Source organism: Agaribacterium haliotis (assembly GCF_002312815.1).
GTDB lineage: Bacteria > Pseudomonadota > Gammaproteobacteria > Pseudomonadales > Cellvibrionaceae > Agaribacterium > Agaribacterium haliotis.
In genome coordinates this window covers 172,454-230,124 of the sequence record NZ_NKQJ01000008.1, presented here as the reverse complement: position 1 = coordinate 230,124, position 57,671 = coordinate 172,454, and the positions used below count along the sequence as shown (strand labels likewise).

53 protein-coding genes, 1 tRNA gene and 1 pseudogene (2 of these 55 running past the window's edge) are annotated in these 57,671 nt (G+C 50.8%); 16 read left to right on the top strand and 39 right to left on the bottom strand.

Annotation, left to right across the window (positions count from 1 at the left end):
* The 3 genes from CFK45_RS11330 to CFK45_RS11320 form a co-directional block, all read right to left on the bottom strand.
* On the bottom strand, window positions 1–4,341 hold part of the coding region annotated (locus tag CFK45_RS11330) for a beta strand repeat-containing protein (protein WP_143247563.1) (this coding region is incomplete at its 3' end). The annotated region extends 3,977 nt beyond the left edge of the window; 4,341 of 8,318 annotated nt are visible.
* Between the two features lie 72 nt (window positions 4,342–4,413).
* A complete protein-coding gene (locus tag CFK45_RS18590; RefSeq protein WP_192870759.1) occupies window positions 4,414–6,867 on the bottom strand; it encodes a hypothetical protein in 2,454 nt (817 codons plus the stop codon).
* 430 nt (window positions 6,868–7,297) lie between these two features.
* Entirely contained in the window at window positions 7,298–7,582 is a 285-nt protein-coding gene (locus tag CFK45_RS11320) for a hypothetical protein (RefSeq protein WP_143247562.1), read from the bottom strand.
* Between the two features lie 390 nt (window positions 7,583–7,972).
* Here CFK45_RS11320 and CFK45_RS11315 point away from each other — a divergent pair, with 390 nt between their 5' ends.
* Complete coding sequence (locus CFK45_RS11315) at window positions 7,973–8,278, top strand: hypothetical protein (protein WP_204378457.1); 306 nt, start codon at window positions 7,973–7,975, stop codon at window positions 8,276–8,278.
* A gap of 205 nt (window positions 8,279–8,483) precedes the next feature.
* Here CFK45_RS11315 and CFK45_RS11310 read toward each other — a convergent pair whose 3' ends face one another.
* The 22 genes and pseudogenes from CFK45_RS11310 to ccmA form a co-directional block, all read right to left on the bottom strand.
* A complete protein-coding gene (locus tag CFK45_RS11310; RefSeq protein ID WP_096086547.1) occupies window positions 8,484–8,786 on the bottom strand; it encodes a hypothetical protein in 303 nt (100 codons plus the stop codon).
* A 244-nt stretch (window positions 8,787–9,030) separates the two neighbouring features.
* Complete coding sequence (locus CFK45_RS11305; protein ID WP_143247561.1) at window positions 9,031–9,375, bottom strand: hypothetical protein; 345 nt, start codon at window positions 9,373–9,375, stop codon at window positions 9,031–9,033.
* A gap of 9 nt (window positions 9,376–9,384) precedes the next feature.
* Entirely contained in the window at window positions 9,385–9,657 is a 273-nt protein-coding gene (locus tag CFK45_RS11300) for a hypothetical protein (protein ID WP_143247560.1), read from the bottom strand.
* Window positions 9,658–9,732: 75 nt separating this feature from the next.
* Entirely contained in the window at window positions 9,733–10,089 is a 357-nt protein-coding gene (locus CFK45_RS11295) for a hypothetical protein (protein WP_096086544.1), read from the bottom strand.
* 2 nt (window positions 10,090–10,091) lie between these two features.
* Window positions 10,092–10,592, bottom strand: coding sequence for a TNT domain-containing protein (locus tag CFK45_RS18720; RefSeq protein WP_349677397.1), 501 nt, complete (start codon window positions 10,590–10,592; stop codon window positions 10,092–10,094).
* Window positions 10,593–10,601: 9 nt separating this feature from the next.
* Window positions 10,602–10,742: pseudogene (locus tag CFK45_RS18585) on the bottom strand (RHS repeat-associated core domain-containing protein); the annotation flags it as partial.
* 12 nt (window positions 10,743–10,754) lie between these two features.
* Entirely contained in the window at window positions 10,755–10,919 is a 165-nt protein-coding gene (locus CFK45_RS18580; RefSeq protein ID WP_192870758.1) for an RHS domain-containing protein, read from the bottom strand.
* A gap of 197 nt (window positions 10,920–11,116) precedes the next feature.
* Window positions 11,117–12,220, bottom strand: coding sequence for an ADP-ribosylglycohydrolase family protein (locus CFK45_RS11285; protein WP_096086543.1), 1,104 nt, complete (start codon window positions 12,218–12,220; stop codon window positions 11,117–11,119).
* 250 nt (window positions 12,221–12,470) lie between these two features.
* Window positions 12,471–12,752, bottom strand: coding sequence for an immunity protein Tsi6 family protein (locus CFK45_RS11280; RefSeq protein ID WP_096086542.1), 282 nt, complete (start codon window positions 12,750–12,752; stop codon window positions 12,471–12,473).
* On the bottom strand, window positions 12,743–13,114 hold the full coding sequence (locus CFK45_RS11275) for a hypothetical protein (RefSeq protein WP_096086541.1): 372 nt from the start codon (window positions 13,112–13,114) through the stop codon (window positions 12,743–12,745). The genes CFK45_RS11280 and CFK45_RS11275 overlap by 10 nt, the downstream gene beginning before the upstream one ends.
* Window positions 13,115–13,253: 139 nt before the next feature.
* Window positions 13,254–13,508 (bottom strand): hypothetical protein, encoded by a 255-nt coding sequence (locus CFK45_RS11270; RefSeq protein ID WP_096086540.1) that lies wholly within the window; start codon window positions 13,506–13,508, stop codon window positions 13,254–13,256.
* A gap of 278 nt (window positions 13,509–13,786) precedes the next feature.
* Window positions 13,787–14,191 carry a hypothetical protein gene (locus CFK45_RS18330; RefSeq protein ID WP_143247559.1) on the bottom strand — a complete coding sequence of 135 codons (405 nt, stop codon included), beginning with the start codon at window positions 14,189–14,191 and terminating at the stop codon, window positions 13,787–13,789.
* Window positions 14,192–14,277: 86 nt separating this feature from the next.
* Complete coding sequence (locus CFK45_RS11265; RefSeq protein ID WP_096086539.1) at window positions 14,278–14,688, bottom strand: hypothetical protein; 411 nt, start codon at window positions 14,686–14,688, stop codon at window positions 14,278–14,280.
* 23 nt (window positions 14,689–14,711) lie between these two features.
* Window positions 14,712–15,059 carry a hypothetical protein gene (locus tag CFK45_RS18325; protein ID WP_143247558.1) on the bottom strand — a complete coding sequence of 116 codons (348 nt, stop codon included), beginning with the start codon at window positions 15,057–15,059 and terminating at the stop codon, window positions 14,712–14,714.
* Window positions 15,060–15,083: 24 nt separating this feature from the next.
* The gene (locus tag CFK45_RS11260; protein ID WP_096086538.1) at window positions 15,084–19,145 is read right to left on the bottom strand and encodes an RHS repeat-associated core domain-containing protein; all 4,062 of its coding nucleotides are present in this window, start codon (window positions 19,143–19,145) and stop codon (window positions 15,084–15,086) included.
* A gap of 380 nt (window positions 19,146–19,525) precedes the next feature.
* Window positions 19,526–20,083, bottom strand: a complete 558-nt coding sequence (locus CFK45_RS11255; RefSeq protein ID WP_096086537.1) for a DsbE family thiol:disulfide interchange protein — start codon at window positions 20,081–20,083, stop codon at window positions 19,526–19,528.
* Window positions 20,083–22,068, bottom strand: a complete 1,986-nt coding sequence (locus CFK45_RS11250) for a heme lyase CcmF/NrfE family subunit (RefSeq protein WP_096086536.1) — start codon at window positions 22,066–22,068, stop codon at window positions 20,083–20,085. Before CFK45_RS11250 ends, CFK45_RS11255 begins: the two co-directional genes overlap by 1 nt.
* 9 nt (window positions 22,069–22,077) lie before the next feature.
* Entirely contained in the window at window positions 22,078–22,551 is a 474-nt protein-coding gene (ccmE, locus tag CFK45_RS11245; protein ID WP_096086558.1) for a cytochrome c maturation protein CcmE, read from the bottom strand.
* 8 nt (window positions 22,552–22,559) lie between these two features.
* Window positions 22,560–22,754, bottom strand: a complete 195-nt coding sequence (ccmD, locus tag CFK45_RS11240; protein ID WP_096086535.1) for a heme exporter protein CcmD — start codon at window positions 22,752–22,754, stop codon at window positions 22,560–22,562.
* A complete protein-coding gene (locus CFK45_RS11235; RefSeq protein WP_096086534.1) occupies window positions 22,754–23,497 on the bottom strand; it encodes a heme ABC transporter permease in 744 nt (247 codons plus the stop codon). Before CFK45_RS11235 ends, ccmD begins: the two co-directional genes overlap by 1 nt.
* Before the next feature lie 10 nt (window positions 23,498–23,507).
* Entirely contained in the window at window positions 23,508–24,197 is a 690-nt protein-coding gene (gene ccmB / locus CFK45_RS11230) for a heme exporter protein CcmB (RefSeq protein WP_096086533.1), read from the bottom strand.
* Complete coding sequence (gene ccmA, locus CFK45_RS11225; RefSeq protein ID WP_096086532.1) at window positions 24,190–24,846, bottom strand: cytochrome c biogenesis heme-transporting ATPase CcmA; 657 nt, start codon at window positions 24,844–24,846, stop codon at window positions 24,190–24,192. The genes ccmB and ccmA overlap by 8 nt, the downstream gene beginning before the upstream one ends.
* 89 nt (window positions 24,847–24,935) lie before the next feature.
* Between ccmA and CFK45_RS11220 the strand changes: the two genes are divergently transcribed.
* Both CFK45_RS11220 and CFK45_RS11215 read left to right on the top strand, forming a co-directional pair.
* Window positions 24,936–26,696 (top strand): flagellar hook-length control protein FliK, encoded by a 1,761-nt coding sequence (locus CFK45_RS11220; protein ID WP_096086531.1) that lies wholly within the window; start codon window positions 24,936–24,938, stop codon window positions 26,694–26,696.
* A gap of 7 nt (window positions 26,697–26,703) precedes the next feature.
* Complete coding sequence (locus CFK45_RS11215) at window positions 26,704–27,003, top strand: EscU/YscU/HrcU family type III secretion system export apparatus switch protein (RefSeq protein WP_096086530.1); 300 nt, start codon at window positions 26,704–26,706, stop codon at window positions 27,001–27,003.
* Between the two features lie 4 nt (window positions 27,004–27,007).
* On the opposite strand, the gene CFK45_RS11210 is transcribed toward CFK45_RS11215, so the two are convergent.
* Genes CFK45_RS11210 through CFK45_RS11200 form a run of 3 tightly spaced genes read right to left on the bottom strand, consistent with a single transcriptional unit; the run spans window position 27,008 to window position 30,095 of the window.
* Window positions 27,008–28,783, bottom strand: coding sequence for a FimV/HubP family polar landmark protein (locus CFK45_RS11210; protein ID WP_096086529.1), 1,776 nt, complete (start codon window positions 28,781–28,783; stop codon window positions 27,008–27,010).
* Between the two features lie 59 nt (window positions 28,784–28,842).
* Window positions 28,843–29,496, bottom strand: a complete 654-nt coding sequence (msrA, locus tag CFK45_RS11205) for a peptide-methionine (S)-S-oxide reductase MsrA (protein ID WP_096086528.1) — start codon at window positions 29,494–29,496, stop codon at window positions 28,843–28,845.
* Window positions 29,493–30,095, bottom strand: a complete 603-nt coding sequence (locus CFK45_RS11200) for a class I SAM-dependent methyltransferase (protein ID WP_096086527.1) — start codon at window positions 30,093–30,095, stop codon at window positions 29,493–29,495. Before CFK45_RS11200 ends, msrA begins: the two co-directional genes overlap by 4 nt.
* A gap of 133 nt (window positions 30,096–30,228) precedes the next feature.
* Here CFK45_RS11200 and CFK45_RS11195 point away from each other — a divergent pair, with 133 nt between their 5' ends.
* The 3 genes from CFK45_RS11195 to CFK45_RS11185 are packed head-to-tail and all read left to right on the top strand — an operon-like array spanning window position 30,229 to window position 35,362.
* Window positions 30,229–31,713: a Ppx/GppA phosphatase family protein gene (locus tag CFK45_RS11195; protein ID WP_096086526.1), complete on the top strand. Its 1,485-nt coding sequence runs from the start codon at window positions 30,229–30,231 to the stop codon at window positions 31,711–31,713.
* Between the two features lie 4 nt (window positions 31,714–31,717).
* Entirely contained in the window at window positions 31,718–32,443 is a 726-nt protein-coding gene (locus CFK45_RS11190) for a J domain-containing protein (protein ID WP_096086525.1), read from the top strand.
* Window positions 32,444–32,461: 18 nt separating this feature from the next.
* A complete protein-coding gene (locus CFK45_RS11185; protein ID WP_096086524.1) occupies window positions 32,462–35,362 on the top strand; it encodes an insulinase family protein in 2,901 nt (966 codons plus the stop codon).
* A 139-nt stretch (window positions 35,363–35,501) separates the two neighbouring features.
* Here the strand turns inward: CFK45_RS11185 and CFK45_RS11180 are convergent, their stop codons facing one another.
* Both CFK45_RS11180 and CFK45_RS11175 read right to left on the bottom strand, forming a co-directional pair.
* Complete coding sequence (locus CFK45_RS11180) at window positions 35,502–36,191, bottom strand: sensor histidine kinase (RefSeq protein WP_096086523.1); 690 nt, start codon at window positions 36,189–36,191, stop codon at window positions 35,502–35,504.
* A 24-nt stretch (window positions 36,192–36,215) separates the two neighbouring features.
* Window positions 36,216–37,844 (bottom strand): tetratricopeptide repeat-containing response regulator, encoded by a 1,629-nt coding sequence (locus CFK45_RS11175; RefSeq protein ID WP_096086522.1) that lies wholly within the window; start codon window positions 37,842–37,844, stop codon window positions 36,216–36,218.
* Window positions 37,845–37,967: 123 nt separating this feature from the next.
* Between CFK45_RS11175 and cmoA the strand changes: the two genes are divergently transcribed.
* The 5 genes from cmoA to CFK45_RS11150 all read left to right on the top strand — a co-directional run bounded on the left by cmoA (window position 37,968) and on the right by CFK45_RS11150 (window position 42,258).
* Window positions 37,968–38,723, top strand: coding sequence for a carboxy-S-adenosyl-L-methionine synthase CmoA (gene cmoA, locus CFK45_RS11170; protein WP_096086521.1), 756 nt, complete (start codon window positions 37,968–37,970; stop codon window positions 38,721–38,723).
* Between the two features lie 67 nt (window positions 38,724–38,790).
* Window positions 38,791–39,783: a tRNA 5-methoxyuridine(34)/uridine 5-oxyacetic acid(34) synthase CmoB gene (cmoB, locus tag CFK45_RS11165; protein WP_096086520.1), complete on the top strand. Its 993-nt coding sequence runs from the start codon at window positions 38,791–38,793 to the stop codon at window positions 39,781–39,783.
* Window positions 39,784–39,799: 16 nt separating this feature from the next.
* Window positions 39,800–40,294: a GNAT family N-acetyltransferase gene (locus tag CFK45_RS11160; protein WP_096086519.1), complete on the top strand. Its 495-nt coding sequence runs from the start codon at window positions 39,800–39,802 to the stop codon at window positions 40,292–40,294.
* Between the two features lie 14 nt (window positions 40,295–40,308).
* Window positions 40,309–41,307, top strand: a complete 999-nt coding sequence (locus CFK45_RS11155) for a phosphotransferase (protein WP_096086518.1) — start codon at window positions 40,309–40,311, stop codon at window positions 41,305–41,307.
* Between the two features lie 6 nt (window positions 41,308–41,313).
* Entirely contained in the window at window positions 41,314–42,258 is a 945-nt protein-coding gene (locus tag CFK45_RS11150) for a 3'(2'),5'-bisphosphate nucleotidase CysQ family protein (protein WP_096086517.1), read from the top strand.
* A 26-nt stretch (window positions 42,259–42,284) separates the two neighbouring features.
* Here CFK45_RS11150 and CFK45_RS11145 read toward each other — a convergent pair whose 3' ends face one another.
* Together CFK45_RS11145 and CFK45_RS11140 are read right to left on the bottom strand one after the other, a co-directional pair.
* Complete coding sequence (locus CFK45_RS11145) at window positions 42,285–42,923, bottom strand: HAD-IA family hydrolase (RefSeq protein ID WP_096086516.1); 639 nt, start codon at window positions 42,921–42,923, stop codon at window positions 42,285–42,287.
* A 66-nt stretch (window positions 42,924–42,989) separates the two neighbouring features.
* A complete protein-coding gene (locus CFK45_RS11140; RefSeq protein WP_096086515.1) occupies window positions 42,990–43,934 on the bottom strand; it encodes an RluA family pseudouridine synthase in 945 nt (314 codons plus the stop codon).
* A gap of 666 nt (window positions 43,935–44,600) precedes the next feature.
* Here CFK45_RS11140 and rne point away from each other — a divergent pair.
* From rne to CFK45_RS11120, 4 genes are all read left to right on the top strand, one after another.
* Window positions 44,601–47,399: a ribonuclease E gene (gene rne / locus CFK45_RS11135; RefSeq protein WP_096086514.1), complete on the top strand. Its 2,799-nt coding sequence runs from the start codon at window positions 44,601–44,603 to the stop codon at window positions 47,397–47,399.
* 87 nt (window positions 47,400–47,486) lie between these two features.
* Window positions 47,487–47,574, top strand: a tRNA-Ser gene (locus tag CFK45_RS11130).
* A 282-nt stretch (window positions 47,575–47,856) separates the two neighbouring features.
* Window positions 47,857–48,225, top strand: coding sequence for an MbcA/ParS/Xre antitoxin family protein (locus CFK45_RS11125; protein WP_096086513.1), 369 nt, complete (start codon window positions 47,857–47,859; stop codon window positions 48,223–48,225).
* Entirely contained in the window at window positions 48,222–48,992 is a 771-nt protein-coding gene (locus CFK45_RS11120) for an RES family NAD+ phosphorylase (RefSeq protein WP_096086512.1), read from the top strand. The genes CFK45_RS11125 and CFK45_RS11120 overlap by 4 nt, the downstream gene beginning before the upstream one ends.
* A 65-nt stretch (window positions 48,993–49,057) precedes the next feature.
* Here CFK45_RS11120 and gorA read toward each other — a convergent pair whose 3' ends face one another.
* The 5 genes from gorA to CFK45_RS11095 form a co-directional block, all read right to left on the bottom strand.
* Window positions 49,058–50,410, bottom strand: a complete 1,353-nt coding sequence (gene gorA / locus CFK45_RS11115) for a glutathione-disulfide reductase (protein ID WP_096086511.1) — start codon at window positions 50,408–50,410, stop codon at window positions 49,058–49,060.
* Between the two features lie 225 nt (window positions 50,411–50,635).
* Entirely contained in the window at window positions 50,636–51,592 is a 957-nt protein-coding gene (locus tag CFK45_RS11110; RefSeq protein WP_143247557.1) for an LPP20 family lipoprotein, read from the bottom strand.
* A 31-nt stretch (window positions 51,593–51,623) separates the two neighbouring features.
* On the bottom strand, window positions 51,624–52,922 hold the full coding sequence (locus CFK45_RS11105; protein ID WP_096086509.1) for a COG3014 family protein: 1,299 nt from the start codon (window positions 52,920–52,922) through the stop codon (window positions 51,624–51,626).
* Between the two features lie 75 nt (window positions 52,923–52,997).
* The gene (locus CFK45_RS11100) at window positions 52,998–53,594 is read right to left on the bottom strand and encodes a penicillin-binding protein activator LpoB (protein ID WP_096086508.1); all 597 of its coding nucleotides are present in this window, start codon (window positions 53,592–53,594) and stop codon (window positions 52,998–53,000) included.
* Window positions 53,594–54,142, bottom strand: a complete 549-nt coding sequence (locus CFK45_RS11095; protein ID WP_096086507.1) for an LPP20 family lipoprotein — start codon at window positions 54,140–54,142, stop codon at window positions 53,594–53,596. Before CFK45_RS11095 ends, CFK45_RS11100 begins: the two co-directional genes overlap by 1 nt.
* A gap of 482 nt (window positions 54,143–54,624) precedes the next feature.
* On the opposite strand from CFK45_RS11095, the gene CFK45_RS11090 reads away from it, so the two are divergent.
* Window positions 54,625–56,004, top strand: coding sequence for a hypothetical protein (locus CFK45_RS11090; RefSeq protein ID WP_096086506.1), 1,380 nt, complete (start codon window positions 54,625–54,627; stop codon window positions 56,002–56,004).
* A gap of 62 nt (window positions 56,005–56,066) precedes the next feature.
* Here the strand turns inward: CFK45_RS11090 and cysG are convergent, their stop codons facing one another.
* Together cysG and serS are read right to left on the bottom strand one after the other, a co-directional pair.
* On the bottom strand, window positions 56,067–57,461 hold the full coding sequence (gene cysG, locus CFK45_RS11085) for a siroheme synthase CysG (protein ID WP_096086505.1): 1,395 nt from the start codon (window positions 57,459–57,461) through the stop codon (window positions 56,067–56,069).
* Window positions 57,462–57,595: 134 nt separating this feature from the next.
* A protein-coding gene (gene serS, locus CFK45_RS11080) for a serine--tRNA ligase (protein ID WP_096086504.1) crosses the window boundary here: on the bottom strand, window positions 57,596–57,671 show its 3' portion. It continues 1,205 nt past the right edge of the window; 76 of the gene's 1,281 nt are visible here — the last part of the coding sequence; the start codon falls outside the window, past its right edge; its stop codon occupies window positions 57,596–57,598.

Sequence of the window (57,671 nt, the reverse complement as noted above, 5' to 3'; positions counted from 1 at the left end):
CAGTGTATTGCTGCCTTCGCCACCAGAAACCGAAGTAATACCGCTGCCATCAGCAATAGTAAATAAATCATTGCCTGCCGAGCCGACAAGCGCAATAACACCACTGAAGTTTGTTGTACCGGCAACACTGCCGTTGCCACTGGAAGCCACATTCCAATTGATAGTGTCATTTGTATTGCTGGCATAAGATAAGGTTGTTGCCCCATTGCCAGTAATCGACTCAAAACCGCTGTAGCTTTCCGGAACCGTGATCGCATCCGAAAAACCAGAAAAGATAAGCTCATCGACAGGCTCAACAGCACCTGAGCTGCCCGCATTAATTATTTCGGGTACCGTCGTTGAATTATAGGTAAACGTATCCTTATTGGTATTACTGCCATAAAGCGCTTCAATGCCATCAAAGGTCAGGCCTAAACCGCTGCCAGTAACACTTGCAAGCAACCATGCTAAGTCTTGGGCATAAGATGAAAGATCAAGTATATCGGCACCATCAACCGCGTGAGTGCCACCTCTGATATCGACAATGCCTGCATCAACATCGACATCAAAATGATCATTACCGTCTGCACCCACTAAATTCTCAAAACCGCTAAAGTCGATAACGTTAGGAGCAGAGCCCACTTCGCTGGTCGCATAAACACGCTGATCATCTACTGCGGCAATGGACCACGTTAAATTTTCAGAGCCAGTAAAACTTAAGGTATCGCTATCTGCACCAGCGGCCAACACAAGCAGTTCAGATGTCTCGCCAGTTAATAAAGCAGAATCAATGCTAACGCTATTGGCACCGCTATTTAGATTCAGCGTAGGCGCAGTTACAGGCGCAAAATCACTGGCCACTGTTACACTATCTACACCGGTGCTGCCATTTAGGGTTTCCAAACCACTGAAACTAACTTTGGCCGTATCGGCTGCATCCGCAGTGGAATAAACGCTATTGGTGGCGCCGAGCGCCCACCAGGTATTGGTTGCCGATGCGTCATCTTGATAGGCGTTTAATACATCTGCCGTACCAGTGCTATCGGCAATAGTTAAATACAGGCCAGCAGCCTTCAGGTTGTAGGTATCGTTATCGGCGCCGCCGTCAACGCTAGTACTTAAATTACTATAAAAATTAAACTCGTCGTCGCCGGTGCTATCACTTATCGCAAAAGGTAAATCTTTGTGCAGGTTATATATGTCGTTACCACTTTGGCCCTGCAGCTTGATGCTTGTATCGGCTTCACCCGACCACGTTGCAGTGCTATTAATGGTAAAACTATCAACTTGCGCATTTGCACCTTGCACCAATACACTGCCGTGACCACTGTCGATGGCACCACTGTATATAAGATTTTGAACCATCAAACTAATGCTATCAAACGCAGATGATTCATCGGCGCCGGAGGCTAACGAGCCTTCCAACAGCACGTCGGTCGCGGTGATAGTGATACGGCCTTCTCCGCTGATCGCACTGACCGAAGTATTGACATCACTTTTGCCTGTATCAATTAAACCACCGCTATTAATATCGACCGAAGCGGCGTTAATAAGCACACTTTCACCACCGGTGTAAATATGATCATTAATTTGCACTTCGTTGCCGGCAGTAAAGTTTAAGCGGACTCTATCGTGTTGATTATTATCAGCGGCAACCGGGATTGTATCGTAGATCATTGCATCGACAATAATGTCATTGCCGGCACTTAACGTAATAACAAACTCATCTTCTGGCGTAGCTAAATTGCCGGTTCGGTCAAATTCGATATCTGCAGCAAGGGTAATATCGCCGCCCGCAGAAAAAGACACATCGCCAGCTAATAACTCGTTTGCGCTCGTGCCGAAGGAACGGTCACCACTGGTATTAAAACTACCTGCAACAATATCCCCCAAAACAGAGCCAATTATAAGCTCGCCACCTGTTCGGGCACTCCCACTTGATACGGTGCTTAAGGATGAGGAATGTTCACGAAAATAAACATCGCGGCCGCCATAGCTGCCGTCACCTTCATCAAAATGCCAGCGAACATTTGCAGGTGAAATGGCTGCGGTTGCGCTATTTGCATCGTGATCACCACCAATAACAATGGCGCCGCTGTCCGTACTTAAGTCACCGTAAAGCAGCACATCACCATCGGCGTAGATGGAAATATCGGCTTGGCCCACCGAAATCTGTGCTGAGCTATCCGTTGTTGAGCTGGCACTACTATTTGGGCTATAGCTTTGAAAACCCAGGGTAAGATTCGCTGGAATATAATCTGTATTTGAATAAACCCCACCAATAACAACATCGCCCCCAGCTGTTGTTATTGATCCTTGTATATCAATATCACCTTGGCTGTATAAAAACGTATTTCCAGCATCTGTAGCAATAGCGGCACCAAGGCCAATATTGATATCGCCATTATTTACAAAAGTGACATTGCCGCCACCGGAATTAACCGCTGAATTTAAACCAAAATCAATTAAACCATCGGCACCAACAGAAAAACCACCACCATTAGTATTAATGCTGACATTGGGGCTAATAAACACATCGCCAATAGCGCCTGCGGCCGTGCCCGCCGTTAAGCTAAGGTTTAATTCAGACGAGTTGAACAGCCCCTTATTAACAATATCAGCATTAATAAAAATATCGCCATGGCTTTCAAGGCTAAGCGAAGAATGTGTTGCCCCGTGCGTACCTTGAAAATCCAGCTCTGAGGCCAGAGTAATTGAACCGAGACTAAAGGTTTTTACCGTAACATCGGCACCATTATTTAAACTGGCAAGCAGGGATTCGATACTTAAATACGAGGCGCTGTTACCTGCATCGCCGGTCCAGGTATCATTTGCTGAATCTTCTGTAATATTGGCATCAGTGCTGCCACTGCCACCAATCACAATATCCGAAGCCTGATAGGCGACACTGCCGGCGCTATTTGCCGCGTTATCGCTGCTTACGGTAACGGTGAGCCTTGCAACATCTAACTCGCCGGCCGTCACTTCCACCGTGCCGCCGTTAGCGTTAGATGTTTCGCCATCGTCCGGGTCTACGCCGCGGGCATTAATATAGGCATTGCCGGCGCCGGCGCTTGAGACAAGCACACTGTCTTTGGCGATAAGCACCACATCACCGGCTGTCGCACTTGCCCAGGCATCGGCCTGTATTTTTGCATCTTCTTGAACAGTAACGGTATCGGCCGTTGTAATAGAAGCATTTGAGGCGCCCGCTGCACCACCAACAAGCACCTGGCCACCGCCTGTGCCGCCGCTGGCATCCACAAATATGGCCGCGCCACCTAAAACATCAATATCACTGCCGAGCAATTTAATATCGCCACCACTTCCCTGGCCCGAGCTTGCGTGAACATCACCTACGCTTAAAGCCTTTACCGCGTGTAATTCTATGGAGCCTGCGGCGTGGCTTGCCGCACCAACACTTGCGCTGATTTTACTGCCGCTGCCATCACTATGAGTAATATCATCACCGAGCACGACAATCTGGCCGGCATTTTGTGTATCACTGTCAACCGACAGTTCACCGCCATTTATTACATCACTACCGGCACTTAGGGTAAAACTGCCATCACTATCAAAAACAACCGACTTTGTTCGGCCTAAATCGCCGGCATTTACGGCGCCGGCAAATATTTCACGGCTGGCATTGGCCGTTAATAAAATTTGCCCGCCTTCAGCGCTGATACTGCCGCTATTATTAATACCGACCTGGCTGGCCTCTTGTTCGCTTTGTAAAAATGATTCATCGACACGAATAGATAATAACGAGTCAAAACTCACCACCGCTTCTTTGCCCGATGCCAACGAAACTCGACCGTATTGCGCGTTAATCACTCCTTCATTAACAATGCGCTTACCCGCCAACACCACAGAGCCCGAGGCCGCCGCAGTAATGCTGCCGGCATTAGTTACATAGGCTTCTGTGCCATCTTCATAAGTAAGTGTAAAGGCACCATCCATAAAATCGTCGGGGTCGATATCTAAACCACTTGCCAACAAACCACCAACATTGATTACAGAGCCGCTGTTAAAAACCACGCCTGCCGGGTTCACAATGGCAATATTGCCATTTGCGCTAATCGAGCCGGCGATACTGGTGAGGTTATTGCTGAGAACCCGGTTTAATGCAAAGCTATCTGAACCGGGCTGCACAAAAGTCACACTCTCGCCCGCGGCAATATCAAAACTATCCCAATCAATCGCAACACGGTTAGTGCTTTGATTTACCGTTGTGCTTGTACCGCTTTGATTAACATTGGCACTGCCATTTCTTACAACGGGGTTGCTTGGCGCCGACAGTGAACTTAGTGGCGTTAAACCAGCGATAGCTAAAAAAAGTGCACTAAAACGTAGAGTGTTCATAAAAACAAATAGGTAAGTAAAAATAGGCCGGCAAAAAAGCTGGCGCCAAGATTTTCAATTAGTTAATGTTGTTCAGGGCTCAATATATTGCCTTAATACCATACGATGCTTAGTTACGGTATCGCATAACCAGACCGTTCTACTCGGATCCTTTATATCTTCATTCTCATTCATTACTACAATCAACTCATCCTTATAAGAATCGATAGATCGTGAAAACATAGAGGTGAGACTTGGGTCTGGCAAACCGTTCCCTGCGATATAGGATTCCAATTCATCGGTTGCTAAATTAAAACGATAAATAAAGAACTCCACGGAGTTCTCATCGGTTACATCGACACCGGGAATATATATGTACCCATCATCCCAAAGATTAACGGGCGGGTATAAATACAGCTGCGGATGATCCGCAACACTAACCACAGTGCTAGAAGCATCGTTTAAATTAAACCATGTCATTTCATTAATAAGTTCTTCGGGGGAAAACATGAGAAAACGGTTGCTCGGCGCATCGTAATAAAAAGTATCGTCATCTGAAGGTTCAAACAACTCCTCATCAACGTGGTTTGATGAGGTATTTACTCGCATCAACGACCGCTCTCTTTTGACATATAACTGATCGCCAGCGACAAGTTGCATCTTGCTAAACGTACCAGTACGCTCAAGAAACACTTCCGTTTCAAAGTTCTCTAGGTTTGTTTTTATTATCTGCCCCTCTTGGCTGATATAGGCATAATCCCCCGCTGCATCAACAACCATATCGTTGCCTTTACTAACCGTGTTCACTGACTCGATAACGGTGGCCAACTCAAGTGTATTCAGATCTACAGAAAGCAGCGCCACCTCATCGGCCTTAGCCGTAAAAAGCACACGCCCTCTTTTTTCATCTACATAAAGCGAGCTTGATGCACGAGGGATTACGGTATTGTCACCAATTGGAAAACTCTCTTCTTCTGCTCGGTGAGTCACCGATAAACTGACCGGCTCAGATTGAATATTGCCGGCTTTGTCTTCGGCGTAAACTAAAATGGTATTTTCAGCCTCTTCGGCTATCGTGACGTCGAGTATCCATTGATCTTCAAGGCTGTCTTCGGCTGTCGCAAGTACTTCAAATTCCTCTGCACCGCCATTAACTGTTGCATAAATACGCTGAATGCCAGCCAAATCATCAGAGGCACTGCCGCGAATTTTTACATAGTCAACATTGGTCATGGTGCGATGCGTTGGAAATACCACTTGCGCCACGGGTGCCTCAGCATCTTTACTGGTTACACTGAATGTAGCCGCAACACCACCGATGCTAAGCTCAGCCTCAACCACGCCCTCATGTTCTGCCGAGCTGGTTACACGAACTTCAACACGATCACCGACACTAAGTGTACCCGCGGCCGAGCTATAACTTACCCCACCATCTAAGCTGTATTCAGCGCTTGCATCGCCACTAATGGTAATGCTTGTATCGGAATTAATGCCCTCAATGCTGATTTCTTGTGACTGCGTAACAGAGCCTGGAACGGCATCGTCAATCGCCGCAATGCTAAAGGCATCCGGCGTTGTATCTTCCACTTCGCTGGTTACAGAAAAGCTCGCCTCTACGCCGCCAACCGTTACCGTTGCTATTTCTTCACCGGCAAACTGATCAGAGCTCATTAAACGCAGAACCAGTTCCTCACCATTATTAATACTGCCTTCGGCACTGGTAAACGCACCGCCACCAATGCTGTATTCAGCCTCAGTACCGGTAATGCTAATAGTTGCTGTGCTGTTAATGCCGGCAATGGTTACCGGCGTGGATTCAATCAGCTCGCCAAACGCGGCTTCTGTTACCGCAGCAAAAACAAAGGCATCGGGTGTTGTATCTTCTTCAACGGTGGTAACTGTAAATTCTGCTTTTAATGCACCCAAGCTAACTTTAACGACCGTGTTGGTAGCAAAACTTGCGGCCGATCTTGTGCGAAGCTGTAGCGTGTCATTATTTTCGATTGTGGTCGGCGCACTGCTATAAGCACCGCCGTTAATGCTGTATTCACCGTTTTCAATCGTTAAATCAATGGCCGTATCGATGCCTGTAATGGTGGCAAGCGGCGATGGCACTTCAATATCGCGCTCAACATCCACCTTTGCTTCAAAACTCACCGCATCGGGCGTGATATCTAATGGACTAGGTGAAGGGCTTGGCGACGGGCTTGGACTAGGTGAAGGACTAGGGCTAACAGACGGGCTCGGCGATGGACTGACCACCACATCCGGGCTTGATGAAGCAGACGGACTTGGCGATGGGCTGACCACCACATCCGGGCTTTGAGTTACATTTGGGCTTGGGCTAACACCGGGCTCGGGTGAACTTACCGGCGTTGAAGACACCACAGGCGCGGGTGTTTGACTTGGATCTGGATCCGGGTCGGATGAAGAGCCGCCTCCACCACCGCAGGCTGCAAGGCTAAGAGACGATGAAATAAGCGCGGCAAGAGCGACACGCGAAACGGCAGCATTAAATGCAGTTCTAACAACTGTAGGCAAAGGCATTGAGCTCTCCATACATGCAATGGTTGCATTGATAAGTGGCGAGCATTGAAAGGCAGCCTAGCTACAACTCGCTAAGGCTTCACCGGAGTCAGTTCCGGCTGCTGCGCCACAGTCCAAATAAAATGACGCGCCATTATAGCAAAACGACGCCATTGAACAGTGGCGAAATGCACCAAATTTGTAACATTCTGCCTTTTTGGCACTTAAGTGCGAACTAAGGCACGATAAAACTCGGGCAACATTTATTTATTATCAGGCCCAAACAGCGCTAGACAATACATGCACATACAATTTGGAGCGGCCTACTGTTAACCCAAGCTGTGAGCTCAAGCTGCTAGCTCAAGCACTGAAGAGCAAATTTTAAAAAACAAAAAGAAAAAATAGGCGCCCCGGGGCGATGTCTATACCCCGGGGCGCAAAACTTACTAGCTTAAATAGAGCCAGTTTTCGGGGTGCTTAATTCGAGCGTTAAACGCTTACCGGTGCGCAATTTGTATTCAGGCAAGCTCTTGGCGTAGCGCATAGTTTGCAGATCACCATTCTTGCGGTTCACAAAGGTAACGGTGTTGTTTTGTTTATCAACTGAACGAATGGTCGCAGGAACGTTACTTACTACCACAACTTCAGATTCAATCGGGGCAGACACTTCCATGGCCGCATTAGCAGATACAGCTGAAACAGCAAATAAAGCGACAATCGCGTAAGATACTTTCATTTTAAACTCCAAAACTTTAAATTTAGAAACTCTTAAAAACTGACTAAAACTAAAAAACAACAAAACCTGATCAAACTATGGCGACTACTGCGCTGACTTGCTGTGCATAATATAGCCATTTGATACGCTTGGTAACACTTTCTCTAGATTGATTTGCTACCAATATGCCCGTTATGCATACTTTTCTTTATATCGGGAGGAAATAACCAGCTAGATGCAACTACGCATTAGAGGAATGTTGATTTTTATGCCTTTAGGGAATTTAAACCGCTTTGTGATATCTAAGAGCTAGACCACTCACGCGCCCTCAGCCAAAGCCAAGCCCCCCAAAAAAATAACCGAAAGCTTTTTGGCGCTATACGAAGGCCCAGATAGTTGTGGAGATAAGCAATGAGAGAATTAAAAGCCGACCGCAGAAGCGCCATGCAAGAGCTTATCCGGCAAGCTCGGCATCAACTGCCATTTTCAGCAAGCCAGGCCTCGCTTTGCGCAGGCCCATGCAAAGGCTGCCCCAAAAAACTGTTGGAATTTGCAGATATGGAATTGGAAAACTGGCAAGTAGCGCTCGACGCCGGAGAGCTACCGAGCCTGGGCCTAATAAGTAAGCGCGCCCGACAAATGCAAAAGATACAACACGCACTGGCACAAAACGGCTTTGATAAGCCCGCCAAAACACACAAAGTGCAAGCTGCGTAACTCCAGCAGCGATAGCCATGGCCACTCCAAGCCACGACTAAGCGCCCTATTTTTGCAGCTTTTGACAGAGCATTTTGCCAGCTCTAATAAGCCCGCCTAGTCAGTACTTAAGCGCGGAGTACTAGCAGGCAGTTCAAGCCACTCACCAAGTAGCGGCCGATCACGCAGATGCTCACTACGAGAGCAAGCGGCGGGAAATCGAGAATTAATCTAAGAACGCATCCCGAATAAAGCGCTTGCCTAATTCATCAAAATTTTCAGCAGAGCATTCTAAAAACGCCAGCGCCAACGGCAAGCCTTCTGCACGAATCTTTGTTAACTGCACTAACTCGTATTCGTTCATTATCATATCCATCGCCTGGCGAACATGAGCAGGCTCAGACTGCGCCGGCGCCTGCTCTGGCGGATCGTAGTTGTGAATACACCACAGTTGTAACCGCTCAAAACTGATCTCGCCAGATTGAGCCTGCTGAAGTACACCCTGGAGCTGAGCTTTAGTGATCTGCATTTTACTATCGGCATGTAAGGTAATATTGCGCGTATTGTGGTGCTTTTGTTTTTGCTGTCAATGATGGGATGGGCGGGGTTAATAAGTGTGTTTGCTAAATACCGGATTAAGCTGAACTTAAATGACCGTAGGAGCTGGCGAACTTAAGCCACAGGGCCGGAAGTGAGCCACCAATTGAGCCGGAAAAGTGCTGTCACCGCACTGGTGAAAAAAGCCAGCACAACGGGCGTGGCAGTTTGTCCAGTTAGCGAGTTGCTGAAGCGTCTATATAGCGCAAGTTGATATAATCAACAGTAAATTTAACATCTCTCCCATTGATTATTCCGATAACAACTAAGTCTCCCTGTGATATTCCCACCCGATCAAATAGTTGCCCCTTTCCAAGGTCAGGAGGAAACGGCAGCTGCCAAAGCTTCGCTCCATCAACTCCGTATATGATCGCATTTTCAGCTCCGGCATGACTCGTAGGCTCAAGTAGGATTACTCCAGCCTCATCGGGAAGAACCTCATAACCAAGAAGCCGATTAGCATAGCTTTTGACAATTTTTTCCTCCGCTACTCCAACTGATCTCTCGACCACCATTGCCAATGTTCACGTTCATTTTTTAATCTCTCTCAGACTAGCAAGCTCAAGTTTGCTTCTATCCTCATAATTTAAAACTTCCATTTGTGGTGCACCACCTTTGAGATATGTCCCATCAGTATCCGTTTGCGGATTCACAATGCTCTTTTGCAGTCTAACTCCAGCTGGGAGTTTAAATACTGCTACATGGGTAACCTGAGGCTTCATATTATGCGTCACAGCCAGGTCGTGTCGGAGATAGCGCTCATCAGCAATAGTATTAGCTGTCGTAAAAAATCCACCCAGCAAGATATCACTATGTATTTCTTTTGATGGTTGAAATTTACATATTTCATAAATTTATTCGCCTAGCAATATAGAACCTTAGCTTTTATACACCGAAGACTTGTAATAAATCTCATACCTCTGTGGCTGGATCTCTTTCATCCCAACGATCAGATACAAATTACTCCCACAATGATTGCAGTCATGAGGCACTGCATAAGCAGGCATGCCTTTTTTTATTTCACAACCAAAATCAGACAACGAAATTATTTTATTTTCTGTAAGGTATTTTATTAATGTGCTGTCAACTTCATTCATTGAGATGCAATCTTTTATAAAATACGAAATATCATAAGAACAGCTAGGACACTTTGTCGCATATTCCGTTTCGGTTATTCCAGTGTCTAAACCATCCCAAATAAGCGTGTTTTTTTTGCCTTTAAATCTATATTCCATAATTAAAGCTCACTCGCTTTCTTACTAAGTTTCACGGATTTAATGGATTTTTCACTCTTCAGAGTATTTATGTTCTTGGGCAATTCATATTGCGTACCCATGCCCGGCTCATCAAACCATGGAATAGCCGGGCCAGCATCCACCTCAATAGGCGATAACAACTCATAAGAATTGTAAGGTTTATGTTTGGTATCAGCGGGTAATGCGCGACTTGAAAAAGAATTACCCTCTGGCGACACAAAGCCACCGAAGTCCTGAAGACTACCCTTGCTATCCTCAAATTCCCCAAAACGATCTATCCTCTGACCAGGCTGAAGGGTTTCTTTTTTGATATACACAAAACCACGATTAGGTGGCCAAGAGCTCGGCCCTAGTAGCTTTTCAAGCGCTGGCCAATCTTGATCTTTCCACATCTGATAGCCTTGGGAGGCTTGAGATGAGTCTTTGAATACGCCTTTTGAATTTTTCTGAAAAGCATTCCACGAGTTTTCTTTACAACTCAACCCCAGCGGATCTACCCAGCTGATCGGATTCGGCGCATACTGATAATTATTCACCCCACCCAACAAGCCAATTGGATCTTGGGTAGTGAACTGGCCTAGGCTGGGGTCGTAGTAACGATGCCTGTTGTAATGCAGGCCGCTTTCTTTATCAAAATACTGGCCTTAAAATCGTAAGTTGTTTTCAACTTCATCAACATCTTTTACCGCAAGGTTGCCGTAGCTTTTGTAGCGGGCTTTCCAAACGATGCTGCCTCGCTCATCACTAAGCTCTCGCGGCGTGCCGAGTTGGTCTAAGTGGTAGTGGTAGGCCTGACCATCTTTTATCATCGCCAATGGGCGATGGTTTTGTGGTTTGAAATGTCGGCATCCAAATTACATCATTTGTTTCCCTAGCCACTCAGTACGCAAGCAACACTCGCCTCTACTCCTTTGATTCTTCTCGCCATATTGGTGCAACGCGTGGAGCCAGTTTCCTTTTTTAATTTTTATCGAAAGCAGTACTCTCTTAGATCAGCTTCACCGCATTAAAAGCAGCAGTTTTCTACCGGAGTAGTATTGAACAAACTCATCCGCAAAAAATAAAAATAGTGAGAATTCTTGAGTGGTGCGATGTATTTAAAGGGAATTTTGTCCTCACCATAAAATGCTCCGGCTAACTGCCCATATATTGCGCCGACCGTATCAGAATCACCACCCAAATTCACTACTTTAACTAAACCTTCTTCAAAATTAGAAGTTGAATAAAAGGCCCAAAGAGCTGCCTCTAGACTATCAATAACATAGCCCGAGGATCTAATCTCAGATCTATCTTTTTGTTTATAAGATCCCTTAGCTACTTTTGCAACTTGAGGACAAAGCGGAAAGTAATCCCAATATTTTTTTTCTGGGCAGTACTCCGGAGAAAGTAAATCCTCTTTAGAAACGTTATCTAGCGCCCCAAGAATCAAAGCCGCATAATATCGACATGCATCAACGGCCTGTTCATTTGTATGCGTCGTCGTTGAGCTGACACCTGATTTTTCAATAGCATCGACAGGGTCTGAAGCGAAGAAAAGCGGAACCGGAGCAAGCCTCATCAATGAACCATTACCTGCTGAATGCTCGTCTCTGCTCCCGGCAACTGGATTGCCATTAGACAGGTATCGCTGTAGTGCGCCGAGGACTGTATTACCTATATCAAAACACCTTCCATTTGAACTAAGAAAACCGTCTTTCCACCACGCAACATAAAAATCCATCTGATCTTTAAGCGAAAATGAACAGTTGGAATACAAGCTATGAGCGAGGCATAACGCCATACTTGTGTCATCGGTCCACTCACCAGGGTTCAAGTTGAAAGGACCCCCACCGATAATCTCTCGGTGACTTTCATTCTCTATTCGATCAGAAAACTCCAACGTTGTCCCAAGAGCGTCACCAATTGCCAAACCCAAAAGGCAACCTCGATATTTAAGAGCTAGGTCAGATGAATTCTTACCAATAGAATCCAAAAAGCTCTTAATCTCAATGCTATGGTCTATGCCTGCTGCTAATTTTTCCCGAAAAGAATGATAGTTAGCTAACCATTGGGTTTTGCTATAAAAACCTTGATGAAGACGGGTTGAAATAGGAGGTACAACAATTTTCATTTGATCAAGACCGATAAGCGCGTTAGCGGCAAATTTATAAAAACTTAGTGTCCGGTTTTGGTTGACCAGTACACTTTTTTATGGAGCACTTAATCCCGCTGGCGGGATCAAATCAGTGCCAGCCCCGCTCTGGCAAGGCCACCGCTAGGCAGGTGGCGCTGACGCGATAGGCAATTATGCAAAGGTAGGCAACATGCGAACGTCCGTGTAGGCTAGCTTGATTGGATACACCGAAAGATGAAAACCTTAACTAGCTCCCCATATCGAGCTTGAAAGCTATGTTTTGGCACTTCTTCAGAATACTAGCAAGCTCTGGATCACTTTCTTCAAACTCTCTAACAGCAAAATGCCCAACAATGATTTTACCCAGGTTGCTATTATCAGGATTAGATCCGTCAACTACAGATAGCAAGTAACTCAGCTGCCGAAGAATGCTTTGGTATATATCAAAGTCAGGCATCTTCTCTACCCTTGCCTCTGTAAGCAATAACCCCTTTTTAATAGTCTCAATAGACTGATGCGTTAACGCCATTTAGCTTTCGGCTCACTAATTTTCATATTTTCCAAGTCAATATCATGCTGCCAGAACCTCTCACACTTGAGCTCAGGGGTGTGAGCCATGATAATCCTGACTCCTAGATCACGCGCTCTCGATTTTTCAAGCAGATAGAAATTCTGCTTATCAGCTTCATTACAAGGAAATTGAGATATCAGCGAGGCATCTTCAGGCTTCAATATGCGGAGCATTCCGTCTATCGCTGCTACAACAATGACATTGCGGGTCTCAGAGTATTCAGCGCAAGCTCGCCCAGAAACCTTAAATTTGACTTTTTCTCCCGCAATATCCCAACGCAATGAGGTAGATGCTTTTCCAACTGATGTGTTTATTTTCATATTTACTTTTGAGACTGTTTTGTCATTCCTTTTCTCAAGACTAACCCAGAGTTCAAGTTAAGCTCACCTAAGTTTTTATCAATAGATAATAGAGCGCTAATCATCGGAGATATTAGGTCGAGCGATAAGCAGCCTTTGGTCATCCCCAGAAATGCATTAAGTCATTGATCATTTGTTTTTCTGCTTCGCTAAACGGAAAACAGTCCGAATGATTCTTTCTGTACTTCATAAGCTCTTCGTGGATATACCTAAATCCAAGCCTACCTGCCTTCCTACATTCAATAAGGTGATCAAGTAAATCGGCAAGCGCCTGAGTATCGGAGATATTATTTTTAAAGAACACCTCCAAGTCATCCAATGCTTCATCACAAGGGTAACCTGACCTACGTTCCATGGGTAATATCTATCCAATGATTACTGCTTGAACATCTTGAACTGGGTATGATCGGTTATAGATAACCTACCGCCCGATGTATCCACTGTAATATTTTGACACTGGCACTCATCGAAATACTGAGGTTGTGACTCAACTACCGCGTTACATATCAAACACTCATAGAATACGTTTTTACCTGCTAAGTAGCCTTTCGGGTGGTTCACCTTGAACTCAACATATTTTTTAGCTAAAGGCATACTAAACACGTCCCGCCACGAAAGTGGAATACAGTGTTATTAAGCAACACGTTGCCAAGTCCCTCTTTGAGCTCTTTCAGGTAATACAATTTGCCAAACTGCGCTGCAGACTGAACACTTGTAGTACGCTGTTCCTCCTAAAACCTCGGGGAGAGCACTTGCGAATGAAGGCTCTCGAATGCTGTCAATTTTATTAAGAGAGCGATGCTTCTTAATTTCATCATCACAGCGCTCAAAATCACTATAAGTAGAGAACTCACCTTCGGAGAAGATATTTTCACAACATCCACATGAAGGTAACGCCTCTTTACAAGCGAGAAGTGGTTTATTTTGTTTAAGCTTAAGATAAGCGCTACGTGTTAGATTATCTCTGGCAATAGATGAATTACTCTTTAGCCGGGTATTCAAATCATCGGTGGACAGATCGCCATTACGATAACTCACGAGTATTCTTTGCAAACTAGTATCGTTACTGACTATTCGTTTTTCCTTCATAGGGAGAGTCAATTCGTCAGCCTGCTTGCAACATGTCACTTCAGAAGGTCGAACTGCTTTTCCAGCGACGCCTTCAATACTGGGTCAATACCTATATCTACATCACTCAAACCATCTGTTTTTCTGAAGTAATATTCAAGAAGAGTTAACTTTTCATCATCGTTAACGCTCTGGATAACATCTGGAATGACCCTAAAAAGCTGAATATTGTATGAAGAGGCTAGCCAAAATAGCCCCTTCAGCTCATTATTATTCAGCCTCTCCGCGCAACTACCAAACGCTGCTAGAACATCCGTATCACTATTTTTTTCAATAAAACGATCTTTGAAATCATTATATGCCGCATATTCATCCGACCTATTATTCTGAGCATACTGATATTGCTGCTTTATAAGATCATTTAGGTTTTCTGATATTGCCTCTACTGCTTGTTGGCTAATGGTCATCGTAGTGAGCTCAAAATCACTTTCTATCGTGTTTCATGTGTTTCGAGGATGTTTCCATTTCCATCAACGACACACCTATAGTTTGTTCTAGGGCATACACTTATCAAATTGATACGGTTTTTTGAATAAAATACATCACCAAAGCAAATGGCCCCTTTACTTGCCAACGGATTATTGATTCTAGCAAGCTCATTACCCAGCTCATCAACAACAACTGCATTGCTTGGGCTATGCTCATTATCTGGCTCAACAACGATTAGCCGATCTTTTTCTGGCGTTACGACGTGAAATATTGGATAAGGGTAAGTGAGGTGGTAGCAATTTCCATTCGATTCCCATACCAGCTTCTTGCCACCCTCTTCAGCTCTCACATTTTGTATCATAAACTTAGACTCTTAATTAATTGGCCTTTCATCACCGACAAACTCAACATATGGGTCATTTCTATCGTACCCCATTACATCTATCTGGCTTCCCCCACCTGGGTATAAAATCCCATCCTGGGTCTGTGGGCCAACCGTACTTATTTGTGCTCTAACAGGTCTCTTTACACGAACAGTCCTCACACCCGATATATCTTCTTTAAAATCAGGAATTACAGCTAACTCATTCCGAACATAATCAACATCTGGTATGTGATCTGAAGTACCGAACTTTCCTGGCGCATTTTGCCCAGGGGACACTGCTTGGTTAAATTCAAAGCCAGCAGGGAGTATTACACTAGTTATCGGAGCACCAGGCATTTCAGGGGTTAAGTTTTCTGGCGCTTGTAGTAACCGAGAAGGATCAGTTATTGGCTCTTCCTTACAGCTCAACCCCAGAGGATCTACCCATTGAATCGGATTGGGCGCATACTGATAGTTATTCACCCCACCCAATAACCCAATCGGGTCTTGCGTCGTAAACTGCCCTAAGCTGGGGTCGTAGTAACGATGCCTGTTGTAATGCAGGCCGCTTTCTTTATCAAAATACTGGCCTTGAAATCGTAAGTTGTTTTCAACTTCATCAACTTCTTTTACCGCAAGGTTGCCGTAGCTTTTGTAGCGGGCTTTCCAAACGATGCTGCCTCGCTCATCACTAAGCTCTCGCGGCGTGCCGAGTTGGTCTAAGTGGTAGTGGTAGGCCTGGCCATCTTTTATCATCGCCAATGGGCGATGGTTTTGTGGTTCGTAGATGTAGCTAAGCTCAATTTCACCGCGCTGCTCTTTGAGCATTTGATCGCCGGCCCAGAGAAAACGGCTGCAGCCAAAGGCGTCGGTTTTAGCGATGCGCCGGCCCAGCGGATCGTAGCGATACTGAGTATGCTGGCCCTGCTTTTCAACCGCTACAAGCCGGTTGTCGTTGTCGTATTGATAGCGTGTTTCGAGCTTGCCTTCTTTGCCACGATTTTCTTTGATTAAGTTACCGCGTTTGTCGTAGCTAAATTTTCTATCGCCAAGCAAGGTCAGGCGGTTGCCGTCGGCCCGGCCTTTACCCTGCCCTTCTTGACTGACAAGGTTGCTTGCCGGGTCGAAATAAAATAGCTCGGGCTCACTGCCATCGACGCGCTGCAAACGATTAACCAAGTCGTAAACGTAGCGAAGCTGTTCGTCGCCGCTGCTAAAATCGCTAAGGCGGCCAAATTTATCGTAGCCGTAGCTGCGCTGTACCGGGCCGTTTTGTTTGTTTTCTTTGTTGTAACTTTGCTGGGCGGCAAGGCGGCCCATCGGGTCGTAACTGCTCTGGGTTAATAAAGCGCCCTGGTGGCGCTCGGTTTCCCGGCCAAATTCATCGCGTTCAATATGGGTGAGCAGATGGCCGTTATACGCAGCCTGTTGAAACTGGCGCTGCGCATCGTAGTTGTACTGAATTAATTCATTGCCCGGCAACTTGATGCTGCTTAACAGGCCCGGCCACTGGTATTTAAATTCAATATCAACTTTAGATGCCGCGACAATTTTATTGTTGTTAATATCTGCGTGCTGCTCTTTAATCAGACGGCCGAGCTTGTTGTATTCAAAACTTAAAAACTGGTGTTCGTTGTAGCATTCAAGAATACGGCCTTTGGCATCGTAAGCGTAGCGGGTGCGCTGTTTTTGCTCATCGCCGTGTCCGCCCTCGCTTAGGATACGGCGGCTCTCTTTGGTTTGCATGCGCCCAAGCGCGTCGCGCACAAAGCGGGTTTCAATTTCACCGGCATCAAGGTGCTTGATCAACTGGCCGGCGGCGTTGTAGCTGTATTCTTGCACTCGGCCATCAAAGCCAATTTCTTTAACTAGTTTTTCGTTACCGTCGTAGAAAAATTCGTGGCGCTCGGCTTTTTCGTTTATTAACGCGGTTAAATTGCGCTCTGTATCGTATTCGTATTTTAATTTCTGGCCTTCGGCATCAACGCGTTCAATTACCTGGCTCAAACCGTCGTAAGACCACTGGGTACAGCGCCCCTGGGCGTCGACAAAACGCTCGAGCTGATCGTTGTCGTTATAATAATAGTGCAGTGTCTCGCCGCTTGGCAGCCTTACTTCGGCGACCTGATCACTCTCGGTGTAGCGGTAACTCGTTACCGACTGGCGCTGCTCGTCTTCGGCGTGGCTGGCAACAACTTGCTCAACCCGGCCCCAGTCATCGTAAATAAATAGGCGCTTGTGGCCGCGACTATCAATCACATGTACAAGCTCACCCTGTTCACCCCAGCGGTATTTTTGGCTGAGGCCGTCGGCATCGTCCTGCTGAATCAACAGGCCATTTTGATTGTAGTGGTAGCGCGTTTGCTGGCCGAGCGGGTCGACCAACTTTGTAAGCAGGCCGCGGCTGTCGTAGCTTCGTTTCCACTGCGCTTTGTCAACGTCACTGAACAGACTCGGCCGGCCGCGAAAATAACTTAAGGTTGCGCGGTTGCCGAGCGCATCGCGCATGCCAACAGGGTTGTTGTCATCGTCGTAAAAAAAGTGGGTTTTATTGCCGAGTGGGTCAAGCGTTTTACTTAAGCGGCCGTTTTGATAGTGCTTTTGATGCTCGTGGCCCTCGTAGTCAATTTCTTTAACAATTTGGCCGTAGTCGTTGTAGTGCAGAGTATTGCTGTATCCGCGACTGTCGACAACCTTGGATATTTTATTGTCGACATCCCACTCGAATTTTGCTTCGTAAATACCGCGGTCACCCCAGGCGCGTTTGCAGCGTGCACCCGGGCCATCGTGCTCCCATTCAAAATAAAAACAAAAACCGGTGGCGAGTGTGCGCCGGCTTAGCTGGTTGTTTTGGTAGCTATATTCTTCGCCCGCGCCAAGCGCGTTGCGGTGGGCAATCAGGTTGCCGTCGTCACAGTAATCGTACTCGGCAAGCGTGCGTGTTTTATTGTTTTTACTGTTGAGCAGTTCAATGCGGCTTAATTGGTCTTTATCGTTGCGGTTTAATAACAGCGCCCTTCCCCAATTAGCGTCAATGCGCGTTAAAAAACCGCGCGCATTGTGGGCAAAGTTCAAACAAAAACCTTTTTCACTGATGCCCTCGCGCGCGGGAACATAAGCCTGGTGGCGCAGCTGCTTCAGGCGAAACAGGCTCTGGCGCTGGTTGTCGCGTACAAAGACCCTGTCCCACTGCCCCTGCTCCTTCAGCACAAAGGCATGCTCACTGAGCAGCTCTAAACTTAGGTGCTCGGGCAAATAGCGGCTCTGCTGGCCGAGCCTGGGGATTTTAAAGCGCAGCTGCCGGCCTTCGCTGGTGCGATAGCGAACGTGGTACTGCTCAAGTTCGAGGCTTTCGCTGCCGCTGTGTGACCAGCTGCGGCCAAAACCGATGTTTTCTTGCTGCGCACTGCGATAGCTGCGGCGCAAAACAAAAGGCATGGGCCCGGGCAACACGGCATCGTCAAACGCGAGCATTTCTTCGCCGGTGGTCATATTCACCGGGTCGCTGCGGCATTCGCTTTTGCTCTCGGGCTGATCGTTGCCGAGCGCCGGATCGTCCGATTCTTTAGCCTCGAGCTTTTTATCACTGCTCTGGGCAGCCAAACTGCGCTGAGTTTTTGTTACGGCTTCTAACTCTGGCTCTTTGTTATTAGCGGTGCTTTTATTGCTGCTATTACTAGCGCCACCACTGCCACCCGTACCACTACCGGAGCGCGCATTGGCGGCTGCGCCAAAGCTTCGCTGCTGATGGTTGCCGGGGCGACTCAGGGCAATGCATTCTGTCGGCGCTTTAATTAAAAACAGGCGCTGCTCTTCAACCAGCGTGCTAAGCGCCGATTGAATATCGGCTTTGCTGTGCAGAACATGGTTGCTGGATGCGGGTTTGACGTATTTCCAAAGCGCCTGCCAGGACGACGGCGCTTTAACCGTTAACTGCGACGTGGCGAGCACCTTAAGCGCCTCACCGGCGCTTTCGGCGTTGGCTGGGCGTGCAAGCTTTGGCCGCTGTGCGCTTTTATCGAAGATCAATTGATAGGTTGCCTTTCCTGCAACCGCTATAAGCAAATCCATGTAAAATCCATGCTACGAGGGCTCAGATTCCTACTAGCCCCTTAGGCTACAGAGCCGAACTATATTGGGCCCGACAGCATCATAGGCCAAGCGCCATCTTACGCTTTACCTTCACTTGCCCTAAAAGCCCAAACTTAAAGCCCCGGCAATAATAGCCAGGGGCATTCAGGCGACAAAGCATACTACCTTGTTGTACGAAAGTTCGCGACATATGCTGCAAATACATCAAGCACTGCTTAGTATTTAGCGGCTGGCGTTTACTACAGCGCAAAACACGAAGGTCAGCAAGCATCACAAGCTCACACTGTAGCCTTTACATAGCGATGCGCCAGCGCGAGCAGTGCAGAAAAATCAAAAGTGATAAGTCAACGAATAAGCGTTTAAGGCTCGGCGCTGGCCTGCCCTACCTGAGCATCGCTTTGCCCAGCAAAACTTGAAGCAAAATGCGCCTGCCATACGGCCTCATCGAGCACACCGGTGTGGCGATAACGTATTTGCCCGTTCGCATCGAGCAAAAAGGTCTCTGGCGCGCCGGTTACCCCAAGATCAAAGCCTAAGCGCCCTTTTTTATCGACAATGATCAATTCATAGGGGTTTTTATATTTCTCGAGCCAGTTAAGCGCGGCCTGATCTTCGTCTTGATAATTAATACCTATAACGGGAATACCGCGCTTGCTGAGCTTGAGCAAAAATGGGTGCTCGTGCACGCAGGTCGGGCACCACGAAGCCCACACATTGAGCACCGCCGCCCGGCCAAGCAGCTGTTTTTCGGTGACGGTGCGCGTATCCGCACCGAGCTCGGGCAGTTCAAAGGCCGGCATTTTTTTGCCAAGCGCCATAGACGGCAGCTCGGTTGGGTCTTTGCCTATACCCGAAAACAAAAAGATACCAAGCACCACAAATAAAGCGACCGGCACAAACAAGAACAGACGTTTCATTACGAGGCATTCCCTGTTACTGGCGCTACGCGCACGGCTTTGTCACCAACCACTTTTACCCGGCGATAGCGCTTGTCGGCAATTGCAATCACACCGCCAATAGACATTAATAAAGCGCCCAGCCAAATCCAGCGCACCAGCGGTTTCATATAAATACGCACGGCGTAGTCGCTGTTGTTAATTTTATCGCCAAGTGAGACATAGAGATCGCGAAATAAACCGGCATCAATGGCCGCTTCGGTCATCATATTGCCGCCGGAAAAATAACGGCGCTTTTCAGGTTGCATGGTCGCAATCTGCTCGCCGTTGCGGCTAACCACAAACTGGCCCCTATCGGCCCAATAGTTTGGCCCGCGCACACGGGTGACTTCCAGCAGCTCAAACTGGTAGCCGCCAACTTCAACCGCGGTGCCGGCGCGCACACGCAAATCGCGTTGCTCGGCATAGATTGAATCGATGCCGGCGCCGAGCAGGCACACACCAAAACCTGCGTGAGCTATCATCATGCCCCAATAGCTGGCGGTAAATCTCTGAAAACGAAAGCCCGCGCGCCCGCTTTGTGCGCAGCGGCGAATATAGTCGATGATTGAGGCAAAAATGACCCAGCTGCCGACAAAAATCGTAAGCGCAGCGCCAATGCTAAACGTATCGCCGTAAATCGACGGCAACAATATTGCCAAAAACAAGCTAAGGCTGGCCGCACCAGCCTGCCAGAATACGCTGCGCTCGATGCGGCCGCGCTTCCAATTTAACATCACGCCGACGCCGAGCAGGCAGCCAACCAGCGCCATCATCGGCGGGAAAAACAAATTAAAGTACGGCTCGCCGACACTGTATTTACCCAAGTCCAGTGCATCAGCTATCAGCGGGAACAAGGTTCCGAGCAGTACAAACGCACAGGCCAGCACAAAAATCAGGCTGTTAAACAGCATAAAACTTTCGCGCGATACCACTTCAAAACCCGCTTCGCTCTTAAGCTCGGGGGCGCGAAGTGCATAGAGCGTAAGCGAGCCACCAACCGCAACGGCCAAAAAGCCGAGAATAAACATACCGCGCGACGGGTCCGACGCAAACGCGTGCACACTGGTCAATACACCCGAGCGCACCAAGAAGGTACCGAGCAGGCTTAGAGAAAATGCCAGTATCGCCAATAGCAGAGTCCAGTTCACAAACACGCCGCGCTTTTCGGTCATCGCCAGACAGTGAATAAGCGCGGTGCCGGCCAACCACGGCATAAACGACGCGTTTTCAACCGGATCCCAGAACCACCAGCCGCCCCAGCCCAGTTCGTAATACGCCCACCAGCTGCCGAGCATAATGCCGACACCGAGAAAGGCCCAGGCGACATTGGTCCACGGCCGCGCCCAGCGCGCCCAGGCTGAATCAATGCGGCCGCCAATCAATGCGGCGATGGCAAATGCAAACACCACCGAAAAACCAACATAACCCATGTAAAGCATCGGCGGGTGGATGACAAAACCCGGGTCCTGGAGCAGCGGGTTAAGATCGCTGCCATCCATCGGAATATTCGGCAACACTCGCTCAAAGGGGTTTGAGGTGAACAGCATAAACGAGAGAAAGCCAACACTGATCATGCCCAGCACACTTAAAATGCGGGCGACCAGATCAAGCGGCATCGCGCGTGAAAAGCAGCTCACGGCAAAGGTCCAGCTCGCCAGCGTAAACACCCACAGCAGTAGCGAGCCTTCGTGACCGCCCCAAACGGCGCAGATTTTGTAGATGGTCGGCAACAGCGAGTTACTGTTTTGAGCGACGTAGGCAACACTGAAATCGTCGGTATAAAACGCCCAGGTCAATACGGCGTAGGCAATGCCGACAAACACAAACACCGCCGTCGCCAGGCTGCGTGCGCTCGCCATCCAAATTACTTTGCCGGTTAAGCTGCCAACCAGGGGAATCACCGCCAGGCAGATCGATAAAAACAGCGCAAAATTAAGTGCAAGTTGTCCGTATTCTGGAAACATAAACAGCCCTTAGTAGTTGATGCCTTGGCAGGATTTCTGATGCTCGACACCCTGAGCATCGGCGTCGGTCTGTAAATTCTCGGAGACTTCGGCCGGCGTGTAGTTTTCATCGTGCTTAGCCAGCACGCGTGTTGCCTGAAAAACGCCCTGCTTATCCATTTTGCCATCGACCACAGCGGCCTCGCCCTCGGCAAACAGATCCGGCAGGATGCCTTCGTAGATCACCGGCACCTCGGCGGCGCCGTCGGTGATCTCAAAGCGCACACCGAGGCCTTCATCTTCGCGCTTAACCGAGCCCGGCACTACGCAGCCGCCGGCTTTAATCGTGCGGCCTATCGGCGCTTCACCATTGACAATCTTCGACGGCGGATAAAACAAGTTGATGCTCTCGCGCATTGCATAAAGCATTAAACCAATGACCAAGCTGCTGCCGATAACAATAAACAGCACAATCATTAAACGGCGTTTTCTCAAAGGGTGCATAGCCATAGTTATTGCTGATCCTCGCTTTCACGCAGACGTAAGATTTGAATTTTTTTGCGCAGGCTTTTTTTCGCCAGCCGCACCTGTACAACCAGGGCTGCAAGCCCGGCAAACGTTAAGGCGTAGGCCGCCCAAACATAGGGGCCGTGACCTTTCATGCTCATAAAATCAGCCAGTGAGGCAAACTGAAATTCCAAACCCATTAGTTGTCTCCTGCGACCAATTTTTGTACCCAGCGGGCCTTGCGCTCGCGCAGCAGAATCTCGAGGCGCGTGCGGTCGATCAGCAGCCAGGCATATACCACATAAAACGCGGCAATCATCGTCAGTAGCGGCCAGGCCATGCTCGGATCTATGCTCGACTTGCCAGTTAACTTCAGAGTTGCCGGCTGATGCAAGCTGTACCACCAGTCGACACTTTTGTAGATGATCGGGATATTGACTGTGCCAACCAAGGCCAGAATGGCCGAGGTTTTGTCGGCGGCATCCTGGTTACGATAACTCTGCTGCAAGGCGATGACACCAAGGTACAAAAAGAACAGAATCAACATCGAAGTGATACGCGCGTCCCATTCCCACCAAGTGCCCCAGGTCGGTTTGCCCCAAATCGCACCACTGCACAGCGACACAAAGGTCAGCACGGCGCCTATCGGCGCGGCGGCCTTCATCACCATAAACGACAGTTTCATGCGCCAGATCAGGCCGATAGCGCCGGCAATGGCCATGGTGTAATAACCGGCAAGCGCCAGGAACGACGCCGGCACATGAATATAAATAATGCGATAGCTATTGCCCTGCTTGTAGTCCGTCGGCGCAAAGGCCAGGCCCCAGCTTGCACCTATCACCAGCAACACGATCGCAGCCGCGCCTATCCACGGTTGCCAATTCGAGGTTTTTTCATAAAACCACTTTGGCGAGCCCAGCCTGTGAAACCATTGCCAGCCCATGTTTACCTCTTTAATTTTCCAAGCTAATTTTTAAAGCCCCGACCACCGCAAGCGGTGCGAGCATCATTGCACACAAACACATCGCCGCAACAACGGCGAGCGGGCCCGTCCACGGATCGCCGAGCGCTGCCGAGCGCACCGCGCTGGTACCAAAGATCAACACCGGCACATACAGCGGAATAATAATCAGCGATAACAGCAAGCCGCCCCGGCGCAAAGACACCGTCAGCGCCGCGCCAACGGCTCCGATAAAACTCAAGGCACCCGTGCCGAGCAGCAAACTCGCCATCAGCGCAATATAAGCTTCGCCCGGCAGCGCCATCATTAAGCCGAGCACGGGGCTTAACAGGGTTAACAGCAAGCCGGTAAAACACCAGTGAGCCAGCACTTTGGCGATGACGACAAGGTACATGCTCTGGCCACTTAACAGCATCTGTTCAAGGCAGCCATCTTCATAGTCGCTCTGGAAGACTTTATCTAACGATAAAAGTAGTGCTAACAGCGCAACAATCCAGATCATGCCCGGCGCTATCGGCGCCAAAGCCTTGGCATCCGGGCTTACGCCGAGCGGCACAAACATAATGATGCTTAAGAAAAAAATCAGCGGGTTAAAGAGTTCTGAGCGATTGCGCACGGCCGTTAGGCACTCGCGCCTGAACGCTTCGTAAAAACCCGAGCTCGGCAAACGAATATCAGACATCGACGGCGCGACCTTTATATTGCTCAAGATCCAACACTTGAAAGCTCGGTGCCGACCAGCGCTGGTGTGTGGTCAGCAAAACAATGCCGCCGCTCGCGGCGTGCTTGTCGATGCGCTGCTCGAGCTCGCTGACCCCGTGTTTATCGATTGCGGTAAAGGGCTCATCGAGTATCCACAGCGGCGCTTCACTGATAAACAAACGCGCCAGCGCTATGCGGCGCTGCTGCCCTGCGGACATCGAGTGCGCCGGCGTATCGGCGTAAGCTCTGAGCCCGACTCGCTCTAATGCCTCAAGCAATTCATCGCGACTGACTTCAGGGGTTTTGTCCGCCGACTTGCGCCCGTGCAAGGCAAAAAACCAGCGCAGGTTTTCGAGCGCAGTCATAGTCATCTTTACGCCGACCTGGTGGCCAAGAAACAGCAACTTAGACTGAAATGACAGGCCGCGATTGGCCTTATCATCCCAGAGCACCCGGCCAGAGCTCGGTTGCAAGAGACCGGCAATCATGCGTAACAGGGTTGTTTTCCCGCAGCCATTGTGACCGGCAATTTGCACAATGCTGCCGCTTTGCCACGACGCCGACAGGCCGCCAAATAACGGCAGGTCTTCACGCTCGAAGTACAACTTTTCTAAGGCCAGGCAGTGCATTGTTACTTATCTAAGACAAAAAACGGCCGATAGTGTACATGGAAGCCACACTTAATCGAAGCATCTAAGGCCAGTGACTATGCTTAATAATGATTCCGTTTCTTAATACTGTGATGCACATACACATCCCCTCAATCACCGCCAGCAGCGCCCGCCTACACAGCGATGCGCCGGCGCGCGCAGCAAACGAACAAGTTGTGCGTGTTGTCGAGCAAGTGCGACTGAGCCCGCGGCAGCTCACACAACTGATTCAGGCCCAAACTGACAGCCAAAAGTTCGAAGCCGAGCTGCAGCGGCTGCAGGCCAACAGTAATGCGCCCGATCGAGCTGGCGCCCAGGCTCAAAACCAAAGCGCAGCGAAACTGTTATTAAAACTGCAACTACCCAACTATTCGCCAGCCGCTAGCGCAAAAACGAATACAAAGCTGCTTTGGGCGCTGATTATCGACGACGGCCGCCAGCACCTCGGCCAGAAACTCATATTTGATCTAAAAAATCAGAGCTTAAGACAGCTTCAGCTAAGTGGCCCCCAATCTCAGCAAAACCAACAACAATTGCCCGCCTCGCAGTTTAATCGCGACGGCACCATTCGCGCGTTGTCTGCCAGCGCCAAGCAACTGCTGCAACAGGCTGTGCAACTCGCGCCCGCCGGGCGTATCGCTCTGGCCAAACAGCTTATCGAGACGCAGCTGCGCCAAAGCCTGCCGCAGGCAAACCGCGCCGAGGACAGCGCTCAGCTATTAAGCCGTGCACTGCAGCGGGCTATCAACGATAGCTTGACGGCACTAAATCAATCGAAGCAACAGCAAGCGCTGCAACAACAACTGTTAACAAGCAGCAAAGCGCTGCGCCAGTGGCTAGATCGGCGCCCGCAGCTGCAGCATGCAGCTGCTCAAACAGCTCTTCAAACGCCCTTGCAAAGACAGTCGCTAAGCACCGCCAGCAATACCGGCAATGGCGCCACAAGCTCACCGATGCCGCCCCATACGCCGACACAAACGTCTTTGAGCCCACCTTCGGGCAGCGCTTATGCAACGGTGGCAACAAATACGGTAGCGGCAATCAAAATGGCACTGGCATCAAACCTCGGCATTCACACATTTGCGCCGGGCACTTCAGCCGGCTTGCAGCAAGCCGGTGCTGCACCGGCACTAGGCGCGGAAAAGGCCAGTCTCGCGGCAGAGCAAAACAACAGCGAACTTCGCTGGCTATTGCAAAGCCTGGGCCTGAGTTTTCAGCTCTTTGTGCAGCAATTCGGCGCAGCGGATGGCGGCTCAGCTCTGGAGCGAGCCCTAAGTCAAATCGTTGCTGCACTGTTTGCTTCGAACGACAAAAAAGAAACAAGAGAAAAAGATGACAAAAACAATAACATCAAAAGGTTAAGCGATATTTTGCAAGTAATATCTAGAAGTAGCGCGCGATTGGACAGCCAACAGCTACAGCTGCTACAGCAGCAACTCGACGGCAACGTGCAGCAACAACAAACAGAGCTTTGGTTGCGCCTGGGCCAGCACAGCCTGCCTATTGGCATCACCGTGGAACAAGACGAACAACAGCCACTTGGAAGCAATAAAAAACGTCGCAACTGGAAACTGATTATGGAGTGGAGCATGCCTGGGCATGGCTGCTTTAGTGCAAAAATTGTTTGCCTCGATGAGCGCATCAGCTCTGAGCTTTGGGCTGAACAGGCCTACTGGAGACAGCAGATTCGCAGCGAGCTGCCAAAGCTCAAACAAAAACTCGAAGAGGACGGTATCAACATAAATAACTTGCGCTGTGTTGAACAAAGCCCCGGCTACGCAAAAGCAAAAGCCAGCCCCGCTCGCGGCTTAATCGACGAGCGCAGTTGAGCTTCGTATGCAATTTACAGATATCGATAAAAAAGAGCTCAACCAGGTTGTTGCCCTGCAGTACAACGGCGACGGCGCCCCCAGGTTGACAGCCAAAGGCAGCGCCGAGTTAGCCGACGCCATCCTCAAACTGGCCATAGAAAACGACCGGCCAATATGTGAAAACCCCGCCTTGGCCGATTTATTAAGCCAGCTCGAGCTCGGAGAAGAGGTTCCAGAGGCACTCTACAATGCCGTTGCCCATGTGCTGGCCTTTGCCTACGAGCTGGTGTTCGCCTGTGAAGATGAGCTTGACGCTCGCCAATGACTCATTAGCTGCGGCGAGTCTGCTCCATCGCTTCTAACTCACTCAGGGCTTTATCTACACGCGGGTCGTGCTCGGTTTCGGCGGAATCCAGAATCGAGCGCGCTTCGTTAAATTTACCGGCGCGCGAATAGATCTGAGCCATAGACAAAAGCTCGCTGACATCCTCTTCAGGCTTTTGCTCGTCGGCCTCAACGGAGTCAAGCTCAGAAAGCTCTGAGCCGATGGTATTCGCCCCCTGCAATTCGCGGCGCTGGTCGCGCGCCTCAACAATGCAGTGGATATTGTCCGCAGCGGCGGTATTTTGATGCAGCGCCTGCTCGGCTTCTTGCTCAAGCCCCAGCTCTAGCCCCGCCGCCCCGGTTTCATCGATGGCCTGATAAGGCCCGTGCTGACTGCGCCTGACAATCAAAGTCATTGCCAAACCCAAAATCAAACTAACAAACGCTGACAGAGCGCCGACCAGCCACAGGAAATTCTGCTCGTACCAAGGCGTCAGCGCCTCGGGGCCAGCATCAACCTTAGTGCTCTTTTCAAGCTGGGCAAGCTCGGCATCAACACTTGAAGCCGCCCCCTCAATCTTATTGTCAGTGCCGCTTAAGGCGCCGCCAGCCAAGCCTGTGCGCTCTCGCTCAAGCTGGGCAATTTGTTCACGCTGGGCTTCAACTATCTCACTTAACGTGTTGATATATCCAGAGTTTTCAATCTTTTCTATGCGCCGCTTGAGCTCGGCATTTTCTTTAACCAATAGGTCAATCATCTCTTGATTACTGTCGATCTCTTCGCGGATGGTAGCGCGGCTATAATCCGCACCGCCCGATTTCAGCGCCGACTCACTCAGGCGCAAGCGCGCATCATTTAGCTCGCGCGCCTCGTCGAACGCCAAAGGCTGTTGACTCGAACTTGCCGGCAAAATATCGGCGCTTTTATCCCGCACAGCTGTGCCAGCGGCAACGGCCTCTGCCGAGCCTTGCCACTGCTCACCCTGAGGTATGCTCAGCGTTGAGCCCGCTAATAACCGGTTCATATCGCCATTTTGAAAGGCTCCGGGGTTTTGCCTGTGCAATTGCGCGATAGCCTGGCGATGACTTACGCCATCCGGCCGGGACACCCGGCTGGCAATGCCACTTAGGGTATCGCCCGATTGAACCCGATAGCTAGATTGTGCAATTGGCGAGTTATCGTTTTCGCGCAGCGCGCTTGAAGACACTGCAGGCGCCGAAGCGCGCGCTGAACTACCTGCGGCATCGCTCGAACGGGCACCGCCACCGCTTCGCCCATCGCTGCCTGAGCCGGAGCGACTAAATTCACCGCCCGGCCCCGCCTGCCCGAGCCCGGCGGCACTTTGCTCAGCCGCATTTACGCCAGCCGGCGCATCAAAAAGCAAATCGTATTCGCGGTAAACCGTGCCCCCGGGCCAGCGCAGCTCCAGCAAAAGATTGATATAAGGTTCAGAGACCCTAATATCGCTTTCGAGCACAATAAAAGCATTACTGGCATCGAGCTCCTCGACCCGGGCGCGCACCCGGTAGGCGCTAAAAAACAACTCAATGCCCATGGCGCGGGCCTCGTCCGGGTCTAACAAACGCACCAGCAAGTTGTCCGGGTCAATGTCGCGCACGCCGTTGACAGCGATGCGCGCCTCAAGTGGCTCGCCAACAACCGGGTTGTGTTGAATCTCGCCGAGACCAACCGAGTAACTATAACCTGCGTGACTGAGTAGAGTAATTGCAGCGGCGAGGCGCAGGCTGCGAAATTGGCGAGCGTGTGGGCGACGAGTCAAAACTTGATCCCTCTATTGGCCCGCAACGCGACAGGCGCAACACAGGCTTGAAGCTTTAACTAAGGTGTCGCAACAACCCCCGTACCCTTAAGCCCGCAATAGCCGTTAGGATTGTGGGCAAGGTACTGCTGATGCGTTTCCTCAGCGTAATAAAAATGCTCCAGAGCTTTGATTTCTGTTGTTATCGGAGCAAAGCCTTGAGCACCGAGCGCATCGGCGTAACTATCGCGGCTGCTCAGCGCGAGTTCTCGCTGGGCATCATTTTGCCAATAGATTGCCGAGCGATATTGAGTTCCGACATCGTTGCCCTGTCTCATGCCCTGAGTAGGATCGTGCGATCGCCAGAACAGAGACAGCAACTCACTAAAGCTGCACTCTTCAGGATTATAGACAAGCAGCACCACTTCGGCGTGACCGGTCGCCCCTGAGCACACTTCCGTATAACTAGGGTTTGGCGTTATTCCGCCAGCGTAGCCAACGCAACTGAGCCAAAGCTTGGCCTCGCGCCAGAACAAACGTTCCGCGCCCCAAAAACAGCCCATGCCAAATGCGACTTGTTCATAACCCTCGGGCCACGGTGGCAAAAGGCTGCGTTTAAAAATTGCGTGCTGACACGGCGGCAGCAACGCATCGTCGCGCCCTGGCAGAGCCTGTTCGACGCCGGGCAAAGTCAGTGTTGAAGCTTTTTGTTTAAGTGCATCATCTCTATTCATAGTGCAAGCATAACTCCAGAGGCGTTCCAGGGGTGATTGACATACCAGTCAAAGTATTCAGCGCCAAGCTTAGCCTCGGCGCGCTCGGCCATTTCCCGAAACGGTGGACGCCCCGGATCAGCCATTAATACAGAAGTCGGCCCGTTGCGCTGGGCGCGGCGAATCAAGTTATACAACAGCTGACTCATTTGATCCCAAAAACAGATATCGGCCCCTAACACCAAGTCAAAATCTTCGAAGTCGACAGCGCGAAGTTTTTCATAGCGTGTATTCCAGGTGCTGATTTCTACCCCGTTTAGCTCGGCGTGCAACTCGGCATAAGGCAGCACAGCGGCATCGGCATCGAGCGCAACCACTTCGGCACCGTACTTTTTGGCACAGTACACACCAGCCAAACCGTAACCGCAGCCGAGCTCTAGTACGCGCATACCGGGCTCAAGGCCGCTCTCTTCGAGATAATCCATCAATAAAAAGCTAGCGCGCCAGAGTTTATTGCCGTGTATCGCCGGCGCACCACTGTCGCGGCGAATACGCCTAATTTCTTTGTGACTATTTTTGCAAATGCGCACACCAAAGGCGCTGTACTCGTGATCGGGCAAACTGCTATCTCCAATTCAAAGTGGTCGAGCTGAAAAAACGACGAATGCCAAGCTCTGTGACGAAGGCCTGTAAAAAGACCGTAACGAGAGGCATAATTCTCACCGAAAGTTTCTTTGTAGTTCAAGGCACAGCATGGCCCGATCTCCGTATTTTGCTGCGATAGACCTAGGTTCCAACAGTTTTCATATGATTATTGGCCGCTCTAGTGACGGTCAGTTCGAAATTATTGACCGCGAAAAAGAAATGGTGCAAATCGCGCGCGGCCTCGACCACGACGGCGTCTTAAGTGACGAGGCCAAAGCGCGCGCGCTGGATTGCCTGCAGCGTTTTTCTGAGCGCCTTCGCGACCTACCTGAAGAGCAAGTGCGTGCGGTCGGCACAAAAACCTTGCGCGCGGCAAAAAACAGTGCTCAGTTTTTACGCAAAGCTGAAAGCGCACTCGGCCACAGCATAGAAATCATCAGCGGTTTTGAAGAAGCGCGCCTGGTTTATCAAGGCCTCAGTCACTCGGTGGCCGACCCCAAACGCCAGCGCCTGGTGATCGACATCGGCGGTGGCAGTACCGAATTTATTATCGGTAAATCATCTAGCCCACAATTGCTCGAAAGTTTAAATATGGGCTGCGTTGCCCACACCAATCGTTTTTTTAAGAAAAAGAGCCACCTCGGCGAAGCTTTGAATAAAAGCTATATGGCCGCCTGCGCCGAGCTCGAAAGCATTCGCCAGCCCTATTTAAGGCGTGGCTGGGAGCTCGCTTTTGGCACCTCAGGCACAATGAAAGCGGTCGCGGCGGTGCTCAATAACACCGGTGGCGCCGTCATTAAGTACGATGAGCTGTGCCAGTTGATGCAGGAGCTAATGCAGGGCCGCGATCTCGACGATGACGAGCTGCCCAAGCTGCGGCGCGATGTATTGCCAGCCGGCATCGCTATTATTAAAGCCATTTGCGATCAGCTAAAAATCGAGCAGATTCAGGTCGCCGATGCCAGTTTAAAAGACGGGCTTATTTACGAAACCATCGGCCGTTTTAGCAACGAAGATATCCGTGAAAACACGGTACAACAATTATTGCAGCGCTTTAAGGTAGACGACGACCAAGCCCAGCGCGTCAGCCAAACAGCGATGTCGCTGTGGCAACAGTTAAAACAGGACGAACCGCGCCTGCCGGGGGTGTCGCGCACGAAGGTATTGCGCTGGGCGGCGCTGCTGCATGAGTGCGGCCTGAGCATCAGCCACTCGGCTCACCACAAGCACGCCTATTACCTGCTAAAACACAGTGACCTTGCAGGTTTTGGCCGCTTTGAGCAATTTTGCATCGCAAGCTTGCTGCGCTTTCAGAGAAAAAAAATACGCAGCGGCGACTACGACAGCATTGACCAAAGCATCCGCCCAGCGTTTGAACAACTGCTGCTTTGTTTGCGTTTAGCCGTCAGGCTGAATCGCCGCCGAGAAGATCAAAAAGTCACGTTTACGCTGCGCCTTGATCGCGGCGTGTATGTTTTAAGTTTTCAGCAGCACTGGCTAGAGCTCAACCCGCTCTCGCGCCAGGGCCTGCTTGATGAAGTCAGTCAACTAAACAGTATTGGTATGCACTTGCTTTTAGAAGAGGCAAGTTAATTCTATGATATTCAAATTAATCCCCATTTTAATTGTTGTTTTTTTAGTCTGGTTATTTAGCCGCAGCCTAAAAAAGATGCCGCCCAAAGAACGCCGTGCGCGCCTGTTTCAATATCTGAGTTACGGGCTCATTGCACTGTTATTAATTGCCGTTGTCACCGGCCGTCTGCACTGGTTTGGCGCGGTCGCCGCCGGGGCCCTGGCCATCGCTAAAATCGGTGCCAGCACCGCACTTCGCTTTTTACCATTTTTGCAAATGGGGCGCCGGGCCGGGCTTTTTAAAAACCCGGTATTTCGCACTGAGCATATTGAAATGCGCCTAGACTTGCAGAGCGGAAAAATCAGCGGCCAGGTGTTAAGCGGTGAATTTGCCGGAAAACAACTCGACGAGCTCAGCGATAGTGAATTGACGAGCTTGCAACAAAGCCTCGAAAGTCAAGACAAGCGCGCCTGGTATTTGCTTGGCGTCTACCGCCAACGGCGCGGCGGGCCAAATAACCAACAGCAGCAACAACAGCACTACCAAAACGATAGCAATCTCGCCAACCCGAGCATCGATGAAGCCCGCTTGATATTGGGGCTCGACGAACAATACAGCAAAAAAGATATCGACCTGGCTTATAAACGCCTGATGCAAAAGCTGCACCCGGACCGCGGCGGCAACGACTACCTTGCATCGCGTGTTAATTTAGCGCGGGATTTATTAATCAAACATATCGACAACAAATAATCGAACAAGAAGCCACTCATGACCGACGCCAGCAAACCATTTACGCTACTGCGCGAGCAACACATCGCTTCGCTAAATATTTGTGTACAGGAATTTGAACACCGAAAAACCGGCGCTCAGCACATCCACTTAAAGTCCGACTCAGAAGAAAATGTCTTTCTGGTAGCACTAAAAACCGTGCCCCACGATTCTAGCGGCGTCGCTCACATACTCGAACACACCGCGCTGTGCGGCAGTGAGCGCTACCCGGTTCGCGACCCATTTTTTATGATGACCAGACGCTCGCTAAACACCTTTATGAACGCCTTTACCAGCAGCGACTGGACCGCCTACCCCTTTGCCAGCCTCAATAAAAAAGATTTTCACAACTTGCTCGATGTCTACCTCGACGCGGTATTTTTCTCGCGCTTAGATAAGCTCGACTTTGCCCAGGAGGGCCACCGACTCGAGTTTTCAGAAATGGAAAACCCAAATTCCGAGCTTGAATTTAAGGGTGTTGTCTACAACGAAATGAAAGGCGCGATGAGCTCGGTGAACAGCCAACTTTGGCAGAGCTTGAGCAAATACTTATTTCCAACATCGACCTACCACTTTAACAGCGGCGGCGAGCCCGACTGCATTCCCGATCTTAGCTACGAGCAATTACTCGAGTTTTACCGCACGCACTACCACCCGAGCAACGCCATTTTTATGAGCTTTGGCAGCATCGGCGCCGATGAGCTGCAACAAAAATTTGAGCAGCAGGTACTCAAGCGCTTCGAGCGCCTCGATACCCAAATCGAAGTCAGCGACGAAAAACGCTATCACGCTCCGGTGCGTGTGCAAGAAGCTTACGCCAACGACGAAAGTGACAGCGACAACAAGCACCACGTGGTGCAAGCCTGGCTGCTCGGCAAGAGCTGTGAGCTCGATTCGCTGCTCAAAGCGCAACTGCTGTCGAGCGTGCTTCTCGATCACAGCGCCAGCCCACTTATGCACGTGCTTGAGTCGAGCGAGCTGGGCTCGGCGCCGTCGCCACTTTGCGGCCTCGACGACAGCCAAAAAGAAATGACATTTGTCTGTGGCCTAAGCGGTGCCCAGGGCGACAGCGCCGACGATATCGAACAGCAAATTCACGACTGTTTAGCCCGAGTTGCGCGCGACGGCGTGCCCCAGGAAGACATCGAGGCGGCACTGCACCAACTTGAGTTACAGCAGCGCGAAATCGGCGGCGATTCTTACCCCTACGGCCTGCAGCTGATACTAAAAGCGTTAAATAGCGCTAATCACGGTGGCGACCCGGCTAATTTACTCGATCTCGACGGCGCACTTGCGCAGCTGCGCGAGCAGATACAAGACACAAACTTCATCCCCAATTTAATTCGCGAGCTGCTGCTTGATAATGCCCACAGTGTGCGCCTGCACTTAAGCCCGGATGCAAAAATGGCGCAGCGCCAAATCGATGCCGAAAAGCAGCGCTTAGCCAAGATTAAGGCCTCGCTCAGCGAGCGGGAAAGCCAGGCCATTATCGAACAAAGCATCGCGCTAAAACAGCGTCAGGAAAGCGTCGACGACCCGGGCAGCCTGCCCAAAGTCGGGCTCGAAGATGTGCCCGAGCAAGAGAGCCATGTCAGCGCCGAACCCAAACTTATAGGTGGTGTGAATTTTAGTCACTACCACACAGGCACCAATGGCCTGGTCTATCAGCAAGCTATTTATCAGCTGCCAGCGCTTAACCGTGAGCTGCTCAATCAGCTATCACTATACGGCCACTGTGTCGGTGAGCTCGGCGCCGGCGATAAAAACTACCTCGATATGCAGCGCTGGCAAAACGCCGTCAGCGGCGGCATCTCGGCATTTAGCTCAATTCGGGGCGGCAGCTTAAACACCAATGAACTCAGCAGTTTTTTTGTTTATTCAGGTAAAGCGCTTGAGCGCAATCACGAGGCCCTAAGCGAGCTGATGCAGAGCATTATTTCGTCCGCTCGCTTTGAAGAACACAGCCGTATTTCTGAAATCATTGCTCAACTGAGCATTGGCATGGAGCAAAGTGTCACTGGTAATGGCCACGCTCTGGCCATGAGCGCCGCAGCGGCGGGCTTAAGTGTGCCAGCCAGCTTAAACCACAGCTATTCCGGGCTCGAAGCCATTGCCCGCATGAAGGCGCTGCGCGAAAAAAGCGCCGATGCCGACACGATGGCAACTATCGGCGAAAACCTGGCCAAACTGCACAGCCAGTTGAGCTCAAACTTAACGCATGTATTGCTGATTGGCGATCAAACACTGGCCACGCCAGAGCAACTTTTTGAGCAGCAACCCCACTCAACAAACGATCAATTTCAGTTAAGCGACTTCCAGTTTGAACTGCGCCAGCAAGCGTGGCTGTGTAACACTCAGGTGAATTTTTGTGCGCGCGCCTACCCCACGGTCAGCATGGCGCACGAAGACGCCGCCGCGCTGGTTGTACTCGGCAACTATCTGCGCAACGGTTATTTACACAAAGCCATCCGTGAACAAGGCGGCGCCTACGGTGGCGGCGCCTCACAAGACAGCAACGCGGCCTGCTTCCGTTTTTATTCCTACCGCGACCCGCGCATGGCCGACACACTTGCAGACTTTGACAACAGCATCAGCTGGCTACAAAACAACAGCGCCGATCACGACAAGCTCGAGGAGGCCATTCTCGGTACGATAAGTGCGGTCGATCGCTCGGAAAGCCCAGCCGGGCGCGCCAAACGCTGCTTCCACAGCGAATTGCACGGGCGCAGCTTAGAGCTGCGCCAGCAGTATCGAAAGCGCATACTCGCAACCAGCTACGACGATCTCGTGCGTGTCAGCCAGCTGTATTTAACTAAGGACAAGGCCAGCACCGCGGTTGTTTGCGGCCGCACTGAAGAGCAGCAAGCCCAAGGTCTCGGCCTTGAACTTGTAGAGCTTTAATTCAAGCTAACTACCCGACAATAAAAATGCCGCCGCGCCCTGTTTTTAAATTCACTATTAGTTTCATTTTTAGTTTACGTTCAGGGCCTGCGGTCTAAGCCTGGAGGCAAAAGCCTGGCGGTGAAAACCAGAAGAGCATTTACGGCAAATATAAAATAAACTCGCCGCCACCTAAACTGGCATTGTTGCGCAATTCTATTCGCCCGACTTTATCCGCTTGTTTGTGCATCTGCGCAATGCGCGCGGCAAAAAAAAGGCCCAGGTGAGTTTGACCATCGCCAAGTTGCGCGTACTCGGCCATAATTTGCGGCTGCTGCAGCATAATATCCGGGTAACCCTGGCCATCGTCGGCAACACTGATTTTTAACCAGCCCCGCTCTTCTTGCGCAGATATTTTTACCTTTGCTTTGGTGTAGCGAATGCAATTTAATAAAACGTTGTGCACAACACCTGCAACCAAGTCGACATCAAAATACCAGGCCAGCGCATCGTCGACATCAAGCTCCAAATTCACGTCACTGGTATCTAATAACAGCTGGTTTCTCGCCACCTGCTCTTCCAACATGTCGCTTAAATAGTATTCGTCGATCTGGGCGGTGAGTAATTTGTGATCCATGCGATACAAACTCAATAGCTGGATCAGCTCGCCGTTAATGCGCGAGGCTTCGTAATGTAAGCTTTTAAAGCTCTGACTCTCCTCTGGCCCTTTTGGCTGGTAGCGCTCAAGTATGCTCTCGACGTTGACAAGCAGCATGGCTACAGAATTTTTCATATCGTGCACACTGGAAGCGAGCACCGTCGCAAAGTCGAGTTCAGTGTTCTTGTTCATACTGCGGCCTCATTGAGCTGGGGGTCAGGCATTTAATTTCAAAGCCATCGCTTTGAGCTGTAAAAAACGCTTAAACTGGGCGTGATGCTCATCAATTTGTGCAGCGATGTTCTCAAGCGCATCGCGGCTGTTTTCGCCAACGGACTCAAGCAAACTATCGTCGTCGCAATGCTTCATTTTGCCGAGCATTGCCTGCACGATATTTAGCTTAAGGCCCAAGTGCTTAGGGAACAGCTGCAGGGCCTTGTCAAAACAGGCGAGCGCTTCGTCGTAGCGCTCTTGATTATAGAGCTCGATGCCTTCGCGATTGACCTCAGCCACCAGTGCTTTACTCGCTTCACTTGCCGGCTCACTTAAGAATTCATCGAGTTTTTCCAGCGCCTGCTGATCGTCCGCATAGAGCTCTTGCAGGCGCTCGAGCAGCTGATTGCATTTTTGTTCGTAATCGAGGCTCAGCAGTGCGCGAATATGATCGAGCTCTACGTCGATATCTGAATCTTCAACCGTCAAGCGAGTCTCGGCTTCAACCACCATTTGTTTGGCCGTGTCGAGCTCACCTTTGCCGGCAAATAAACGCGCCTGTATATAAAGCAGCTGCACATTGGCCAGCGTATCGAGCTCGGCGTGCTGCTGTTTGTCGCTGAGCAATTCGCAAGCTTCGTTAAACAAGCTGGCAGAGACATCGACCTCGTGCTCCAGGGCATCGGCCACAGCGCGCGCCAGCAGCAGCTTATCTTCGCGCCGACCAAAACAGCTAAAGCGCCCGAGGCGCACAACTTTATGCATCGCCTCAACAGCCAAGTCGCGCGCTTTGTTGTCGCGCGCCAGGCCCGCCAAGTTTTTTTGGCGAAGAATGGACATCGGGCTGACTTCGACACTCTGCTTTACAACATCTTGAGCTTTAACTGTATCGCCGCGAGCGAGGTAGTTTTCACTCAAGGTATCGTAGGCCGGCAGGAACAGATAATTTTCATCAATAATACGCTCAAGCCACTGCTCGGCCTGTTCGAGATCCCCCATTAGCTGCTTAGCTTTTGCTAAACCAAGTCGCGCCCAATCCAGCTCACGACTCTCGAGCACACGCTGGTAGAGCTTTTCAGCTTTGCGATACTCGCCGAGCTCCAGAAATAGCTCGCCCAGCATTTTTTGCGCTAAACAGGTATGTCGCCCCTGTTCCAGGCTCATTGCAATCAAGCGTTCACACGCGAGCTCTTTATCGCCTCGATCAAGGGCCTGATACACACCGGCAAAGTGGGCCCGCGCAGCCAACAGCCGCTTTAAGCGGCCCTGCAGCATCTGCGCTGTAATCGGCTTCATCAGGTAGTCATCGGGCGCACTGTCGTACGCCGACATAACAATGTTGCGCCCCGCCTCGGCCGACACCAGAATAAACACGGCTTGGCTATCTATTAACTGGCGGTGGCGCAGCTCTTCTAATACGTGTTGGCCATTGCGGCCACTGCCGAGATTGTAATCACAGAGCACAATATCAAAGCGCTCGTGCTCACACTTTTCGATCACCGTTTCAGCGCTGTTTGCCATGGCAATATTGCTGACACCGAGCTCTACCAACATTTGCTGGATGGTGTTGCGAAAGTTGCTAAAGTCGTCCGCAATCAATACCTTAAGCGTGTGATAGTTCGACGAAGTCACTGCAGGCCTTATTCCTTTTATTTCCTAACAGTGAGTGTAGTTGATTGTTAGGCTCTGACGAGGCGGCTATCATGGCGCCCCATCACAACCCACAGCGCAATGCCAAACTGCACAGGTAGCCTTATGCACAGCGACAACAACCATGGCAAGGACCACGGCAAAGACAACATTTATGCCAGCGCCCTAAATGACGTGCCGCAGTTTCGCTTTGACCAGCAGGTTGTCGATGTCTTTCCGGATATGATCAAGCGCTCGGTGCCCGGTTACAGCACCATTTTGGCCGGCCTTGCACAAATTGTTGAACGCTACGCCCAGGCCCAAACACACTGTTACGATCTGGGCTGCTCACTTGGCGCTTCACTGCTGGCAATGCGTCACCGCGTTTTAGCCGAAGGTGTAAGCATCGTTGGCATCGATAACAGCGCCGCGATGATAGAGCGCTGCCGCCAGGTAGTCGCGGCCGACGCCAGCGAGTGCCCAGTTGAGCTTATCCACGGCGACATACTCAAGCAGGAATTTAAGCCCATGTCGGTCTGTGTGCTTAATTTTACTTTGCAGTTTATTGAACCGGCTGAGCGCCTGGCGCTGTTAAAGAAAATTAGCGCCGCGATGGTACCGGGCGGTGTATTGCTGCTGTCCGAAAAGCTGCACTTTGACGACAGCGAACACAACGAATTAATGATCAAGCTGCATCACAACTTTAAGCGCAGCAATGGTTACAGCGAACTGGAAATTGCCCAAAAGCGCGAAGCCATTGAAAAAGTCTTACTGCCCGAGAGTTTTGCCTGCCACAAGCAGCGCTTGCTCGACGCCGGTTTTCGCAGCGCCGATCTGTGGTTTCAGTGTTTTAACTTTTCATCAATCATCGCGTTTAAATAACAACTAGCTAAGCACAAGTACAAAAAACAGCTACTTAAAACACAGCCACTTAAAATTAAGCAAAGCCATGCTGGATTTCACTTCATTTTATCAGCGCCTGGAACACAGTCGCCTCGCCAAATTCCGCGACTTTTTTGAAACGCAGATTAATGCCAACTTCAATTGCAAGCGCCACGGCGATCTCGATACCTTGCTTGGCAGCTTAAAGCAGCTGCCAGTGATTGACGATGCGGTACTCAACTGCAAAGACCAGGTTAGCCTAAGCAGCCAGAGCATTCGCCCCGAGCAGCAGGCGGCGATCGATGCCGCACTCAAGCAGTTGATCCCGTGGCGCAAAGGCCCATTTCAGGTATTTGCCACTCACATCGACACCGAATGGCGCTCTGACTGGAAATGGCAGCGGGTACTGCCCCACTTAAGCCCGCTGGCCGGGCGCAAGGTGCTGGATGTCGGTTGCGGCAGCGGTTATCACTGCTGGCGCATGCTCGGTGAACAAGCCCAGTGGGTGCTCGGCGTCGAGCCTTCTGCGCGCTTTATGCTGCAGTTTGCGCTGATCAAACACTTTGCCCCTGACAGCGCCATCGACCTCGTCCCGCTGACACTCGAACAAATGCCTGCGCCTTTGGATTTTTTTGACACGGTGTTTTCGATGGGGGTGCTCTACCATCGCAGCTCGCCGATGGACCACCTCAAAGAACTGCGCGCCTGCCTCAGACCCGGCGGTGAGCTGGTGCTGGAAACCCTGGTGGTCGACGGAGAGCTCGGTTACAGCCTAGTACCCGATGATCGCTATGCGCAGATGCGCAACGTCTGGTTTTTACCGAGCGTGCCGACCCTGATTCAATGGTTAGGCAAGTGTGGTTTCGAAGCTGCCCGCTGCGTTGACTTAAATCAGACCAGCCTCGATGAGCAGCGCAGCACCGAGTGGATGCCCTCGCACTCACTGCGGGATTTTCTTGATGCCGATAACCCCGCGCTAACAGTCGAGGGGCTGCCGGCACCAAAGCGAGCCGTCATTATTGCCAAACGCCCCGAAGCCAAACGCCACAACCGCGCCTAACAAGTAGAATTCACCAATGACTTTAGATACTAAAATCAGCGTTCAGATTGTTGACTATAACAACAGCAGCGACAGCCGCGCTTTACTTGCCCTGCTGGAACAGTATGCTCTCGACCCGATGGGCGGCGCTTCACCGCTGCCCGAACACACTCGCGCGAGCCTTTGTAAAAAATTGGCCGAGCGCAGCGATGCACTCAGTCTTATCGCCTGGGCCGGCGACGAAGCCGTGGGCCTTGTTAACGCATTTGAAGGCTTTTCAACATTTGCCGCACAGGCGCTCATCAACGTTCACGATGTCTATATCAAACCCGAATATCGCGGCCGGGGAGTACTGGAACAGATCTTCCAAAGACTCGACACCATAGCCACGCAGCGCAACTGCTGTAAACTCACGCTCGAAGTTTTGGCCAACAACCAGCGCGCTCAGGCGGCCTACCGCAAGCTCGGCTTTGGCGCTTACGAATTAGCAGACAGCGCCGGTCAGGCACTGTTTTGGCAAAAAAAGCTTTAATAAAAGTTTGATACGTGGGCGAGCTCAACAGCGAATTGATCTGCAAGGCCACCGGTGCCAGCGCCATTGTCGGCAGCGAAAAACTGCAATCTCTGTGGAGCGGTTGCGGCGAGATTGTGCGCGTGTTTTTGAATGATGGCTTATTTGATTCGATCATCGTTAAACATATCAAGCTGCCAGAGCAAATAGCCCACCCGAGAGGCTGGAACAGCAAACGCGCACATCAACGCAAATGGCGTTCGTACCAAGTCGAGTGCCACTGGTACCAGCACTATGCAAAACACTGCCCAGAGCAAAGCCCACTGCCCGAGTGCCTCGGCGTGCTGCAAAACGAACACGAGATCTACCTGCTGTTAAGCGATTTGCGCTTAGCCGGTTTTAGCGAAGTAAAGAATAAGCTGACTGTCGATGAGCTGCGCGCCTGTTTAAATTGGCTAGCCAGCTTTCACGCAAATTTCATGCAGCAATCTGCGCCGGAGCTATGGCCGATCGGCTGTTATTGGCATCTTGAGACGCGCCCAGACGAGCTCGCGGCACTCGCCGACACCCAGCTTAAAAACGCCGCGGCAGCCATCGATAAAAAGCTGAGCTCTGCGCGTTTTCAAACCCTGGTTCACGGCGATGCCAAGCTCGCAAACTTCTGTTTTAGCGGCGCTGCACAGACAAACAGCCAAACTCGTGTTGCCGCTGTAGACTTCCAGTACGTCGGCCGCGGCTGCGGCATAAAAGACGTCGCCTATTTTTTAGGTAGCTGCTTAAACGAACAGGAGTGTGAAGAATTGGCCGAAGCCCTGCTCGATGATTATTTTTTAGCGCTCAACCGGGCACTCGAGTCAAGCCAGCCCACACTTGATAGACAGGCTTTAAATCGCGAGTGGCGCGCACTGTACGCGTACGCCTGGGCCGACTTCCAGCGCTTTCTTCTGGGCTGGAGCCCAGGCCACTGGAAAATAAACACTTACAGCCAAACGCTGACCAAACAGGTATTGCAGCAACTTGGCAAATACCACTGAGCCCTTATGTCCGACCACACAGCGCTATTCAGTTTCGAACAGCTGAGCGAGCTTTGCACTGTGGCCGTTTGCGCCGCAAAAAAGGCAGGCGCATATTGCGCCCGTGTTGATCGCTCAACGCTGACGGTCGATTATAAAAACCCAGGGGCGAGCCTTGCCGCCCAAGTGGTTAGCGATGTCGACCGGCGCTGCGAACAAATCATCAACGACAGCCTATTAAAAAGCTGCCGACAATTAGATATCGCACTTTTATCGGAAGAAGCTTGTGAGCGCCACAATGAGCAGCTGGCGCACCGCTTTAATCGTGAATTTTTCTGGTGCATAGACCCGCTCGATGGCAGCCTGCCGTTTATTCAGGGCCACGCCGGTTTTGCCGTTTCAATTGCGCTGGTCAGACGCACGGGCGAAGCCGTTCTCGGGGTTGTCTACGACCCGGTTAGCGATACGGTCTTTTCTGCCATTGACGGGGGTGGCGCCTCCAAAAATCGGCGCCCACTCAGTGCCCCACTCGAGCTAACATTACAAAACAAAGCGTTAACTAACGACTCCGCCTTAACACTTTATGCCGATCGCAGCTTTCGAGACGACAAGCATTACCACCATTGGCAGCGCCAGCTTACTTCGCTTGCCAAAGAACTTGGCTGCACCGGCCTTAACGAGGTTTACGGCAACGGCGCGGTAAAGAATGCCTGCGCCACTCTCGAGCACAGCTTAAGTTTTTATATTAAATTTCCAAAAGCGAATCCGGGCGGCGGCAGCCTCTGGGACTTTGCCGCAAGCGCCTGTATCGCCAGAGAAGCCGGGGCCTGGGTCAGCGATATACACGGCCAGACGCTGGACTTAAACCGCCGGGAGTCGACGTACTTAAATCACCGCGGCATTTTATATGCTTCGAGCCACGCGCTCGGTAAGCAGCTGCTAAAACTGTGCCGTGAACGCAGCCCGAACTAGAGCCTGGTGATATTGCAGCTTTAATTTTAATTAAATTGCCAGTCGAGAATTTGCTCAAAGTCGTCCACCAACATATCCGGCTTACACGCCTTTAAGCGCTCAACGCTGTGCGCACCAAAACTAACGGCGATTTTTTTCATGCCGCAGTTGTCGGCCATGCGCATATCCCACTCTGTATCCCCGACCATCACTGCATCCGCAACGGTCACGCCCGCCTCGTCTAAAAGCTGCTCTAACATCAGCGGATGCGGTTTTGAAGCGCTTTCATCGGCACAGCGACTGTGGTGAAAAAATTCATTGAGCTCAAGCGCATCGAGAATACGATCAAGTCCGCGCCGGCTCTTGCCGGTTGCCACAGCAAGGCGAAAATCTTCGCCTGCCAACTGCTCCAGCGTTTTTAGCACGCCAGGAAAAAACGCCGACGGAACTCGGTCTGCATCACTGTAGTGACGGCTGTATGCGAGGCGCATCGTTTCTTGTTGAGATGGGCTAATACCGGGGTAAAGTAACTGCAGCGCCTCGGGCATGGCCAAACCAATGATGTTTTTTATCTCGTCACTGTGAAGCACATCGAGCCCACTGTCTTCGGCCGCAGCCTGCATGCAGCTGGCAATCTTGTCGGTCGAATCGCTAAGTGTTCCGTCCCAGTCAAAAATAAAGAGCATAACTACCTCATACTACGCGCAAAGCGGGTGTGTTTTTGACGACAAGAACATCGGGCTTGCGCCAAACTAGCTTAAAGGCTCAAGTTTTAGCAAAGCTTTGTGAAGCTCTTCTGGCAGCTCGGCCTCGACTTCCAGGCGCTCGCCATTTGGCAGTGGCAAGCTCAGCGCTTTAGCATGCAAAAATAATCGCTTAAAGCCCTTGTTGCGCATCAAGCGATTAAACGACTCGGCACCGTATTTGTCGTCGCCAACCAAAGCGTGACCGGCGTGCTTAGCGTGAACACGTATTTGATGGGTGCGCCCTGTCAGAGGTTTTGCCTCAACTAAGCTTGCCTCGCGATAGTGTTTAAGCAGCTGGAAGCGTGTTTTCGAGGCCTTGCCCTCACGGCCATTCACTTCGACATAGCGCTCGCCGCCGCGCGCTTCGCGCTTATATAACGCGGCATCTACCATCGTCAGTCGCCTTGGCCAGCGCCCATCGACCAGCGCCCAATAGGTTTTCTGGATCGAGCCTGCCTCGCGCAACAAATCTTGCAAATATTTGAGCATGCGCCGCTTCTTGGCAATCATAATGCAGCCGGAAGTATCCCGATCCAAACGGTGCACAAGCTCGAGGTAGGCTCCATCGGGCGCTTGAGCCCGCAGCGCCTCAATCAAACCCAAGTTCACCCCGCTGCCGCCGTGAACAGCCAGGCCCGAAGGTTTATTGACAATCAACAGCTCATTGCTTTCATAAACTGTACTGTGCTCGAGCAGTTGTAAAAGGCCGGCACCTGGCTTGTGTTGAACCGAGCTATCGTCGATCTTAACCGGCGGCACCCTGACCACATCGCCGATATAAAGGCGCGTATCCGGCTTGGCCCGCCCCTTGTTTACGCGCACCTCACCTTTGCGAATAATGCGATACACCAGCGACTTCGGCGCGCCCTTGAGTGTCTTCATTAAGAAATTATCGAGGCGCTGAGCATCACTGCCCTCATCAATTTCAATCATTCTGACGCGCGTATTCATAAACACCTGGTTACATTTGGCTGACATCTGCGCCTTATACGCATAGTACCCAGCAAAGGCAAGCAAACAGCTATACAGTCGTTTGCTTGCACAGAGGCACAGTGCTATAGTCTGCGAGCGTCTACGACTGGCTTTCCAGCCCCTTTGCCAATTGCAAAGGACTGAAGACGAGACGCAACAGCCCCGGCTATAGCTTGTGGGCAGAAAAAATGTTCGGGGCGACGCTGCAAGACTAAAACCCAGCTCAAACCGGAAACATAAATCGAGTTAGCGATAAGCACGGCTTGATGTCGCCCTGACAACCGAAACTGACGGCTCAGGGAACAGTGAGGTAAGCACCTCGAACAGGTAAGGCTCAGCAGTTGATCGACAACGATCACATACCGCATTGATAGAAAACCAGGCAGGCCCGACAGATTTGGCCACTTGGTTGTTGAGCACAAAGACATCGCCTTTAAGGACAATAACTGGTCTTGAGAATACCAGCAGAATTACAACGACTTGGTCGGCACGCCCACTTTGCGCTGCTTTGCAGCCCTTTTACAGCTTGCACTAAGACCCAGACGCGATTAATTCCCGCCTTTTAAAAGATCGCGGCGCGCCCTGTTGTGCGCCGCTATTGCCTGTGTTTGTCGCAAAACTCTCAACTTAAGAGTAACGCGATACATGAAACGCATGTTAATCAATGCGACCCAACCAGAAGAAATTCGGGTCGCGCTGGTCGATGGCCAATGGCTGTACGACCTCGATATTGAAAACCGTCTGCGCGAGCAGAAAAAAGCCAATATTTATAAAGGCAAAATCACCCGTATTGAGCCAAGCCTCGAAGCGGCATTTGTCGACTACGGCTCAGAGCGCCACGGTTTTCTCCCGCTAAAAGAAATCTCCCGCGAATATTTCCAAAAAGATCCTAAAAACATCGATGGCCGCGTTCGCATCAAGGACGTAGTAAAAGAAGGCCAGGAAGTTATTGTTCAGGTCGACAAAGAAGAGCGCGGCAACAAAGGCGCCGCCCTGACCACCTTCATTAGCCTCGCCGGCCGCTACCTGGTATTAATGCCAAACAATCCGCGCGCAGGTGGTATCAGCCGCCGCATTGACGGCAGCGACCGCGCCGAGCTCAAAGATGCGCTCAGCGGCATTGAAGTCCCCAAAGGCATGGGCGTCATTGTGCGCACTGCCGGCGTTGGCCGAAGCTCCGAAGAGCTGCAAGCGGATTTGAGCTACCTCGAGCAGCTGTGGACAGCCATCAAAGAAGAGAGCGACGGCTCGCCTGCTCCGCACTTTTTATTCAAAGAAAGCAATGTCATTATTCGCGCGATTCGCGACTACCTGCGCCCAGATATCGGTGAAGTTATCGTCGACAACCGCGAAGCCTTTGACCTGGCCTCGGCATTTATCCATCAGGTTATGCCGCACTACCACAGCAAGGTTAAATACTACGAAGAGAGCACCCCGCTTTTTAATCGTTTCCAGATCGAAGGCCAAATAGAAACCGCCTTTGAGCGCGAAGTAAAACTGCCTTCTGGCGGCGCCATTGTTATCGACGTAACAGAGGCGTTGATCAGCATCGATATCAACTCTTCGCGCGCCACCAAAGGCGGCGACATCGAAGAGACGGCGCTGCAAACCAACCTTGAAGCAGCTGACGAGATCGCTCGCCAGTTGCGCCTGCGCGACATGGGCGGCCTGGTAGTTATCGATTTTATCGACATGCAGGGCGCCAAAAATCAGCGCGAAGTAGAAAATCGCATGAAAGATGCGCTGGGCATGGACAGAGCGCGCGTTCAAATTGGCCGCATCAGCCGTTTTGGCCTGCTCGAAATGAGTCGCCAGCGCTTGCGCCCATCGCTCGACGAGATGACTTCGAAGGTCTGCCCTCGCTGTGTTGGCCAGGGCATTATCCGCGGCACCAAAAATATCGCTCTGTCGATTTTGCGCCTTGTCGAAGAGGAGGCTCTTAAGGATCGCAGCGCCGAGATTCGCGCCATTGTGCCGGTTGCCGTCGCCACCTTTTTGTTAAATGAAAAGCGCGAAGCGCTGTCCGGCATCGAAAAACGCAACAATATTCGCGTGGTCATCCTGCCCAATCACGACATGGTAACTCCGCACTTTGAAGTTCAACGCCTGCGCGACGACGACGTTGAAAGCGTGGAACTGAGCTATGAGATTGAGCTGAGCAAAGAAGACGCCGAGACCGTCAGCGACGACAGTGAAAAAGCAGCGGCCATGCCTAAAGCAGCCGTGCAACAGGTGCCCACACGCGCACCGGTAGCCAGTGCAGACAAGCCAAGCGGCAAAACAGCACAAAACAAGAGCAAAGATGAGCAAAAGCCATTTTTCCTCTGGGCAATGCTTTCCAGCCTGTTATCTATATTTGCGCCCAAACCTAAGAAAAAACAAAAAGCCCACAGTAAGTCGCGCAGCCGCAATCGCAATCAACGCGGCCGCAACAACAATCGCAACCGCAACCGTCGCCGCAACAATGATCGTCGCCGTGACAGTGATGAGGTCAGCGATAACCTGCAGCGCCCGGAACGTGAAAAAGACAGCAAGCAGGGCAAACGCAAAAACGATAAGGCAGACAACGAGCAAAAAACTCAGAATCGCCGCAATCGCAACAAAACACGGCCAAGTGAAAACGAAGACGCGGATGAAAGCGGCGATCGCCCTCAACGCCGCCCCCGCAATCGCCAGGAGCGCAATAAAAAACGCCAGCGCGGACCCAAGCCTGAGCTTGCCGAACAAAACCAGACTGAAGCGCCTGTAGAGCAGAAACTCGACAGCAGTAAAAATAGCGGCGAAAACAACACGCCAAAAGCGAGCAAGGCTGAAAACAAAAAGGCCAAGCAGAATCAAGCACTGCAGCAGCAAGTCACTGACGCCATAGACAGTGCCGAAACCATGCGCAGCGAAGCGGGCCTGGAGCAAAAACACGCACCTAAACGCAAAGCTGAGCGCCCTGCGCCCGAAACGGCCAGTGAAACAAAGGCACAAGTGCGCGAGCCCAGCGCCGAGCTTCATGCTGAGCCCCAAGCTGCAAGCAGCGAAACTCAGCAAGCTTCAGCAGCTGAAGCGGGCCCTGCTAACACAACTGCAGGCAACGTCGAGAACGTCGAGAACGTCGAGAGCCACTCTGAGGTCAAGACAAGCCCCACTGATGCACAAGACAAAGCTGCAGAGCCTGAGGCCAGAGACGAAGCCACAACCGAGGCGCCGCTTAACCCGGAAGCTCAAAGCCAAGATGCGGGCAACCCGGAAGCAGCGAGTTCGGCTGGCAACAATGTGCGCGCCGCGAATGATCCCCGAGTACAACCCAAGCCGGTGATCAATACAGCCATCAGCAGTGTCGTTGTAGAGATCAATTTGAGTGCGCCATTAAACACGGCCGACACACCTCAAATTGAGCAAAATGCGCGCAGTTTACCGCGCCCGGCCAACGACCCGCGCAACCAACGCGCTTAAGTTGTTTAAGCTTTGTACGCTTAACAACTTAGTGTGCTAAAAGCACTTGCCAGAGTGCTGGCAGTGAGTATAATGCACAGCCTTTCCGGTGGAGTGGCTGAGTGGTCGAAAGCGGCGGTCTTGAAAACCGTTGACTGTAACAGGTCCCGGGGTTCGAATCCCTGCTCCACCGCCATCTAAAAAGGCCCGCAATTGCGGGCCTTTTTTTATTGCCCCTTGCTCAATAATTTCCCCAATTATTTAAATGAGTTCACCCGGGCTAGCCCATCGACAATTTCAGCCCCAAAACAATCCGGCTCATCGTTACTTGCTGCTCTCACAATTTGCCGCACGCAAAAAATAGCCCTGAGCCACACCAAAAGCAAAACTTAAAAGTCGTTTATATAAGCCAGCGCAGAAAAAGTGCAAATAACACAAAACGGGTGTATATTGTTCAAATATCACTCTCGGGGCTACTATGAACGCACACGCCAATCTTTCTGCTGATGCCTCCGCTGTGCTCGCCAAAGCTATTTTGCGAGCCTCTTCACAACTGGGTTTAAAGCAGGCCGAGCTCGGTCAAGCGCTGGGCATGCACCGCACCGCAATAAGCAAACTTAAGGGCGCCAGCCTCGATCCGCAATCCAAGGCCGGCGAACTAGCGCTGATGCTAATTCGCGTCTCCAGGGCGCTCTACGGCCTCTGTGGCGGCGACGAAAAACTGATGCAGCACTTTATGCGCCAGCCCAATACACTCACTGGCGGCATACCGGCCGAGCAGGTAAAAAGCGTTAGCGGCTTGGTGAATGTACTGCGCTTTGTTGATGCCATTAGGGCTAAGGTTTGAACTCAAAGCAAGTTCAGAGCATCTGGCAACAGTGCAACGGCGATCGACATTTTCGCCAGCTCAAGCTCAAGCTATATCGCCTCGTTGAGAGCCAGGAGCAAGTTGCCACACTCGGTTATGTCGACAACCTCGAAGAGCAGGCCCTGCTTGAGCAACTACTCGAGCAAAATAAACCGCCGCTGATTGATGGCTGCGAGCAGCTGCACTACTTGTTGAGCACACCTTTTCGCTACCCACCGCTGCAGTGGGGCTCGCGCTTTGGCCAAGTGCACGAGCGCTCTATATTTTATGCCGCCTGCGATCAAAGCAGCTGCCTTAGTGAGTCGGCCTATTACCGATTTGTTTTTTTGTTTTCAATGCAAGGCGGCCTTGGCGAGCTCGCCAATGTGCGCAGCGAGCACAGCATGTTTTCGGTAAATATCGCCACCAAACGCGGCATCGCACTTGAGCTTGAGCCCTTTTCGCAGCATGAGGCCGACCTGGCCCACCCCAGCGACTACAGCAGCAGCCAGGCGCTCGGCACGGCAATGCGAGCCAGCGAAGTACAAGCGTTTACCTATATATCAGCGCGATCTAAAGAGCGCGGACGCTGCGCGGGCCTGTTCACACCCTCACCCTTCACCAGCAAAAAACCGGCGGGCACCAGCAGCTGGATATGCGAACTCAACAACAGTGAAGTGAAATTTAAACAGCTCGGCGAAACCAAGCTGTGGCGCTTCCCGCTATGTGATTTTCTTATCGATGGCCAGTTTCCGAGCCCAGCCTAAGGCCGGGCTCAAGCCGGTAAAAAGCACCGGCGCTAAGCTCAAACAAACGCAAGATCAGCATTAGCTTATGCCCTGGGTTCGCGCATGGTTACCAGTTCTTCTGCCGCTGTTGGGTGAATACCAATGGTCTGATCAAAGTGCGCTTTGCTCGCCCCGGCCTTCATCGCGACTGCGACACTTTGAATCATCTCACCGGCGGCCTCTCCGACCACGTGAGCACCGAGTATTGCATCACTTTGCTTATCGACCAGTAGCTTCATCAACATGCACTCTTGCAAACCGCTGACAGTATGTTTGAGCGGCTTGAAATTACTGGCGTAGACATCAAAGTCCAGGCCCTGAGCTCTAGCCTCGTCCTCAGTTAAACCGACCGTGGCAATATTTGGCTGGCAAAAGACAGCCGTAGCGATATTGCTGTAATCAACAGCCAAGGCTTCACCAGCATACCAGTGCTTCGCCAGAGCCATGCCTTCGGCAAGCGCTACAGGCGTCAATTGAACTCGGCCAATAACATCACCAACAGCGTAAATACTATCGACATTCGTTTTAAACGTATCATCAACCCGAATAAAGCCGCGCTCATCAAGCTCAACACCCGCGGCACTTAAATTCAAGGCCGAAGTTTTCGCCGAGCGGCCAATTGCTGAAAACACCGCATCAAAGCATTCGCGCCGCCCACTAACAAAACTAACCTCTAATGAACCATCGTCATTTTTATCTATCGAGGCAATATCGTCGTTAAAGCGCAGCGTTAAACCCTGTTGCTGAACCTGCTCGGCAACAAATTCGCGTACTTCCGTATCAAAACCTCGCAGGAAAAGCTGCTTGCGATAGACCAGCGTCGTATCCACACCGAGGCCATTAAATATTCCGGCAAATTCAACCGCAATATAACCCCCACCCTGAACCAACACCTTTTTGGGCAAGGTATCGAGCCCAAACACTTCATTTGAAGTCAGCACGTGTTCGGCGCCGGGAAAACTCGGGCGCCTGGGCCAGCCGCCCGTAGCAATGAGGATTTTTTCCGCAGTTATTTGTTGACCGGCGACATCGACGGTGTGAGCATCGACAAAACTCGCCAGGCCGTAATGCAGGCTAACACCGGCGCCGTCGAGCAAGCGCCCGTAAATACCATTTAAACGCTCAACTTCAGCGCGGGTGTTATCGCGCAGCGTCGGCCACTGAAATTCTGGCTCGGCCTGCTGCCAACCAAAGGCCAGCGCCGCCTCGCGCTGAGCGCGAAACTCAGAGGCGTAGACAAACAATTTTTTCGGCACACAACCGACGTTGACGCAGGTGCCCCCGAGGTAGAGGTTTTCCGCAATACCGACCTTAGCACCCAACGACGCAGCTATACGCGCCGCTCTAACACCACCAGAACCGGCACCAATCACAAACAAATCATAATCGTAGGCCACAGGGCTCTCCCGCTACATCATTCTATGTTTTTGAAACAAGCAACTAATTATCAAGACCACATCTATGCAAGATAGGCCCGCCACAACTAACACTAGGCGGACCGGGTCTATCTCACTGCAACTCGAGCTTAGTAGCACTGACTTAGCTAAAGCTTACAGCGATGCGGCACAAACATCGCCAGATACAAAACTATTGCTGCGATTAAGGAAAACTAAGATACGCCTCTAGGGCTGCGCGTCGGTCAATAATAATTGAAACAAAGCCTCATCAAATTGATTTTCAAGCTCCGTATTCAGGCGCGACTGCAAAGCGCCTTGCTGACGCGCTGAGACCTTAAAATTCTGACTGAGCTTGCGTGTCACCTTGCCCTGCTCGCTAAGCGCCAAGTTGAGACTGGCGCGCAACCAGTACCAGCCCTGCTGCTCAAACACCTCATCCCGATTTAGGCTTGCGCTGATTTGCAGCGGTGACTCGCTGACGATCGCCAAACCCAAATCAGAGGCGCTGGCGCTCAACTGGCTTTTTAACTCGTCAGAATTTGCACTGAGGCTAAATTTCAAACTGCTCATGGCGTTGCGAAACAGCGTTTCAATATCGGCGGAACTTGTTGATGTGGCAATACCGCGATCGGCCACAACAATTAAATTTCGATTTAAGTTCTCACGCTTCAGTGCAAGCCCGTGCGCCTCTTTCAATGCCGATAAGGCGCTAAAAACATTTGGCGCATCGCCTGATGCGTATTTCAAACGCTCATCAATTTGCGTATCTGCCTGACGAATATCTTCGCGGAAATTGCGGGCGGCAATGCTTTTATCGAGCACAACAAGCGCATAGACCTGACCGGCTTCGCTTTGATAATGCTCGACGATTTTGGCGCCTTCAAGCTGCATGCGCGCTTCGCTGTTGATATGGCGACTAACATCGGTGCTTGTTTGGCCACTATCACTATTAAAACTCGAGGCATCGATTTGTTTTTCATATATCGATACTGAAAACATTTTTGCCAGATTCGCCTGCGCACGCGTATTAGCCTGGTCGATATTATCGCCCTGACCGACAGCGCTTAAATACTGCTGCTCATCGTAAAGTGTCTTAGGCTGCATCACCCACTCAGGCTGCTTGCCAGAGCTGGCGCATGCGCAAATTAAAACAAGCATCAATCCATAAGCTAACTGTTTCATTTTTAACCCCCTGTTGAGACAGTGATCCGCGTTAATATGCGGCGGTAAAATAATGCGCTGCCACACCACTTAGCAAAATCACATTAAATGTATCATCGGCCAAAGCTGCGCTGGCGCTGATCGTGCGATCAGCCGTCATCGGCGTCTTGGCAACTGTGTTTAACAACTGTTGTACATGTTCGGCATCGGCGCGCACCAACTGAATAGACGACGGCAGCAGCGCCCACTGGCGCGTATCGGCATATTCACTGACCAAGGTCAGCACATTGGCCACCGCCCCCAAGATGTTGTCTTGCTCCTGCGCTTTTTTAACCATCATATATTTGTTAGCCGCCCGCGCCAGTGCGGTTGCTGAAATGCGTCCCATCGACGCATCGAGATCCTCCCTAACCCTAAGCTCCAGGTCCTCAATCACTTCGGTACGCCAAGGCGAGCTGGCCAAATTCGAGCGCAACTCGCGCGGGTGATAGGTGTTGGCCGGGAAACGAGGCAGGGCCACAGATAAATACACTTCGTCGACATCCCACCACAAAGTCGTGTTATGACTTTGCATCTGACTGATCACACCATCAAAATACACCAGCACACTTTGCTGCTTTTGCTTTGACTGTAAAACAATACGCTCTGAAAAACGCTGCTGGTAACTGCGATATTCATCGCCGAGCCCAAGCGCTTGACTCAACTTCAACAAACTCAGCTGCAGAGCTTCGGGAATGGTTTCGCTGCGCTTGTTCAACAGCTCATAGGCGTGACGGTAGCTAATCATCGCATTGTCGCGCTCGCCGTTAAGCTCGTAAACCAATCCGGCGATCGAGTGCATGCTGGCAAGCTGGCCCGACAGTGGGCGCCGCTCGGCCAGTTTTTTCATCGTCACATCCGACTGCAAGACCTCGACACGAGCGCCGTCAATATCGCCTTTCATCAGATAGGCCATCGCCAACATCGCGTGAACAAGGGTGTGATCTGTTGGTGTACCTGCATAGCTGCGCGTGGTTTCATTAATGGTAACCGCGCCTGCGCTTTCCGTAACAGACACTGCATCGAGCTTCTTCATGCCCTGCTTCGCCTGCTCAAGCTCACTGATGGCCTCGTCAAAACGACCGGTCACCAAAGCCATATAACCGAGATTTAGCTGGTGTTCGACCGCACTTTTACCATTTGACTGCGCGTGCTTAACTTTTGAATAAACGGTTTCTGCATCGTGCAGACTCGAGAGCTCATTCGCTGTTTGGTGCATGTCGATCGACAAGCTTGCACAGCCGTATAAAAACTGTACAAATACAAATAACAAAGCTAAACCAGAGGCGCGAGCAAACTTCGCTAAAGCCATAAAGAGAGCCTTCCCGGGCCAAAAGAAACGATTACGAGGCGACAATGCCGCCTCTAAAATAGATGCTGACTGCGATTAATAACGCAATTTGGCGTTTTTAACGTACTTTTTAATTTTCTTCTGACCAACCCACACCTTGCGGTTATCAGCAAGCGAAATCAGCGTTAAATCAACCTGATAATAACGCACCTGCTTTTTTCCTTCGGCGTCAATAATGGTATTGATTTGCCCCTTGAGCATAAAATCGGCACCCAGCTCACGGCCTGCTGCATTGCGAGTTTCTTCGCTCGCGTTTAAATCCTGATCCTCGCGCTCACCGCGAATTTCCTGGCGCTCGCTCGCTGATGCTACAAACTGCACACGACCAGAATTAATCAGTTCGCGCTCCATATCGGCAATAAACGTCTTGGTGTTGATGTGTTCGTGGCTGAGGTTTTTTACTTCGCCAACAATAACCGCTGGGCTGTGCCCCTCTTTGGCCACAAACTGATCGATCCACGGGCGACTGAGCACATCGTCAATCATCGCCTCAGCTGTTTGCCGGGAGTCGACATCATTCCACGCACCGCTTAAATCAATGGTGCTATCTGTATCCACACGATCGACCGATGTTGCGCAACCAACCAGCATAAGTGTCGCTATGGCAAAAGCGGCAATGACAAACTTCTTCATTATTTCTGTTCCTTCATAAAACGATCAAAATTAGCATTAATATCCGACTTAAACTTATCGAGATCCAAGGTGCTCAATTTACCCGCGCGCTCAATAGCACTGTCGAGTTTTTCAAGGTTAAGCTCGGCGATAGAGTAAACCGTACCGGTTCGCTTATCGCGCCAGCGGCCAACAATTTCAGAACCATTTAAAGCCGAATCTGTCGTATTAATGATTTCGCGCTCAATGCTGCTATCTACCGCAGCACCATTGCTGGTGCTGTAATCCTTAATGCTGCTTTTCACAATTGTCGAAACCACTCGCGCGACTTCCGCGCGCGCTCGACCATCAGCCGTGGCACGCTGCAAACTCTGATCGCCCATGTCCGGTGCGGAACCTGTGCCGTGAATAAGCTGGCCTTTATCGTTATCAACGGCCTTAGTGCCTTCGTTAACCCAGTCTGGCGCACCTTTAATACCCAGATCGGATTCCACATCCGTGCGAGAGTTAGAACACGCAACGGCCAAAAGGCAGCTCGCGACGACAAAGAGTTTGAATAAATTGTGCATAGCATCCTCGCTAATTTGCAATCCAGAAGAGACCTGTGGCCCGATTTCATTTTTTGATAAAGCGGCGACCAGTATAGGCGACTTTGAGAAGCGGCGTCACCCGCATCCTCCAGGCACCTATCGCAAGTTACATATTGTTACAAACAAATAACAACCAGTGCTTAATTGAAAAACAAGCCCTCGACACTCTCCAGCCGACAACAGCAGCTATAAGCAAGACAAAAGCAAGCGAGAACCCGCTCAAATATTCGGCACAATGCGGCACCAAATACATCAATACGCGAAACCAGTCACACACTAAACGTAAACTGTAACACACCTTACTTTAAGGTCAGTACTGGCGACAGTGCCAAAGCTTGGCATGGCCGCCGGCCAACTATCACCAGGTCGCGTAAAAGCAGTCGTCACTGTCTAAGTACTCATCCGTACAAGCGGCTCACTGAAAACGCGCCTATTTAAAGCACAAATTTGAGGGATTATTTATGAAAAAAAGCGAGACTTATTCTGCTGTTAAGCTCGTCATTACTTTAACTTTAAAAACCTTACTGCTGCTTGGTCTTAACTCTAGCATTCACGCCGCAACGTATTGGGTTAACAACGAAGCATCATTGCTCGACGCATTGAATCGCGCCTACGTTGATCGAGATCAGAGCGACACCATTGTCGTCAGCGGAACGATTTATCTGAGCAAAACCATCAACATTCAAAGCAAGGTCACCATCAAAGGTGCCGACACACAACGGCAAAGTACATTAAAGCGTTACAACTGGGATTTTTCTGCACCGATGATTAATGTTCAATATCACGGTGTGACCCTACACAATTTAACGCTTCAGGGCATTGGCCAAAACAGCAACGTGCAACTGGCTAAGTACGCCAAGTGGGACAGCTCCAACAGTGCTTTAATTAACCTACCGGCAACCCACGCAGGCTTTAACCCAAACTATTTTAATATCTATGACTGCAATTTAATTGACAGCGCTATAGGCATAAGCTCTGTGGGCATCATTCCGCAAAATTTAAACATCAGCTACAACAGTTTCAATCGCGTCAATCGAGGCATAGAGCTGCTAAGGGATGTTTACCGGGCCCAGTGGCAGCTAGGCGATCGCCTTTACGCGGGCAAGTTAAACATCGCGCACAACCAGTTTCACGGCAATAATATTCGACTCGGCATAAGTATAGACGCCGGCAATGACGGCTTCCCCTATGTCGCGCCGAGCTTCCCTGATCACTACGCGCAGATTCGCAAAGATATCAAAGACAAAGCCAGCTACTTTGAGCCCGGCTCAAATATTAACTACAACAAAATATACAACGCACGAGAGTTTGGCATCGCCATGGCTACCGTTGCCAACCTGCATGTTGAAGGCAATTATGTGTCAAGCTACGGCAACGAAGGCGAATTTAGCGCTGGCATCAACATTGAGCACAACGCCAATAATATTGTGATAAAGCGCAATCAAATCCATGTCGGTACCAGCGGGAACTTTGCCAACGCCTTCACCGTACTGCCCTACAACGATCACGGCGCGCCACTTAACGCCGCTCAGGCATCAAGCAATATTACTTTCGACAACAATACCGTGACAGGTATCGGCAGAAACGTCTTTTTTGCATCCGGCTACAAAAACTTGGTGATTAGCAACACCAATGCAAACAACTTCCAAAGCACGGATAGCTGGGGCATCAACGCAGTACTGCACAATGTTCCAGGCGCGCAAAGCAACAGCAGTGCCTGGTCAAACAGCAATTTAAAATTTGCCCAGTGGTGGGTATTTAGTGGCACCGGCAGCAAGGCGCCACAAACCTATTATTACGATAACAACGGGCAGCTACAAAGTTACGCCGAAGCGCTATAAAAGCAGCCATCTACAACAAGCAGCGCTGGTTTTAATCAGCGCTGCTTTTGTTTGCACTGCCTTTATTCAGCACTACTTTGATACCAGGCGAGCTTGTTAGCCAGCGATACGACACCGCCGATAATAAGCAAGGTTGGTGCGTGTACTTCTTTTTCCTCAACAATTTGCTGCAGATTTTCAAGGCAGCCCAAGTGCACACGCTGATCAGGTTGTGTGCCGCGCTCAACCAGAGCCGCGGGTGTTTGCGCATCCTTACCGTGCTCAATAAGTTTTGAGCAGATTTGCGCCAAACCAGTCAAGCCCATATAAAACACCAGCGTCTGACTGTCTTCAACAAACTCTTTCCAGCGAAAGTCGAGTACACCATCTTTTACATGCCCGGTAATAAAACGTACGCTCTGGCTAAAATCACGATGCGTCAATGGAATGCCCGCATAACTTGCGCAACCGGAAGCTGCAGTAATGCCCGGCACCACCTGAAAAGCGACATTGTGCTCGCTTAACAGCTCGATTTCTTCCGCGCCGCGGCCAAAGATAAACGGGTCACCACCTTTTAAACGCAGCACACGTTTGCCCTGCTGAGCGTATTCGAGCAGCATTTCATTAATGCGCTTTTGTGGAACAGCGTGCTCGGCCCGCTGCTTGCCAACATAAATAAAGTCCGCATCTTTGCGAACCATGTCGAGAATAGGCTGAGTCACAAGCCTGTCGTAGAGTACGACTTCCGCCTTTTGCATCAGGCGCAACGCTTTAAATGTCAGCAAATCCGGATCACCCGGGCCAGCACCGACAAGATAGACCTCTCCGCCGCGCTCGACTTTTTGCTGTGCCAGGTCGGCAAGCAGCTGCTGCTCGGCTTGCTCTTCATTGCCGGCAAGTACTTTTTCAGCGATGTCTCCGGTTAAGCAATTCTCCCAAAAGCGCCGGCGCAGCTCCATATCGGGCACGCCCTGTTTAATCCGATCGCGAAAGCCCGCGGCAAATTGTGCGAGCTTGCCGTAGGAACCTGGGATCAGCGTCTCTATCAGCGATTTTACTTTGCGAGCCAGCACCGGTGCCTGGCCACCGCTCGCCACAGCAATCATCAATGGGCTGCGATCGATAATGGCCGGCGTAATCACGGTGCATAACTCGGGGTTATCGACCACATTCACCGGTAAATTTCTCTGCTGACACAGCACCGAGAGCTCTTGGTTAACAGCTTCATCGTCTGTTGCGGCAACAACCAGCACATACTCATTTAAATTAACCGCTGCTTCAGACCAGGGCTGAACAAGCAGCTGACCACCACTTTGTTTACATAAAGCGGTTACCTCTGGCAAAGATTGTTCAGCGAGTAAATCGACTTGAGCGCCAGCTCGGCAAAGCAAGCGGGCTTTGCGCAGCGCGACGTCGCCACCGCCGACAAGTAACGCTTTTCTGCCGTCGAGCTTAAAAAATAACGGGAAATAATCCATAGTTCAGCCTCTTACCGCGCAGGCAAATACGCAACGTTGCCTGCAATCATAACCACTAGCAGCTTAGCGCCTGCCAAATGAACTTGCCCGGCAAAAAGCCGGGCAAGTTTAGAAAAGCCAAGGTGTAAACAGCGCTACGCAGCACCGATTAATTCCTTGCCCGCCATATAGGCACGCAGACATTCGGGCACCGTAACGCTGCCATCGGCG

What these genes read in the sequence shown, in the direction of transcription:
- CFK45_RS18590 (WP_192870759.1), bottom strand. Translation starts at nt 6,867, where the DNA reads ATGCCTTTGCCTACAGTTGTTAGAACTGCATTTAATGCTGCCGTTTCG.
- CFK45_RS11320 (WP_143247562.1), bottom strand. Translation starts at nt 7,582, where the DNA reads ATGAAAGTATCTTACGCGATTGTCGCTTTATTTGCTGTTTCAGCTGTA.
- CFK45_RS11315 (WP_204378457.1), top strand. Translation starts at nt 7,973, where the DNA reads ATGAGAGAATTAAAAGCCGACCGCAGAAGCGCCATGCAAGAGCTTATC.
- CFK45_RS11310 (WP_096086547.1), bottom strand. Translation starts at nt 8,786, where the DNA reads ATGCAGATCACTAAAGCTCAGCTCCAGGGTGTACTTCAGCAGGCTCAA.
- CFK45_RS11295 (WP_096086544.1), bottom strand. Translation starts at nt 10,089, where the DNA reads ATGGAATATAGATTTAAAGGCAAAAAAAACACGCTTATTTGGGATGGT.
- CFK45_RS18580 (WP_192870758.1), bottom strand. Translation starts at nt 10,919, where the DNA reads ATGATAAAAGATGGTCAGGCCTACCACTACCACTTAGACCAACTCGGC.
- CFK45_RS11285 (WP_096086543.1), bottom strand. Translation starts at nt 12,220, where the DNA reads ATGAAAATTGTTGTACCTCCTATTTCAACCCGTCTTCATCAAGGTTTT.
- CFK45_RS11280 (WP_096086542.1), bottom strand. Translation starts at nt 12,752, where the DNA reads ATGGCGTTAACGCATCAGTCTATTGAGACTATTAAAAAGGGGTTATTG.
- CFK45_RS11275 (WP_096086541.1), bottom strand. Translation starts at nt 13,114, where the DNA reads ATGAAAATAAACACATCAGTTGGAAAAGCATCTACCTCATTGCGTTGG.
- CFK45_RS11270 (WP_096086540.1), bottom strand. Translation starts at nt 13,508, where the DNA reads ATGGAACGTAGGTCAGGTTACCCTTGTGATGAAGCATTGGATGACTTG.
- CFK45_RS11265 (WP_096086539.1), bottom strand. Translation starts at nt 14,688, where the DNA reads ATGACCATTAGCCAACAAGCAGTAGAGGCAATATCAGAAAACCTAAAT.
- CFK45_RS11260 (WP_096086538.1), bottom strand. Translation starts at nt 19,145, where the DNA reads ATGGATTTGCTTATAGCGGTTGCAGGAAAGGCAACCTATCAATTGATC.
- CFK45_RS11255 (WP_096086537.1), bottom strand. Translation starts at nt 20,083, where the DNA reads ATGAAACGTCTGTTCTTGTTTGTGCCGGTCGCTTTATTTGTGGTGCTT.
- CFK45_RS11250 (WP_096086536.1), bottom strand. Translation starts at nt 22,068, where the DNA reads ATGTTTCCAGAATACGGACAACTTGCACTTAATTTTGCGCTGTTTTTA.
- ccmE (WP_096086558.1), bottom strand. Translation starts at nt 22,551, where the DNA reads ATGCACCCTTTGAGAAAACGCCGTTTAATGATTGTGCTGTTTATTGTT.
- ccmD (WP_096086535.1), bottom strand. Translation starts at nt 22,754, where the DNA reads ATGGGTTTGGAATTTCAGTTTGCCTCACTGGCTGATTTTATGAGCATG.
- CFK45_RS11235 (WP_096086534.1), bottom strand. Translation starts at nt 23,497, where the DNA reads ATGGGCTGGCAATGGTTTCACAGGCTGGGCTCGCCAAAGTGGTTTTAT.
- ccmB (WP_096086533.1), bottom strand. Translation starts at nt 24,197, where the DNA reads ATGTCTGATATTCGTTTGCCGAGCTCGGGTTTTTACGAAGCGTTCAGG.
- ccmA (WP_096086532.1), bottom strand. Translation starts at nt 24,846, where the DNA reads ATGCACTGCCTGGCCTTAGAAAAGTTGTACTTCGAGCGTGAAGACCTG.
- CFK45_RS11220 (WP_096086531.1), top strand. Translation starts at nt 24,936, where the DNA reads ATGATTCCGTTTCTTAATACTGTGATGCACATACACATCCCCTCAATC.
- CFK45_RS11215 (WP_096086530.1), top strand. Translation starts at nt 26,704, where the DNA reads ATGCAATTTACAGATATCGATAAAAAAGAGCTCAACCAGGTTGTTGCC.
- msrA (WP_096086528.1), bottom strand. Translation starts at nt 29,496, where the DNA reads ATGAATAGAGATGATGCACTTAAACAAAAAGCTTCAACACTGACTTTG.
- CFK45_RS11195 (WP_096086526.1), top strand. Translation starts at nt 30,229, where the DNA reads ATGGCCCGATCTCCGTATTTTGCTGCGATAGACCTAGGTTCCAACAGT.
- CFK45_RS11190 (WP_096086525.1), top strand. Translation starts at nt 31,718, where the DNA reads ATGATATTCAAATTAATCCCCATTTTAATTGTTGTTTTTTTAGTCTGG.
- CFK45_RS11185 (WP_096086524.1), top strand. Translation starts at nt 32,462, where the DNA reads ATGACCGACGCCAGCAAACCATTTACGCTACTGCGCGAGCAACACATC.
- CFK45_RS11180 (WP_096086523.1), bottom strand. Translation starts at nt 36,191, where the DNA reads ATGAACAAGAACACTGAACTCGACTTTGCGACGGTGCTCGCTTCCAGT.
- cmoA (WP_096086521.1), top strand. Translation starts at nt 37,968, where the DNA reads ATGCACAGCGACAACAACCATGGCAAGGACCACGGCAAAGACAACATT.
- cmoB (WP_096086520.1), top strand. Translation starts at nt 38,791, where the DNA reads ATGCTGGATTTCACTTCATTTTATCAGCGCCTGGAACACAGTCGCCTC.
- CFK45_RS11160 (WP_096086519.1), top strand. Translation starts at nt 39,800, where the DNA reads ATGACTTTAGATACTAAAATCAGCGTTCAGATTGTTGACTATAACAAC.
- CFK45_RS11150 (WP_096086517.1), top strand. Translation starts at nt 41,314, where the DNA reads ATGTCCGACCACACAGCGCTATTCAGTTTCGAACAGCTGAGCGAGCTT.
- CFK45_RS11145 (WP_096086516.1), bottom strand. Translation starts at nt 42,923, where the DNA reads ATGCTCTTTATTTTTGACTGGGACGGAACACTTAGCGATTCGACCGAC.
- CFK45_RS11140 (WP_096086515.1), bottom strand. Translation starts at nt 43,934, where the DNA reads ATGAATACGCGCGTCAGAATGATTGAAATTGATGAGGGCAGTGATGCT.
- rne (WP_096086514.1), top strand. Translation starts at nt 44,601, where the DNA reads ATGAAACGCATGTTAATCAATGCGACCCAACCAGAAGAAATTCGGGTC.
- CFK45_RS11125 (WP_096086513.1), top strand. Translation starts at nt 47,857, where the DNA reads ATGAACGCACACGCCAATCTTTCTGCTGATGCCTCCGCTGTGCTCGCC.
- CFK45_RS11110 (WP_143247557.1), bottom strand. Translation starts at nt 51,592, where the DNA reads ATGAAACAGTTAGCTTATGGATTGATGCTTGTTTTAATTTGCGCATGC.
- CFK45_RS11105 (WP_096086509.1), bottom strand. Translation starts at nt 52,922, where the DNA reads ATGGCTTTAGCGAAGTTTGCTCGCGCCTCTGGTTTAGCTTTGTTATTT.
- CFK45_RS11100 (WP_096086508.1), bottom strand. Translation starts at nt 53,594, where the DNA reads ATGAAGAAGTTTGTCATTGCCGCTTTTGCCATAGCGACACTTATGCTG.
- CFK45_RS11095 (WP_096086507.1), bottom strand. Translation starts at nt 54,142, where the DNA reads ATGCACAATTTATTCAAACTCTTTGTCGTCGCGAGCTGCCTTTTGGCC.
- CFK45_RS11090 (WP_096086506.1), top strand. Translation starts at nt 54,625, where the DNA reads ATGAAAAAAAGCGAGACTTATTCTGCTGTTAAGCTCGTCATTACTTTA.
- cysG (WP_096086505.1), bottom strand. Translation starts at nt 57,461, where the DNA reads ATGGATTATTTCCCGTTATTTTTTAAGCTCGACGGCAGAAAAGCGTTA.